At 63.7% G+C, this 57671-nt stretch carries 50 protein-coding genes (2 of these 50 only partly in view); 23 read left to right on the top strand and 27 right to left on the bottom strand.

The genetic code is table 11. The features are described 5' to 3' along the window. Window positions 1-2160, top strand: partial view of a PAS domain-containing sensor histidine kinase gene (locus tag NLN62_RS47750; protein ID WP_027521256.1) — the 3' portion only. Its footprint begins 171 nt before the window's first position; only the last 2160 of its 2331 coding nucleotides appear in the window; the start codon falls outside the window, past its left edge; it ends in the stop codon at window positions 2158-2160. Between the two features lie 6 nt (window positions 2161-2166). On the opposite strand, the gene NLN62_RS47755 is transcribed toward NLN62_RS47750, so the two are convergent. Beyond that, window positions 2167-3060 (bottom strand): LysR family transcriptional regulator, encoded by an 894-nt coding sequence (locus tag NLN62_RS47755; protein ID WP_027521257.1) that lies wholly within the window; start codon window positions 3058-3060, stop codon window positions 2167-2169. A gap of 225 nt (window positions 3061-3285) precedes the next feature. Between NLN62_RS47755 and NLN62_RS47760 the strand changes: the two genes are divergently transcribed. From NLN62_RS47760 to NLN62_RS47780, 5 genes are read left to right on the top strand one after another with little or no spacing between them, the layout of a single operon-like run. Beyond that, window positions 3286-3762: a formate dehydrogenase subunit gamma gene (locus NLN62_RS47760; protein ID WP_027521258.1), complete on the top strand. Its 477-nt coding sequence runs from the start codon at window positions 3286-3288 to the stop codon at window positions 3760-3762. Next, a complete protein-coding gene (locus NLN62_RS47765; RefSeq protein ID WP_027521259.1) occupies window positions 3759-5315 on the top strand; it encodes an NADH-quinone oxidoreductase subunit NuoF in 1557 nt (518 codons plus the stop codon). Before NLN62_RS47760 ends, NLN62_RS47765 begins: the two co-directional genes overlap by 4 nt. Before the next feature lie 10 nt (window positions 5316-5325). Then, entirely contained in the window at window positions 5326-8199 is a 2874-nt protein-coding gene (gene fdhF, locus NLN62_RS47770) for a formate dehydrogenase subunit alpha (protein ID WP_254113272.1), read from the top strand. A gap of 4 nt (window positions 8200-8203) precedes the next feature. Further along, window positions 8204-9028, top strand: coding sequence for a formate dehydrogenase accessory sulfurtransferase FdhD (fdhD, locus tag NLN62_RS47775; protein ID WP_254113273.1), 825 nt, complete (start codon window positions 8204-8206; stop codon window positions 9026-9028). Beyond that, on the top strand, window positions 9018-9251 hold the full coding sequence (locus tag NLN62_RS47780) for a formate dehydrogenase subunit delta (RefSeq protein WP_027521262.1): 234 nt from the start codon (window positions 9018-9020) through the stop codon (window positions 9249-9251). Before fdhD ends, NLN62_RS47780 begins: the two co-directional genes overlap by 11 nt. On the opposite strand, the gene NLN62_RS47785 is transcribed toward NLN62_RS47780, so the two are convergent. From NLN62_RS47785 to NLN62_RS47845, 13 genes are all read right to left on the bottom strand, one after another. Next, a complete protein-coding gene (locus NLN62_RS47785) occupies window positions 9226-12192 on the bottom strand; it encodes a bifunctional [glutamine synthetase] adenylyltransferase/[glutamine synthetase]-adenylyl-L-tyrosine phosphorylase (protein ID WP_254113274.1) in 2967 nt (988 codons plus the stop codon). The two genes, NLN62_RS47780 and NLN62_RS47785, sit on opposite strands and share 26 nt — an antisense overlap. After that, entirely contained in the window at window positions 12189-13649 is a 1461-nt protein-coding gene (locus NLN62_RS47790; RefSeq protein WP_027521264.1) for an ATP-binding protein, read from the bottom strand. The genes NLN62_RS47785 and NLN62_RS47790 overlap by 4 nt, the downstream gene beginning before the upstream one ends. Next, window positions 13633-14313, bottom strand: a complete 681-nt coding sequence (locus NLN62_RS47795; RefSeq protein ID WP_035661216.1) for a response regulator transcription factor — start codon at window positions 14311-14313, stop codon at window positions 13633-13635. Before NLN62_RS47795 ends, NLN62_RS47790 begins: the two co-directional genes overlap by 17 nt. Window positions 14314-14586: 273 nt before the next feature. Then, the gene (locus NLN62_RS47800; RefSeq protein ID WP_027521266.1) at window positions 14587-16164 is read right to left on the bottom strand and encodes a Do family serine endopeptidase; all 1578 of its coding nucleotides are present in this window, start codon (window positions 16162-16164) and stop codon (window positions 14587-14589) included. Between the two features lie 240 nt (window positions 16165-16404). Then, window positions 16405-16884, bottom strand: coding sequence for a cytochrome c-type biogenesis protein (locus NLN62_RS47805; protein WP_254113275.1), 480 nt, complete (start codon window positions 16882-16884; stop codon window positions 16405-16407). Between the two features lie 4 nt (window positions 16885-16888). Next, a complete protein-coding gene (locus tag NLN62_RS47810) occupies window positions 16889-18871 on the bottom strand; it encodes a heme lyase CcmF/NrfE family subunit (RefSeq protein ID WP_254113276.1) in 1983 nt (660 codons plus the stop codon). Next, the gene (gene ccmE / locus NLN62_RS47815; RefSeq protein WP_027521269.1) at window positions 18868-19377 is read right to left on the bottom strand and encodes a cytochrome c maturation protein CcmE; all 510 of its coding nucleotides are present in this window, start codon (window positions 19375-19377) and stop codon (window positions 18868-18870) included. Before ccmE ends, NLN62_RS47810 begins: the two co-directional genes overlap by 4 nt. A gap of 31 nt (window positions 19378-19408) precedes the next feature. Continuing rightward, entirely contained in the window at window positions 19409-20551 is a 1143-nt protein-coding gene (gene ccmI / locus NLN62_RS47820; RefSeq protein ID WP_254113277.1) for a c-type cytochrome biogenesis protein CcmI, read from the bottom strand. A 132-nt stretch (window positions 20552-20683) separates the two neighbouring features. Continuing rightward, window positions 20684-20953: a hypothetical protein gene (locus NLN62_RS47825; RefSeq protein WP_027521271.1), complete on the bottom strand. Its 270-nt coding sequence runs from the start codon at window positions 20951-20953 to the stop codon at window positions 20684-20686. 101 nt (window positions 20954-21054) lie between these two features. Continuing rightward, a complete protein-coding gene (locus NLN62_RS47830; RefSeq protein ID WP_254113278.1) occupies window positions 21055-22449 on the bottom strand; it encodes a hypothetical protein in 1395 nt (464 codons plus the stop codon). 159 nt (window positions 22450-22608) lie between these two features. After that, entirely contained in the window at window positions 22609-23985 is a 1377-nt protein-coding gene (locus NLN62_RS47835; RefSeq protein WP_254113279.1) for a sensor histidine kinase, read from the bottom strand. Window positions 23986-24089: 104 nt separating this feature from the next. Then, window positions 24090-24764, bottom strand: a complete 675-nt coding sequence (locus NLN62_RS47840; RefSeq protein ID WP_254113280.1) for a response regulator transcription factor — start codon at window positions 24762-24764, stop codon at window positions 24090-24092. A gap of 233 nt (window positions 24765-24997) precedes the next feature. Continuing rightward, window positions 24998-25150: a hypothetical protein gene (locus tag NLN62_RS47845; RefSeq protein WP_198031695.1), complete on the bottom strand. Its 153-nt coding sequence runs from the start codon at window positions 25148-25150 to the stop codon at window positions 24998-25000. A 225-nt stretch (window positions 25151-25375) separates the two neighbouring features. On the opposite strand from NLN62_RS47845, the gene NLN62_RS47850 reads away from it, so the two are divergent. From NLN62_RS47850 to NLN62_RS47860, 3 genes are all read left to right on the top strand, one after another. Further along, on the top strand, window positions 25376-26353 hold the full coding sequence (locus NLN62_RS47850; protein ID WP_027521276.1) for a Ku protein: 978 nt from the start codon (window positions 25376-25378) through the stop codon (window positions 26351-26353). Window positions 26354-26413: 60 nt separating this feature from the next. Further along, entirely contained in the window at window positions 26414-26650 is a 237-nt protein-coding gene (locus NLN62_RS47855) for a hypothetical protein (RefSeq protein ID WP_027521277.1), read from the top strand. Window positions 26651-27090: 440 nt separating this feature from the next. After that, window positions 27091-27255 carry a Flp family type IVb pilin gene (locus NLN62_RS47860; RefSeq protein WP_027521278.1) on the top strand — a complete coding sequence of 55 codons (165 nt, stop codon included), beginning with the start codon at window positions 27091-27093 and terminating at the stop codon, window positions 27253-27255. Window positions 27256-27337: 82 nt separating this feature from the next. Here the strand turns inward: NLN62_RS47860 and NLN62_RS47865 are convergent, their stop codons facing one another. After that, window positions 27338-28531, bottom strand: coding sequence for a M20/M25/M40 family metallo-hydrolase (locus NLN62_RS47865; RefSeq protein ID WP_027521279.1), 1194 nt, complete (start codon window positions 28529-28531; stop codon window positions 27338-27340). 106 nt (window positions 28532-28637) lie between these two features. Next, window positions 28638-29216: a CAP domain-containing protein gene (locus tag NLN62_RS47870; protein WP_027521280.1), complete on the bottom strand. Its 579-nt coding sequence runs from the start codon at window positions 29214-29216 to the stop codon at window positions 28638-28640. 181 nt (window positions 29217-29397) lie between these two features. On the opposite strand from NLN62_RS47870, the gene NLN62_RS47875 reads away from it, so the two are divergent. From NLN62_RS47875 to NLN62_RS47885, 3 genes are all read left to right on the top strand, one after another. Continuing rightward, complete coding sequence (locus NLN62_RS47875) at window positions 29398-30423, top strand: aldo/keto reductase (RefSeq protein ID WP_254113281.1); 1026 nt, start codon at window positions 29398-29400, stop codon at window positions 30421-30423. Window positions 30424-30586: 163 nt separating this feature from the next. Next, the gene (locus tag NLN62_RS47880; RefSeq protein ID WP_254113282.1) at window positions 30587-32221 is read left to right on the top strand and encodes a thiamine pyrophosphate-requiring protein; all 1635 of its coding nucleotides are present in this window, start codon (window positions 30587-30589) and stop codon (window positions 32219-32221) included. Between the two features lie 19 nt (window positions 32222-32240). Then, window positions 32241-33959 (top strand): alpha/beta-hydrolase family protein, encoded by a 1719-nt coding sequence (locus NLN62_RS47885; RefSeq protein WP_254113283.1) that lies wholly within the window; start codon window positions 32241-32243, stop codon window positions 33957-33959. Window positions 33960-33965: 6 nt separating this feature from the next. Here NLN62_RS47885 and NLN62_RS47890 read toward each other — a convergent pair whose 3' ends face one another. Together NLN62_RS47890 and NLN62_RS47895 are read right to left on the bottom strand one after the other, a co-directional pair. Further along, window positions 33966-35549: an MDR family MFS transporter gene (locus NLN62_RS47890; RefSeq protein WP_254113284.1), complete on the bottom strand. Its 1584-nt coding sequence runs from the start codon at window positions 35547-35549 to the stop codon at window positions 33966-33968. Between the two features lie 173 nt (window positions 35550-35722). Beyond that, window positions 35723-36238 (bottom strand): YcgN family cysteine cluster protein, encoded by a 516-nt coding sequence (locus NLN62_RS47895; RefSeq protein WP_027521285.1) that lies wholly within the window; start codon window positions 36236-36238, stop codon window positions 35723-35725. A gap of 295 nt (window positions 36239-36533) precedes the next feature. On the opposite strand from NLN62_RS47895, the gene NLN62_RS47900 reads away from it, so the two are divergent. The 5 genes from NLN62_RS47900 (at window position 36534) to NLN62_RS47920 (ending at window position 41261) form a co-directional block, all read left to right on the top strand. Next, a complete protein-coding gene (locus NLN62_RS47900) occupies window positions 36534-38831 on the top strand; it encodes a transglycosylase domain-containing protein (RefSeq protein ID WP_254113285.1) in 2298 nt (765 codons plus the stop codon). A gap of 9 nt (window positions 38832-38840) precedes the next feature. After that, a complete protein-coding gene (locus NLN62_RS47905; protein ID WP_027521287.1) occupies window positions 38841-39419 on the top strand; it encodes a DUF1214 domain-containing protein in 579 nt (192 codons plus the stop codon). After that, window positions 39416-40000, top strand: a complete 585-nt coding sequence (locus NLN62_RS47910) for a DUF1254 domain-containing protein (RefSeq protein ID WP_027521288.1) — start codon at window positions 39416-39418, stop codon at window positions 39998-40000. Before NLN62_RS47905 ends, NLN62_RS47910 begins: the two co-directional genes overlap by 4 nt. Before the next feature lie 358 nt (window positions 40001-40358). Further along, window positions 40359-40745, top strand: a complete 387-nt coding sequence (locus NLN62_RS47915; RefSeq protein ID WP_254113286.1) for a GNAT family N-acetyltransferase — start codon at window positions 40359-40361, stop codon at window positions 40743-40745. A 9-nt stretch (window positions 40746-40754) separates the two neighbouring features. After that, on the top strand, window positions 40755-41261 hold the full coding sequence (locus NLN62_RS47920) for a GrpB family protein (RefSeq protein ID WP_254113287.1): 507 nt from the start codon (window positions 40755-40757) through the stop codon (window positions 41259-41261). 140 nt (window positions 41262-41401) lie between these two features. Here NLN62_RS47920 and NLN62_RS47925 read toward each other — a convergent pair whose 3' ends face one another. The 3 genes from NLN62_RS47925 to NLN62_RS47935 form a co-directional block, all read right to left on the bottom strand. Beyond that, complete coding sequence (locus NLN62_RS47925) at window positions 41402-42778, bottom strand: NAD(P)/FAD-dependent oxidoreductase (protein WP_254113288.1); 1377 nt, start codon at window positions 42776-42778, stop codon at window positions 41402-41404. Window positions 42779-42975: 197 nt separating this feature from the next. Next, entirely contained in the window at window positions 42976-43275 is a 300-nt protein-coding gene (locus NLN62_RS47930) for a hypothetical protein (RefSeq protein WP_027521290.1), read from the bottom strand. Between the two features lie 68 nt (window positions 43276-43343). Beyond that, window positions 43344-44201: a hypothetical protein gene (locus NLN62_RS47935; protein ID WP_254113289.1), complete on the bottom strand. Its 858-nt coding sequence runs from the start codon at window positions 44199-44201 to the stop codon at window positions 43344-43346. 168 nt (window positions 44202-44369) lie between these two features. Between NLN62_RS47935 and NLN62_RS47940 the strand changes: the two genes are divergently transcribed. Continuing rightward, on the top strand, window positions 44370-45926 hold the full coding sequence (locus NLN62_RS47940; RefSeq protein ID WP_254113290.1) for a winged helix-turn-helix domain-containing tetratricopeptide repeat protein: 1557 nt from the start codon (window positions 44370-44372) through the stop codon (window positions 45924-45926). A 40-nt stretch (window positions 45927-45966) separates the two neighbouring features. Here the strand turns inward: NLN62_RS47940 and NLN62_RS47945 are convergent, their stop codons facing one another. The 5 genes from NLN62_RS47945 to NLN62_RS47965 form a co-directional block, all read right to left on the bottom strand. Then, window positions 45967-46731 carry a hypothetical protein gene (locus tag NLN62_RS47945; protein WP_254113291.1) on the bottom strand — a complete coding sequence of 255 codons (765 nt, stop codon included), beginning with the start codon at window positions 46729-46731 and terminating at the stop codon, window positions 45967-45969. Between the two features lie 2 nt (window positions 46732-46733). Beyond that, entirely contained in the window at window positions 46734-46931 is a 198-nt protein-coding gene (locus NLN62_RS47950) for a hypothetical protein (RefSeq protein ID WP_254113292.1), read from the bottom strand. Window positions 46932-46935: 4 nt separating this feature from the next. Beyond that, window positions 46936-47379, bottom strand: coding sequence for a hypothetical protein (locus tag NLN62_RS47955; RefSeq protein ID WP_245287946.1), 444 nt, complete (start codon window positions 47377-47379; stop codon window positions 46936-46938). A 37-nt stretch (window positions 47380-47416) separates the two neighbouring features. Beyond that, a complete protein-coding gene (locus tag NLN62_RS47960) occupies window positions 47417-50824 on the bottom strand; it encodes a CHAT domain-containing tetratricopeptide repeat protein (RefSeq protein ID WP_254113293.1) in 3408 nt (1135 codons plus the stop codon). A 285-nt stretch (window positions 50825-51109) separates the two neighbouring features. After that, window positions 51110-52042 (bottom strand): ornithine cyclodeaminase family protein, encoded by a 933-nt coding sequence (locus NLN62_RS47965; RefSeq protein ID WP_254113294.1) that lies wholly within the window; start codon window positions 52040-52042, stop codon window positions 51110-51112. 275 nt (window positions 52043-52317) lie between these two features. Here NLN62_RS47965 and NLN62_RS47970 point away from each other — a divergent pair, with 275 nt between their 5' ends. After that, a complete protein-coding gene (locus NLN62_RS47970; protein WP_254113295.1) occupies window positions 52318-53745 on the top strand; it encodes a DUF1254 domain-containing protein in 1428 nt (475 codons plus the stop codon). Window positions 53746-54079: 334 nt separating this feature from the next. Beyond that, a complete protein-coding gene (locus NLN62_RS47975; RefSeq protein ID WP_254113296.1) occupies window positions 54080-54910 on the top strand; it encodes an LssY C-terminal domain-containing protein in 831 nt (276 codons plus the stop codon). A 281-nt stretch (window positions 54911-55191) separates the two neighbouring features. Here NLN62_RS47975 and NLN62_RS47980 read toward each other — a convergent pair whose 3' ends face one another. Next, window positions 55192-55464 carry a hypothetical protein gene (locus NLN62_RS47980; protein ID WP_254113297.1) on the bottom strand — a complete coding sequence of 91 codons (273 nt, stop codon included), beginning with the start codon at window positions 55462-55464 and terminating at the stop codon, window positions 55192-55194. Between the two features lie 333 nt (window positions 55465-55797). Here NLN62_RS47980 and NLN62_RS47985 point away from each other — a divergent pair, with 333 nt between their 5' ends. The 3 genes from NLN62_RS47985 to NLN62_RS47995 form a co-directional block, all read left to right on the top strand. Then, window positions 55798-56379, top strand: a complete 582-nt coding sequence (locus NLN62_RS47985) for a VOC family protein (RefSeq protein WP_254113876.1) — start codon at window positions 55798-55800, stop codon at window positions 56377-56379. A gap of 27 nt (window positions 56380-56406) precedes the next feature. Further along, window positions 56407-57102: a glutathione S-transferase family protein gene (locus tag NLN62_RS47990; protein WP_254113298.1), complete on the top strand. Its 696-nt coding sequence runs from the start codon at window positions 56407-56409 to the stop codon at window positions 57100-57102. 298 nt (window positions 57103-57400) lie between these two features. Next, a protein-coding gene (locus tag NLN62_RS47995; RefSeq protein WP_027528123.1) for a hypothetical protein crosses the window boundary here: on the top strand, window positions 57401-57671 show its beginning. The gene runs 323 nt beyond the window's last position; only the first 271 of its 594 coding nucleotides appear in the window; the start codon lies at window positions 57401-57403; its stop codon lies off the right edge, out of view.

A 57671-nucleotide genomic window follows, 5' to 3' on the forward strand; every position in this document is an offset into this window, starting at 1 on the left:
TTCGTCCAGGTCGTCGACCAGACCCGGCAGAAGCGGCTGGTGATCAAGCACGACATTCAGGCGCTCGCCGACCTGCTCGCCGAGCGCATCGATCGTCTCGCCTCGGTGCGCATGGAACGGCAGAAGAACATCGAGCGCCTGCCGACGCTCTTGCCCGAGTTCGTTCCCTCCTGGGGCACGGCCTCGGGCCGCCACGTCATCGTCACCTCCGTCGGCACCGACCGCCGCATCCTCGCACGCATTCCCGTGGACACCGACCCGGCCGGCAACGACCGCCTGCTCGATGCGATCACCACCGCGCAGCTGGTGGCGACGCCGCCGCAACAGAACGACGTCTCCGATCTCACGCTGCCCAGCGGCAACAGCGCGGTGGCGATCTCGCGGCCGATCAAGTCGCTGCCCGGTCAGGTCACCGTGATCCAGGAGCGCAACGAGCCGATCTGGGGCTCGGATGCCGCGCTCTCGGTGACGCTGTCGGCGACCACCGGCTTCGTCGTCCTGATTCTCGGCTTCGCTTTCCACTGGCAGTCGACCCGCGCCCGCGAGGGCGACCTGATCAACGACGCCGTACGCGGCCGGATCGACACCGCGCTCAACCGCGGGCGCTGCGGCCTTTGGGACTGGGATCTTTCGCGCGGCAAAATCTTCTGGTCGCAGTCGATGTTCTCGATGCTGGGCCTCGACGGCCGCAACGAGCTCCTCACCTTCGGCGAGGTCAATGCGCTGGTGAAGTCGGACGACATCGACCTGTTCGCGATCGCCGACCAGCTGATCTCGGGCCAGATTGACCACATCGACCAGAGCTTCCGCATGCAGCATGTCGACGGCCACTGGATCTGGCTCCGCGTGCGCTGCGAGCGCACGCGCGCCACGGGCGATTCCGCCATGCACCTGATCGGCATCGCCGTCGACATCACCGAGCAGAAGAGCCTTGCCGAAAAGACGGTGGAAGCCGACCTGCGGCTGCGCGACGCCATCGAGACGATCCCGGAAGCCTTCGTGCTGTGGGACAACAGCGACCGTCTGGTGCTCTGCAACTCGCACTTCCAGCGCCTGCACAGGCTGCCGGACTCGGCCGTCATCCCCGGCACCTCCTACGAGACCGTGCTCGAGGTCGGCCGCATGCCGGAGGTGCGCACCCGCCACAACGAGACCGCCAATCAGGGACCGGGCGCCCGCACCTTCGAGGCGCAGCTCGACGACGGCAGCTGGCTGCACATCAGCGAGCGCCGTACCAAGGACGGCGGCTACGTCTCGGTCGGCACCGACATCACGCGCATCAAGGAGCACGAGCAGAAGCTCGTCGACAACGATCTGCGCCTGCGCGCCACCGTCATCGACCTGAAGCGCTCGCAAGCGGCGCTGGAGCGCCAGACCAACGAGCTCGCCGATCTCGCCGAAAAATACCAGCGCGAAAAGACCCGCGCCGAAGAAGCCAACCAGACCAAGTCGAAATTCCTCGCCAACATGAGCCACGAGCTGCGCACGCCCCTGAACGCGATCATCGGCTTCTCGGAGGTCATGGGAAGCGGCATGTTCGGCGAGCTCGGAAACGAGAAGTACCAGGAATACTGCCAGGACATCCTCACCAGCGGTCACTACCTGCTGGAGGTCATCAACGACATCCTCGATATGTCCAAGATCGAGGCCGGCCGCATGAAGCTCGACATGGAGGAGCTCGACCTGTCGCGCACGCTCGCGGAATCGCTGCGGGTGGTCTCGGGCCGCGCGCAGGACAAGAACCTGACGCTCGATGCCGACATCGACAGCATCATCTCCGTCGTCGCCGACCGCCGCGCCACCAAGCAGATCATCGTCAACCTCCTGTCCAACGCCGTGAAGTTCACGCCCGACGGCGGCCGCATCGTGGTGCGCAGCCGGCAACTCGAGGACAAGGTCGTGCTGATGATCGCCGACACCGGCATCGGCATCGCCCCGCATTCGCTGGCGCGGCTCGGCCGCCCCTTCGAGCAGGTCGAGAGCCAGCTCACAAAGACCTATCACGGCTCGGGCCTGGGGCTCGCGATCGCCCGCTCGCTCGCGCAACTGCACGGCGGCACGATGCGGCTGCGCTCGAAGATCGACGTCGGCACCATCGTGCGCGTCACGCTGCCGCGCGATGCCAACAAGGCCGCAGCCAGGATCCCCGCGGCCGCCTGACCCCGGTCAGGATTGCAGCGTCGGCGCCACCTCGCGCGCGACGTTGACGAGCGCGGCGATCAGCGGCGTCATCGGGTCGCGCTGCGGGATCACAAGGCCAATGCTGTAGTTGACCTCGGGATCGATGATCGGGATCGAGCGGACGGTGTCCTTGAGGCCGAGCGTCTCGGCAAGCTTCGCAGGCATCACGCTCGCCCAGCGCCCGGTCTTCACATGCGTGAACAGCACCAGCAGCGAGTTCGACGTCAGCGTCGGCGTCGCCTCGGCATTCACCGAGCGCAATGCGCGGTCGATGATGCGGCGGTTCTGCATGTCCGGCGTCAGGAGGCACAGCGGCACCTTGCCGACCTCCGCCCAGGTCACCGTCTCGCGGTCGCCGAACATCGCATCCGGCGCGGTCAGGAGGCGATAGCTCTCGTTGTAGAGCGGGATGGTGCGCACCTTGCCGATCGGCTCGTTCTCGATATAGGTCAGCCCCGCATCGACCTCGAGATTTTCGAGAAGTCCCAGCACCTCCGACGAGGTGGTCGACTGGATGCGGAAACGCACCTCCGGATGCTTGGCGCGGAACGGCGTCGTCAGCGAGGCCACCATGCCGAGCGCGGTCGGGATCGCCGCGATGCGGATCTCGCCGGAGAGCTTGTGCTTCAGCCCGTTGATCTCGTCGCGCATGGCGCGGGCGTCGCCGACGATGCGTCGCGCCCAGTCGAGTGCCCGCTCGCCTTCCGGCGTAAAGCCCTGGAAGCGCGAGCCGCGCTGGACCAGCATGACGCCGAGAATCTCCTCGAGTTGCTTCAGCCCGGTCGACATGGTCGGCTGGGTGACGCCGCAGGCTTCCGCCGCGCGTCCGAAATGCCGCTCCTTGGCGAGCGCCAGCAGAAGTTCAAGCTTGTCGAGCAACCGCTATTCCCCTGGGATTATGTCGTGGCATGCAAGCTATCACGATGGGCCTTCTCCAACACCCGAAAACGGGACGTTGCCGGAACAATCATTGCGATTTCGTATCACCCGATTGCGTGACCCTATCGATGCGAATTCCCGATCGCAGCATGGGACAGCTTTATTGATTTTCGAATGATTCCAAATACTCATGGGGGCAGGTCACCCTCTGGTTGAGAATGAAAAATGACGGGGATTCACGAGCCTTGGGACGAAACGCGCGGCGCTGAAATCATCGCCGAACACGCCGGACAGGAGGGCGCGACGCTGGTCATCCTCCATGCCCTGCAAGGGGCCTTCGGCTATGTCCCGGAGGCCGCGATTCCCATGGTCGCGCAGGCGCTCAACCTGTCGCGCGCCGAGGTTCATGGCGTGTTTACCTTCTACCACGATTTCCGCCACAAGCCCGCCGGCCGCCACGTCCTCAAACTCTGCCGCGCTGAGGCATGCCAGGCCGCCGGCGGCGATGCGCTGGCGGCGCGTGCCGAGGCGAGGCTCGGCGTGTCGCTCGGCAGCACCACTGCCGACGATCGCGTCACGCTGGAGCCGATCTACTGCCTCGGCCTCTGCGCGACTGCCCCGTCCGCAATGCTCGATGGCCGCCTCGTCGGCCGGCTCGATGAGAAGCGCCTCGATGCGCTGGTTGCGGAGGCGCAGCGATGAAGATGCGGATCTTTGTTCCCCGCGATGCAGCTGCCGTCGCTGTCGGCGCCGATGATGTGGCCGCGGCGCTCGAGCAGGCCGCCGAGAAGCGCGGCCTTCCAGTCGAGATCGTCAGGACGGGCTCACGCGGGCTGTGTTGGCTGGAGCCGATGGTCGAGGTGGCGACCCTCAAGGGCCGTATCGCGTACGGACCGGTCAGCCCGGAGGATGTCTCCTCCGTGTTCGACTCGATGGCGAGTAACGGAGAGCACCCCCTCCGGCTTGGCATCGCAGACGAGATTCCTTGGCTGAAGCGCCAGACCCGCCTCACCTTCGCGCGCTGCGGCGTGATCGATCCGCGCTCGCTCGCGGACTATCGCGCCCATGGCGGCTACAAGGGCCTCGAACGCGCACTGTCGCTTGGCGCGGATGCGATCCTGGCCGAGGTCGCATCGTCCGGCCTGCGCGGCCGTGGCGGCGCCGGCTTCCCGACCGGCATCAAGTGGAAGACGGTCGCGCAGGCGAACGCCGACCGCAAATTCATCGTCTGTAACGCCGACGAAGGCGATAGCGGCACGTTCGCCGACCGCATGATCATGGAGGGCGATCCCTTCCTGGTGATCGAGGGCATGACCATCGCGGCGATCACCGTCGGCGCCACCAAGGGCTACATCTACATCCGCAGCGAATATCCGCACGCCGTCGAGGCGATGAACGCGGCGATTGCGGCGGCAACGCGCGGCGGCTATCTCGGCACGAACATCGGCGGTTCCACCCAGAGCTTCGATCTCGAAGTGCGCGTCGGTGCAGGCGCCTATGTCTGCGGCGAGGAGACCTCGCTGCTGGAGAGCCTCGAAGGCCGCCGCGGCATCGTGCGCGCAAAGCCGCCGCTGCCGGCCCATCACGGCCTGTTCGGCAAGCCGACCGTCATCAACAACGTGCTGTCGTTCGCCGCCGTTCCCTTCATCCTCTCAGAAGGCGCCAAGGCCTACGCCGATTTCGGCATGGGTCGCTCGCGCGGTACGATGCCGATCCAGCTCGCCGGCAATATCCGCCATGGCGGGCTGTTCGAGACCGCATTCGGCGTCTCGCTCGGCGAGCTCGTCGACGACATCGGCGGCGGCACTTTCACCGGCCGCCCGGTCCGCGCCGTGCAGGTCGGCGGGCCGCTCGGCGCCTACTTCCCCCGCGCGCTGTTCGACACGCCGTTCGACTACGAGGCCTTTGCCGCGCGCGACGGCCTGATCGGCCATGGCGGCATCGTCGTGTTCGACGACAGTGTCGACATGCGCAAGCAGGCGCGATTTGCGATGGAGTTCTGCGCCATCGAATCCTGCGGCAAGTGCACGCCGTGCCGGATCGGTTCGACCCGCGGCGTCGAGACCATCGAGAAGATCATGCGCGGCGAGCGCGTGAGCGAAAACCTCGCGCTCGTCGAGGACCTCTGCAACACCATGAAATTCGGCTCGCTCTGCGCGCTCGGCGGCTTCACGCCCTACCCCGTGCTGAGTGCCCTGAAACATTTCCGGGAAGATTTTGGCCCGGCACCGGCCACGCTGCAGGCCGCGGAATAGGAGAACAACGATGTCTCTGATCGAGGAAATCGACTTCGGCACGCCGCGCTCGAAATCGGAAACGATGGTCACGCTGACCATCGACGGCAAGGAGATCTCGGTGCCCGAGGGCACCTCGATCATGCGCGCGGCGATGGAGGCGGGTCATCAGATCCCGAAGCTGTGCGCGACCGACATGGTGGATGCATTCGGCTCCTGCCGCCTCTGTCTCGTGGAGATCGAAGGCCGCGCCGGCACGCCGGCCTCCTGCACTACGCCCGCGATGAACGGCCTCGTCGTGCACACCCAGACCGAGCGGCTGAAGAAGCTGCGCAAGGGCGTGATGGAGCTCTACATCTCCGACCATCCGCTCGACTGCCTCACCTGCGGCGCGAACGGCGATTGCGAGTTGCAGGACATGGCCGGCGCCGTCGGCCTGCGCGACGTGCGCTACGGCTATGAAGGCGAGAACCACGTCTTCGCCAAGTCCAATGGCGACGTGAACCCCGCCTGGCTGCCGAAGGACGAGTCCAATCCCTACTTCACCTACGATCCCTCCAAGTGCATCGTCTGCTCGCGCTGCGTCCGCGCCTGCGAAGAGGTGCAAGGCACCTTTGCGCTGACGATCTCGGGCCGCGGCTTCGAGAGCCGTGTCTCGCCCGGCATGAGCGAAAGCTTCCTCGGCTCGGAATGCGTCTCCTGCGGCGCCTGCGTGCAGGCCTGCCCGACCGCGACGCTGACGGAAAAGTCGGTGATCGAGATCGGCCAGCCCGAGCACTCCGTCGTCACCACCTGCGCCTATTGCGGCGTCGGCTGCGCCTTCAAGGCGGAGATGCGCGGCGAGGAAGTCGTCCGCATGGTGCCGTGGAAGGACGGCAAGGCCAATCGCGGCCATTCCTGCGTCAAGGGCCGCTTCGCCTGGGGCTACACGAACCACAAGGAACGCATCCTCAAGCCGATGATCCGCGAGCGGATCGAGGACCCCTGGCGCGAGGTGTCGTGGGACGAAGCCTTCTCGTTTGCCGCGGCCAGGATGCGCGGCATCCAGACGAAATACGGCCGCGACGCCATCGGCGGTATCACCTCCTCACGCTGCACCAATGAAGAGACCTATCTGGTGCAGAAGCTGATCCGCGCCGGCTTCGGCAACAACAATGTCGACACCTGTGCCCGCGTCTGCCACTCGCCGACCGGCTATGGCCTTGCCACCACCTTCGGCACCTCCGCAGGCACGCAGGATTTCGACTCGGTCGAAGATACCGATGTCGTCGTTGTCATCGGCGCCAACCCGGCCTCCGCCCACCCCGTGTTCGCTTCCCGCCTGAAGAAGCGGCTGCGGCAGGGTGCAAAACTCATCGTGATCGATCCGCGCCGCACCGAGATGGTGGAATCGCCTCACGTGAAGGCGCTGCATCTGCCGCTAATGCCCGGCACCAACGTCGCGGTCATGACGGCGCTGGCGCATGTCATCGTCACCGAGGGGCTCGTCAATGAGGAATTCGTGCGCGAGCGCTGCGACTGGAGCGAGTTCGAGGAATGGGCGGCGTTTGTCGCGCAGCCCAAAAACAGCCCGGAGGCGACCGCGATCCTGACCGGTGTCGATCCCAATGTGCTGCGCGAAGCGGCGCGGACCTACGCCACCGGCGGCAATGGCGCGATCTATTACGGGCTCGGCGTCACCGAGCACAGCCAGGGCTCGACCACGGTGATCGCGATCGCCAACCTCGCGATGGCGACCGGCAATATCGGCCGCCCCGGCGTCGGCGTGAACCCGCTGCGCGGCCAGAACAACGTGCAAGGCTCCTGCGACATGGGCTCGTTCCCGCACGAGCTGCCCGGCTATCGCCACATCTCCGGCGACGCCGTGCGCGACCAGTTCGAGGCGATGTGGAACGTCAGGCTCAATCCCGAGCCGGGCCTGCGCATTCCCAACATGTTCGATGCTGCGGTCGAAGGCACCTTCATGGGGATCTACGTGCAGGGCGAGGACATCCTGCAGTCCGATCCCAACACGTCGCACGTGGTGGCGGCGCTCTCGGCGATGGAATGCGTCATCGTCCATGACCTCTTCCTCAACGAGACCGCCAACTACGCCCATGTCTTCCTGCCCGGATCGAGCTTCCTCGAGAAGGACGGCACCTTCACCAATGCCGAGCGCCGCATCCAGCGCGTCCGCAAGGTGATGACGCCGAAGAACGGCCTTGCGGATTGGGAGGTCACCATCGGGCTTGCGAAGGCCATGGGCTTCGAGATGAACTACAAACACCCCTCCGAGATCATGGACGAGATCGCGGCGCTGACGCCGACGTTCGCCGGCGTCTCCTACGCAAGGCTCGACGAGCTCGGCTCGGTGCAGTGGCCCTGCAACGAGAAAGCGCCCGAGGGCACGCCGGTGATGCATATCGACGGCTTCGTCCGCGGCAAGGGCAAGTTCGTCGTTACCGAGTATGTCGCGACCGACGAGCGCACCGGACCGCGCTATCCGCTGCTGCTGACCACGGGGCGCATCCTCAGCCAGTATAATGTCGGCGCGCAGACCAGACGCACCGACAACGTGGTCTGGCATGCCGAGGACCGGCTGGAAATCCATCCGCACGACGCCGAGCAGCGCGGCGTGCGTGACGGCGACTGGGTGCGGCTGAAGAGCCGCGCCGGTGAGACCACGCTGCGCGCGGAAATCACCGACCGCGTCGCGCCGGGCGTGGTCTACACCACGTTCCACCATCCGGACACGCAGGCCAACGTGATCACTACCGAATATTCGGACTGGGCGACCAACTGCCCCGAATACAAGGTCACCGCCGTGCAGGTGTCACCGTCCAACGGACCGTCCGACTGGCAGAAGGCCTATGACGCGCAGGCGCGGCATTCGCGCCGTATCGCGCCCGCGGAAGCCGCGGAGTAGGCCGATGCACGTGGCGGTTCAGGCGATCGATCGGGAGAGCTGGCGCGACGGGGCGGCATCCGGCGGGACACGGCTGATCCCGGAGGAGACGCCGATCGCGCTGACCTACAATGGCGGCACCTATGCCGTCATGATGGGGACGCCGCAAAATCTCGAGGACTTCGCCGTCGGCTTCAGCCTGAGCGAAGGCATCGTGAAATCCGCCGACGACATCCAGTCGCTCGAGGTGGTTCGCCTCGATGACGGCATCGAGCTCCGGATGTGGCTGGCCTCGGAAGATGCCGGACGCATGAGCGAGCGGCGGCGCCACATCGCTGGGCCGACCGGCTGCGGCATCTGCGGCATCGAGTCGATTGCGGAAGCGGTGCGCCCCGCCGCAGTCGTGCCGCAGGGGCAAACCTTCACGCCAGAGCAGATCATGTCGGCGATGCAGGGCATTGCTCCGCTGCAAGCGATCAACATGCAGACCCGCGCCGTGCATGCCGCCGCATTCTGGTCCCCTGCCCGCGGCCTCGTCGCACTGCGCGAGGATGTCGGCCGCCATAACGCACTCGACAAGCTTGCAGGCGCGCTGGCGCGCAGCCGCACGGACGCGAGCGGCGGCATGGCGCTGCTGACGAGCCGCGTTTCCGTGGAGATGGTGCAGAAGACGGCCGCGATCGGCGCGCCGGTGATGGTGGCGGTCTCCGCGCCCACCGCGCTTGCCGTGCGCACCGCGGAAGCCGCCGGCATCACGCTGATTGCCATCGCCCGGCAGGACGGATTTGAAGTGTTCACGCATGGCAGCCGCATAGCGAGCCTTGCCACGGAGGTTGCCGATGTCGCCTGACCGCTTGATCTACATGGCCAACCAGATCGGCAAATTCTTCCAGAGCCAGGGCCATGACAAGGCCGTGCCGGGCATCGCCGAGCACATCAGGAAGTTCTGGGATCCTCGGATGAAGCGCGCGATCTTCGCGCATCTCGACGCCGGCGGCGCAGGGCTGGAGCCTGATGTCCGCCAGGCCATCGCATCGCTGAAAGAGGCTACTGCCCTTCCAACACCGCCCTGAACACGCGCCGCACCTCGCTCTGCGTCTCCTTCACGCGGGCTTCGAGCGATGAGAAATCCGGCGCGTCGCCTGCGCGCGTCATCACCCCTTGCAGGTCGACGCCGGCCGTCTCCGGCTTGAAGCGGTCGCTGACGCAGAGGCGCAGAATCTGGGTCAGATCGTGGTAGAGCCGCGCTGCCGCGCGCAGGATCTCGGCCTCCGAGTGCGCCAGCACGCCGAGCCTTGCAGCGTTCTCCAGCACCTGCATGGTCGAGACATCGAGAATGTCAGGCTTGTCGTGCGCGTGGACGAGCTGGAGATATTGCGCGATGAAGTCGATATCGACCAGGCCGCCGGCGGCATATTTGAGGTCCCAATAGTCGGTCTCGCCCTTCTCCTGCGCGATCGCGCGGCGCATGTCGGCGACGTCGTTGGCAATAGTGACGGGATCGCGCCGCCGCGTCAGTACCTCGCGGATGACCGTCTCGATCCGCGCGCGAAATTCCGGCGAAGCCGAGACGACGCGGGCGCGCGTCAGCGCCATGTGCTCCCAGGTCCAGGCCTCGTGAGCCTGATAGTCGTCGAAGGAGGCGATGCTGGAAGCCACGGGCCCCGCGCGTCCCGACGGACGCAGCCGCATGTCGATCTCGTAGAGCACGCCGTAATTGGTCCGCGTCGTGAAGGCACTGATCAGACGCTGGGTGAAGCGCGCGAAATAATGCGCGCCCTGGAGCGACTTCGGTCCATCTGAATCTGGATTCTCGCCGTCGAAATTATAGAGCAGGATCAGGTCGAGATCGGAGGACGCCGTCATCTCGCGGCTGCCAAGCCGGCCCATGGCGATAATCGCAGTTTCCTGCCGCTTGATCCGGCCATGCTGGGCGGCGAAGCGATCTGCGACCAGTCCATGCACGGTGTGCACGATGCCCTCCGCGACGTCGGCGAAGGCCGTGCTCGCCTGTTGCGCGGAAACCGTTCCCGAAAGGATGCGCGTGCCGATCAGAAACAGGCTCTCCTGCCCGAACAGGCGTAGCCGGTCGAGGAACTCCTCGTAGGAATCCGCATCGCGCACCGTGGCCGCGAGCCGTGCCGACAGTTCCTGCCTGTCAGGCATGGCGCCGAAGAAGCGCGGATCGATCAGCCCGTCCATCAATTGCGGCTGGCGCGCCAGCATCTCGCCGAGCCGGGGCGCCGCGCCCAGCACCAGCGCCACGAGGGCAACGAGATCGCGGTTCTGGCTGAGCAGCGTGATCAGCCGCCCGCCGCGCTGCAGGGCTTGCAGGAAATGATCGAACGCCGCGACCGCGCGGTCCGGCTCCTCGGCATGGGCAAGCCCGTCGATCAGGGCCGGCACGAACTCGACAAAGGCGCTGCGGGTCGCCTCGTTACGGAACACGCGGTAGTCGCTGGTGATCCAGTCACGCACGGTCTGTGCGACGGCGGCAGGCTTCTTGAAGCCGAGCGTCAACAGCTGCTGCAACAGGCGCGGATCGTCGGGACCCGCACCATAGTCGATCGCCGGCAGCTTGGCCGTACCGGTCGGATCGCCCTCGAACAGTTTTTCGTAGTGACCCTGGACGATGCCGAGCTGACGCAGGAGATCACGCGCAAAGGCCTCACGGCTGGCATAGCCGAAGAACCAGGCCAGGCGCTCCACGGCCTCCTTGTCGTCAGGCAAGGCGTGGGTCTGCTCGTCGGCGATCATCTGGAGACGGTGCTCGACCCGGCGCAGGAATTCGTAAGCTCTGGTCAGCTCGTCGCGCGCCTCGAAGGTGATCCAGTTGCTGGCGGCGAGCACGTCGAGCGCAACGAGCGTCGGCCGCACCCGCAACTCCGGATGACGGCCCCCGGCGATCAACTGCTGGGTCTGGGCAAAGAACTCGATCTCGCGAATGCCGCCACGCCCGACCTTCACGTTATGGCCTTCGACTGCGACCTCACTCTGGCCGCGATAGGTCTGCATCTGCCGCTTCATGTCATGGACATCGGCGAGCGCGGCGAAGTCGAGATGCTTGCGCCAGACGAACGGCGCGATGTCGGCAAGCAGCCCCTCGCCAGCCTTCAGGTCGCCGGCACATGCGCGGGCCTTGATCATGGCCGCACGCTCCCAGGTACGCCCTTCCCGCTCGTAGTAATGCAGCGCGGCGTCGCGCGAGATCGCCACTTGCGTCGACGACGGATCGGGCCGCAGCCGCAGATCGACGCGGAACACGTAGCCGTCATAGGTGCGCTGTTGCAGCAGGCGCGCAAGCCCCTGCGTCACCCGCACGAAGAACGGCTGCGGCTCGATATCGGGCGCAAGCGTCGTCGCGTCGGGATCGAAGAACACGATCAGGTCGATGTCGCTGGAATAGTTCAGCTCACCCGCGCCCATCTTGCCCATCGCCAGCACGATCAGGCCGCAGCCTTCTTCCGGAGCTTCCGGATTGGCCGACAACAGCTTGCCGCGTGCGGCGTCCTGCCGCAGCAGGAACCGGAGCGCCGTCTGGACCGAGGACACCGCGACATCGGTCAATGCCGCCGTCACCCGCATCACCGGCCAAACGCCGCCGATGTCGCAGAGCGCGATCAGCAGCGCGGCCTCCGATTTCATGCGGCGGAGTAGTCGCATCACCTCGGCTTCCTCGGTGGCGGCGAGCACGGCGCGCCTAGCGTCGTCGATCAGCGATGCCAGATGTGCATCGGGATCGCAGCCAAGCAGCCGGATCAATCGCGCCGGATCGCTGCGGATCAGGTCGAACAGATAGGGTGAGAATTCCGCTAGGCCGGCCAGGATCGGACGAACGAAGGGATGATCGAGCAGCGCCGCGATCGCAGCCGCCTGCTGCGGCTCGAGCTCCGCGAGCCAGTCACGAAGACGTTGTTCGGCGGTGGTGGAAGCGGCAACATGCGGGCCTTCCGCGAAGCGTGCGGCCAGATTCCCACCATGCTTGTCCGCGTTTCCCGGCGCGGAGAGATTCATGCCACCTTCTGTGACACATCCGGTATTGGGGGAGCAACCCTGTCGCTGGCCCCAGTGCGCGCGGGCAGGACGAGCGTGGCGATGAGGCCGGGATGAGCATCGCCCAACTTCAGCTCACCGCCATGCAGCGTTGCAACCGCGGCGGCAAGGCTGAGGCCCAGGCCCGAGCCCGGCAGCGTCCGGCTCGCCTCGAGCCGCACAAAACGCTCCACGGCATGCTTGCGATCGCCTTCCGGAATTCCGGGGCCGCGATCGGTGACGCTGAGCAGCACGTGATCGCCTTCGCGCCTTGCCTCGATGAGGATCTGGCGGCTGTCCATGCTGACCACGGTTCCAGCGGACTGCGCGACCGGCTTGCCATATTTGATCGCGTTCTCGACCAGATTGGCGAGCGCCTGACTGATCAGCTCGCGGTTGCCGTGGACCGGCGTCGGCTCGGCCTTCACCTTCAACGTCATGCCGTCGTCCTCGGCCAGCGGCTCGTAGAGCTCGTGGATGCCGCCCGCGACGTCGGAGGCGTCGAAATCGTCCATGTTGCCGCGCGCCTGGCCGGATTCGGCGCGGGCGATCATCAACAGCGCATTGAAGGTGCGGATCAGCCCGTCCGATTCCTCGATGGTCCGTTCCAGTGCCGCGCGATATTCGGCCTCACTGCCCGATTTCGCCAGCGCCTCCTCGGCGCGGTTGCGCAGGCGCGTCAGCGGCGTCTTGAGATCGTGGGCGATGTTGTCGGAAACCTCCTTTAGCCCGGCCATCAGCGCCTCGATGCGCTCCAGCATGGCATTGAGGTTCTCCGCGAGCCGGTCGAGCTCGTCGCCGCTGCGCCCCACCGGCAGGCGCTCGCTGAGATCGCCGGTCATGATGCGATGCGCCGTGCCGCTCATCGCATCGATGCGCGTGAGCACGCGGCGGGCGACGAAGATTCCGCCGCCGAGGCCGAGCACGACGACGATCAGGATCGACCATTGCGCGGCCTTGGCGACGATGCCGAACAGGCGCCGCCGCTCGGCGAGGTCGCGGCCGATCAGAAGGCGGAAGCCGTTTTCCAGTTCGGTGACGCGCACGAGTGCGCGATGGTCGCGATCATCCGCATCCTCAATGCGCCGGTAGGCGGTCTCCGACCAGCCACGCGTCGCCATCACGCCCGGTGCCAGCGAGCCGACATTGCCGGCAATCGCCTGCCCCGTCGGCGTGGTCACGAGGTAGAGGTTGGCGCCCGGACGCAGCGCCCGGTATTCGATCGCAAGGACCAGGCCGCGCATGCCGCGGCGACCGTAGATCTCGTTGATCTCCGAAGTCTCCGCATTCACCGTCTGGGTAATCTCTTCGGTGATCAGCCGCCGCGTATTCCAGGCGAAATAGCCGAGCAGCGATGCGGCAAACACCGCAAACAGAAACAGGTAGACCAGCGTCAGCCGGAACGCCGTGGTGCGGATCAGCTTACCGAATGCCGTCACGGATCATGTACCCCGCGCCGCGGATCGTGTGCAGCAGCGGCCGATCGAAGCCCTTGTCGATCTTGGAGCGCAGCCGCGAGATGTGTACATCGATCACGTTGGTTTGCGGATCGAAATGATAGTCCCAGACATTCTCCAGGAGCATGGTGCGCGTCACCACCTGTCCCGCATGCTTCATCAGATATTCGAGCAGCCGGAACTCGCGCGGCTGGAGCGTCAGCTCGTCCTTGCCGCGGGCGACGCGATGGGAGAGCCGGTCGAGCTCGAGATCGCCGACGCGATAGACCGTGTCCTCGGCGGGACCGCCGCGACGGCGCGACAGCACCTCGACGCGCGCGAGCAGCTCGGCGAACGAATACGGTTTCGGCAGATAGTCATCGCCACCCGCACGCAGGCCCTTGATGCGGTCGTCGACCTGGCCGAGCGCTGAGAGAATCAGCACTGGCGACGAATCGCCCTTTTCGCGCAGGGCGCCGATCAGCGACAGGCCGTCGCGCTTGGGCAGCATGCGGTCGACCACCAGCACGTCGTAGTCGCCGCTCTCGGCCATGGAGAGACCTTCCTCGCCGTCAGAGGCGTGGTCGGCGATGTGACCGACTTCGCGAAACGCCTTGACGAGATAATCGGCGGATTCGCGGTCGTCTTCGATGATGAGGAGGCGCATCGTGCGGTCGGCGGCGGTCAAGGAGGTCAGCCCTTCTGTCAACATGGCGCGGTCGGCAATCGCATGCAAGCGGAGCGGAAGATTCTCGAACCGGGAAAAGAGCGGGCGGTGAAGCTGGGGGACCTCACCGCCCTTAGGCCCTTCCGACAGAGGGGGGCGTATTCCACCGGAAGGTAGGATGGGGAAGCGGAGTTGCTCCGCCCCCCGGAAGGGGGCCCGCGGCGGGGGCGACTAATGCCGACGGCTCCCTTCATCTCAAAAGCCTCCTGATCCTCAGCCCTTGGCGAGGGGGACTGCGACGAAGCGCGACTGGCCGCCGCTCTTCACGCGCATCAGAACGCTGTTCTTGTTGTCGGTGCGCGCCGCGTTGATGGCGTCACGCACGTCGCCGGCGGTGCTCACGCTCTTGCCGGCGACCTCGAGAATCACGTCGCCTTCCTTGAAGCCGCGCTCGGCCGCGGCGCTCTTCGGATCGACCTCGGTGACCACGACGCCGTCCTTGCCGGCGCCGGCCACGCTGTTGGCCGGGGCAACCGTCATGCCGAGCTTCGGCACGTCGGTGCCCTTGCTCGGCGCCTTGCTGTTGTCGTTGTCAGTGTCGGCCTTGGCCTCGACCGTGTTCGGCAACTGGCCGAGGGTGAGGTTCACGACCTTGTCCTGGCCCTTGTGCAGCACGTTGAGCTTCACGGTCGCACCGGGCGCCATGCCGCCGATGGTGCGGGCGAGCTCACGGGCATCCTTGACGGACTCGCCGTTGACCGAGGTGATGACGTCGCCGGACTCGATGCCGGCCTTCGCCGCCGGACCGTTGGCCTGTGGCTCCGCCACCAGCGCGCCTTCGGCCTTCTTCATGCCGAGGCTGTCGGCGATGTCGGAGGTCACGGGCTGGATCTGCACGCCGATCCAGCCGCGGCTGACCGAGCCCTTGTCCTTGAGCTGGGCCACCACGCTCTTCACGGTCGCGGCCGGAATCGAGAACGCGATACCGACGCTGCCGCCGGAGGGCGAGTAGATCGCGGTGTTGACGCCCATCACCTCGCCGTCGGTGTTGAAGGCCGGACCGCCGGAGTTGCCCTTGTTCACGGGCGCGTCGATCTGGATGAAATCGTCATACGGACCGTTGCCGATGTCGCGGCCGCTGGCCGAGACGATGCCGGCAGTCACGGTGCCGCCGAGGCCGAAGGGATTGCCGACCGCGAGCACCCAGTCACCGATCCGCGGCTTGCCGTCGGACAGCTTCGCGAAGGAAAAGTTCGAGCCGCCCTCGACCTTGATCAAGGCGAGGTCGGTGCGCTGGTCGGTGCCGATCACCTTGGCGCTGTAGGTCTTGCCGTCGTCGGTCGTCACCTCGACCTTGTCGGCGCCGTCGACCACGTGGTTGTTGGTCACGGCAAAGCCGTCGGCCGAGATGAAGAAGCCCGAGCCCTGGCCGGTGACGGCACGCCCGCCGCCGCGCGGTCCGCGCATGCCCGGGATCCCGTCCTGCCCGCCGAAGCGGCGGAAGAAGCGCTCCATCGGCGAGCCCGGCTGGAACGGCGAATCATCGCCGTCGTCGTTGCTCGCGGTCTTCTCCTTGATGTTGACCTTCACCGAGATCACCGAGGGCTTCACCCGCTCGACGATGTCGGCAAATCCGATCGGACGTTCGACCTTCTTGACCTCGTTGTTGACCTGCGCATGCGCCGGGCTCGAGAACAGGTCGGACGGCGACGTCGACGGGCTGAAGCCATAGACAGCAACGCCCAGGCCGGCGACCACCGAGGCCATCAGCGCGAGTTTACGGGCAACGAGCAGCGACCGGCGGGGCTGCCGGTACGATGGGAGGGACGAGAGGTCGGGACGTTCGGTCATGCAGGGATCTCCGGGGCCTTGAATTCTTTTTTGACGCTGCTTGGACAGCGCCTTACGGCCCTGAACATGGGGATTGGCGCCTTACAGCGCGCTGGCGGCGGGGTTAAACTTTTGTAATGAAGCCGCAAATGCCTGCGGCAGTTTAACGCAGGCCAAAAATCATGATTTCACAGAGACTTAAGGAAGTTCCGCGAACGGTGCAGATGCTTCCTTGTTGCTCAATTGAGGAGGCGCAACCGGTTAGCCCGATTTCGCTTCGTCCGACATCAATGCGGACAGTCTCGCCTCCTCGTCGGGCGTGAGCGGCGGGGTCACGTCCGCGCTGCCGCGCGCGCGGCGACGCATCTGAAACCAAAGGCCCAAACCGCCCGCGCCCAGCGCGAGCGGCGTGAGCAGCCACAGCAGCAAAGTCTGTCGTTCGAAGCGCGGTTTCAGGAGGACAAACTCGCCATAGCGCGCCACCAGGAAATCGATCACCTGGGAATTGCTGTCGCCTGCCGCGATCCGTTCGCGCACCAGCAGGCGCAGGTCGCGCGCGAGCGGCGCTTCGGAATCGTCGATCGACTGGTTCTGGCAGACCATGCAGCGGAGCTCGCGCGACAATTCGCGCGCCCGCGCCTCTTTCGCCGGGTCGGCCATGATCTCGTCAGGCTGCACGGCATAGGCCGCCGGCAGCCCCAGAAGTGCCAGCGCAAGGATCGCTGTGATCATCCGGCGCATCGGATCACTCCGCCGGCTGCAAGCGCTGCTGCGCGCGCGCCGGTTTTGGTGCGCCAACGCGCAAGCGGCGGTCAGACAGCGACAGCACGCCGCCGAACGCCATGAGCACCGGCCCCCACCAGATCAGCAGCACCAGCGGCTTGTGATAGATGCGCACCGCGATCGCGCCTTCGGCGGTGACATCGCCGAGGGAGATATAGAGCTGGCTCGCGCCGCGGGTGAGAAGCGCAGCTTCGGTGGTCGAGGAACCGCGCGTGGTGAAGCTGCGCTTCGACGGCGTCATCACGCTAAGCGCCTCGCCGTCGCGACTGACGTCGAACCGCGCGATCATCTCGCGGAAGTTCGGGCCCTGCCGCTGGAACAGCCCATCGAGCTTCAGCTCGTAACCGGCGACCTTGGCGACATCGTCCGGCTTCATGGTGCCAATATATTCGCTGTTCCAGGTGGTCTCGCAGACGATGCCGATCAGCGCGATGCCGAGGCCGGCATGCGCAAAGGCCGTGCCCCAGACCGAGCGCGGCAATCCGCGCGCACGCCGCAGCGCCGTTCCGAGCGGCACGCGGAACAGGCCGACGCGTTCGACGAGATCGGTCACCGCGCCGAGGATGACGAACACCGCGAGCGCGATGGCCGGAGGCGCAAGCGCGCTGCCGCCATGCGCCCAGGCCCAGACCAGCGCCAGCGCCAGCAGCGCGAGGATGCCGGCAGCCAGCAGACGCTGTGCGGCACCGAGCAGGTCGCCACGCTTCCACGCCAGCATCGGGCCAAAGGGAACGGCGATCAGCAGCGGTACGAACAGCGGCCCGAAGGTGAGATTGAAGAACGGCGCGCCGACCGAGATCTTTTCGCCGCTCAGAACTTCCAGCCCGAGCGGATAGAGCGTTCCGACCAGCACCGTCGCACAGGCCGTGGTGAGGAAGAGGTTGTTCAGCACCAGCGCGCCCTCGCGCGAGATCGGCGCGAACAGCCCGCCCTGCTTCAGCGACGACACGCGGGCAGCGTAGAGGCTGAGACTGCCGCCGATGAAGACGCAGAGGATCAGCAGGATGAAGACGCCGCGGGTGGGATCGCTGGCGAAGGCGTGAACGGATGTGAGCACGCCCGAACGCACCAGGAAGGTTCCGAGCAGCGACAGCGAGAAGGTCAGGATCGAGAGCAGAACGGTCCAGACCTTGAGCGCGTTGCGCTTCTCCATCACCAGCGCCGAATGCAATAGCGCGGTGCCGGCGAGCCAGGGCATCAGCGAGGCGTTTTCGACCGGATCCCAGAACCACCAGCCGCCCCAGCCGAGTTCGTAATAGGCCCAGTAGGAGCCCATGGCGATGCCGAGCGTCAGGAAGATCCAGGCGACAAGCGTCCACGGCCGTACCCAGCGCGCCCAGGCTGCGTCGATGCGACCTTCGATCAGCGCCGCGATCGCAAACGAGAACGAGATCGAGAAGCCGACATAACCGAGATAGAGCATCGGCGGATGCACGGCGAGGCCGACGTCCTGGAGCACCGGATTGAGGTCGCGTCCCTCGATCGGCGGATCGGCGATGCGCAGGAACGGGTTCGAGGTGATCAGGATGAAGAGATAGAAGGCGCTCGCGACCCAGGCCTGCACGGCGAGCACATGGGCGCGCAGCGACAGCGGCAGGTTGTTGCCGAAGGCGGCGACGAGCCCGCCGAACAGCGCCAGGATCGACACCCAGAGGAGCATCGAGCCTTCATGGTTTCCCCACACGCCGGTGATCTTGTAGATCAGCGGCTTCATCGAGTGAGAATTCTCGTAGACGTTGGCGACGGAGAAATCCGAGGTGACGTGCAAGGTGACGAGCGCGACGAAGGACGCGCCGACGAACAGCAATTGCGCCAGCGCGGTGGAGCGCGCGACGTTCATCAGCGCGGGGTCGCGCAGCCGCGCGCCGATCAGCGGCACGAAGGACTGGATCAGCGCGAGACCAAGCGCCAGCACCAGGGCGTAGTGTCCGGATTCCGCGATCACCGCACCGCTCCCTGCGGATTGCCCTGCGCAGTCGTCGCCGCCGGCTTGACGCCATCAGAAGTTTTGGCGCCGTAATCGTCCTTCCAGTGCCCCTGCTTCTTCAGGGCATCGGCAACGTCCTTGGGCATGTAGGTCTCGTCATGCTTGGCGAGCACCGTATCGGCCTTGAACACGCCGCTCGCGTCAAGCGCGCCTTCGGCGACGACGCCCTGCCCTTCGCGGAACAGATCGGGCAGGATGCCCTTGTAAGCAACCGGCAGCTTGGCGCTGCCGTCGGCGACTTCGAAGGTCACGGCGAGATTGTCGCCGCGCTGCAGCGAGCCCGGCTGCACCAGGCCGCCAAGGCGAAACCGCTTGCCCGGTGCGATGTGCTTCTCCGCGACCATGGTCGGGGTCGAGAAGAACACGATGGAATCGCGCAGCGCGTTCAGCACCAGTGCTGCGGCGAGCGCGAGCACGGCGAGCGATCCGCCGATGATGGTCATACGTCGCTGCTTGCGCGTCATTGCTGGTCTCTTTCCGCCCTTCCTGCGATCGTCATCCGTCGAGCCCGAGATTTTTCAGGCCTTCATTGAGCTGGCGCAGCCGTTCGGCGTCGTTGGCCACCGCCTCGCGGGCATCGCTGAGCGCGCCCCTCGCCTTGTCGCGCTCGCCCATCACGACGTAGGCGCGCACCAGGCGCAGCCAGCCGTCGACGTCATCGCCGTTCTGCTTGAGCCGGTTGGCGAGCCGCTCGACCATGCCGCGGATCATCGCGCCGCGGTCGCCTTCGCTCATGTCCTTGGCCGCTGCGATCGTGTCGTCCGAAAGCGCCGGCGCTGCGCTGCCGCCGCCGACTCGCGCCAGCGAGGATTGCACGAGCGCACGCCACGGCGCGTCCGGCGGCGCTTTCGCAAGCACCCCGCGCCAGATCGCGGCCGCGTCATCCTTGCGGCCGTCCTGCTCGGCGGCGAGACCGAGAAAATAGTTCGCCTTCGGCTCCTCTGCATTGAGCGCATGCGCGCGCTCGAACTCCGCCTTGGCTTCGGCCGTCACGACGCCGCCGGCCGCAGCCAAAAGCGCCTCGCCGAGATCGGATCTTCGCTCCGCGCTTTCGCCGTTATAGTTGAGCGAATTGCGATAGGCGCGCACCGCTTCATCATAGCGGCCGAGCCGCTCCAAAACCGGCGCCAGCACGTTCCATCCGCGACCATCGGTCGGATTCTTCTCGAGGTGCTGCTCGACCTGCGCCACCATGGTCTCGAGCGACTGCTGCATGCCTGGGGCACGATCGCGCTGCGCCAGCGGAAAGTCGTGCAGCCTCGGCGAGCCGAGCGGGACGTAGACGAGGATCGCGACCAGCGGCAGGCCGACCAGCGCCAGCACGGCCGCCGCGCGGCGCCATTTCAAGCTCGACGTGTTCAGGCTCGACTTGCCGTCCGGCGCAGGCTCGCTGCCGTCCGGCGCGGACTCGCTGCCGGCCGCAGCCAGCAACCGGCGCCCGATCTCGATCCGCGCAGCCTCCGCTTCCGGCGCCGCGATCAAGCCTGCGGCAAGATCACGCTCGATCTCGGCAAGCTGATCCTTGTAGACGGCGACCTCGCTGCCTCCGCTCTGCCCGCGGCCGGCACGGCCGAGCGGCCAGAGCACAGCGAAAATCGCCGCGACCGTCATCAGCGCGAACACGAACCATAGCGTCATCGGGCAAGCTTCCGGCAGCGCGTCGTCCCGCGCCTCTCAGGTGGCTTTACACCACGCTCAAGCGGGGCGGCAATTGACAATTGTCAATTTGGTGCAACCGAAGTGGGGTCGAAACCGAGACAATCCAACGGCTTAGGCGACCTCGAAATCCGCGCTCTGCGCCGCGTCCTCGCCGTGCCCGTTCAGCGCCTTCAGGAAATAGGTTCCCGGCCCGACCGTTTCCGGCAGCCTGATCCGCAATGCGCCGACGGGAACGGGAGAGGCAATTGTTGTGACCGGATCCGGCAATTGCCGGCCACTCGCCTTCTCGACCAGCACTATCTTCGCCCTGACCATCATTCTGCGATAGGTCGCCGAAATCACGCGGTTCTCGATTTCCACGAAGCTGATGACGGGTTTCATGCGCCTACAAACAGAAATTCCGACGAGTTGCGCGCCGACCGTACGGTCCGTCGCCGGCTACGTCAACCACAAATTGTAGCTAGGCTCTGATACGCCCAGACTTACCCGGCGCGCTGGGATTTGCGCTCGCCAGTCAGCGCGCTTTCGGCCGCCCGGCTCATCAACGAGGCGTAGTCGTCGCCGAACAGCACTTCGCAGAAACGGATGGCAGCGGCCATCTGCTGCTGACGATAGGCCCGGACCTTGTGGTCGGCGGCGCGCAGTGACTGCACCAGGGACTCCGTCGACCGCTCCACATATTGCTGGAGGTCCGAATAGGTGCGCAGCGTCACCTCGTTGATCGCGAGCTCACTGGCATAGTTGCGGCAGGTCGCGACGAAGTCGATCAGCGCGGCGGTTTCCTCGACCTCGGTGCTGTCGACGCGGGCGCCCGGCGGAATGTCCTTTTCCGCGCGCTGGCGCAGGATGCGGCGCGCACGGCCCGGCACGCTATCGATCTCCGATTGCAGGGCGTTGGAGATATCGGCACGGATCGAGGTAAGCTGCTTGCCCCAGGCGGAATCGTTGCGCAGATCGAGTTCGGTGCGCAATCCGCGCACGCCGTCATGCAGCGCCTTGAGGTTCTCGGCGATGTTGTCGAAGCGGCCGCGCTTGATGTCCAGCCGCAGCATGGCGGCCAGACAGGACAGGTCATGCAGGGCCATCGTGACCGCCACGCCGAACGGCGTCGCGGCGACGCGGATCTCGTCCTCAGAGGCCGCCATCTTGATGGCGAGGCGGATGACCTGCCAGGGCGCCGTCAGCCGCTGGATCACCATCGACAGCGCAAACGGCAGCATCTGTGGCGTCTGGAGGACGGGAACGTTGAGCGCGGCCATCACCGCCGCGATCTGGGAATCGCCGAAGGCACGCAGGAAGCGCGGCAGCTTCTCATTGAGGTTCGCGATGGCCTCGCGAACCCCGAGCACGGCACCGACCGAGTAGAGGTCCTCGATGACGTTGGGCGGGCCAACGCGGGCAAGCACGCGCGACTTGTCGCCGCCGCCAGGCCCCGTCAGCTGAAAGATCGCATCGGCCGCGACTGCCTGGATCTTCACGGCCAGAGCCTCTCCGCTGTCGCCGGCAGGCAGCCGGGAAAGCGCGGCGTCGATCTCACCCACCTTGGCAGAGGCATCGTCGCGACCGAGCCACTGCCAGATCGGGAGCAGCGAGGAGCGGCGGATCTGTCCGAGACGGATCGGTATGCCGGCCTCGACGAGGAACGGTTCAAGCGGCTGGTAGAGCAGCCGCGACAGATCCTCCGTGCGCGGCGCGGCGTCTTCGTCGACCTCGCCCTTGCGCACGATCTTGCGCAGCTGCTCGAGCACGAGGGTGGCAACGGCCGTGTCCTGGCCGCGCTCCAGCGCGCGCTCGAACTCCCGCATCAGCAGCGCCTGCGACTGCGGCGGGAGCTGCGCGAGATAATCTCTCAGCCGCTCGATCGATGTCTGGCTCATGCGCCCGGTATGCACGGTGGTGTGGCGGACGAGGGATGCGTCCGGGCGCGATCATAGGAGGTGGCGCGTTAAGAAGGCGTTTAGGAAGTTGCCCAGCGGTGTTGCGTTTTGTGTCGAACCCACCTTTCCGAAACGGAAAAAGGCGCGCGGGAACAAGGACTAAATGCCGGGCAGCACAAGCTCCGCCCGCAAGCCCCCGATTGGCGCGCTGCCGAGGGTCAGACGGCCGCCGTAGAGCGCGGCGAGGTCGACGACGATCGATAACCCAAGACCCGATCCCGGCTTGGACTCGTCGAGCCGCTGCCCCCTGCGCGAGACCTGCGCCCGTTCGGCCTCAGACAGGCCACGGCCATCGTCATCGACGATGATCCGCAGGCGTGGCCCGGTATCGGCCTTGCCGGGCACGTCCACCAGCACCTCGATGAAGACGCGCGAGGCCGCCCATTTGCAGGCATTGTCGACGAGATTGCCGACCATCTCCTCCAGATCCTGCCGCTCACCGCGAAATTTCGCGGCGGGATCCGCCTTGGCTTCGACGACGATGCCGCGATCGCGATGGATCTTCTCCATGGTCCGGCGCAGCGCCTCGATGGCGGGCGCCACCTCCGTCACAGTCCCGACGATCGAGACCCTGGCCGCGATGCGGGCGCGCTCCAGATGATGGGCGAGCTGGTCGCGCATGATGTCGGCCTGCTCCATGACCTTCTCCGCGAACGGATCGGCAGCATGGGTGGTGGCCTCGTTGACGATCACCGAGAGCGGCGTCTTGATCGCGTGCGCGAGATTGCCGACATGGGTGCGCGCGCGCTCGACGATCTCGCGATTGGCCTCGATCAGCGCATTGGTCTCGCGCGCGAGCGGCGCGATCTCGACGGGGAATTCACCTTCCAGCCGCTCGGCACGCCCGGACCGGATGTCGGCGATTGCCTCGGAGATGCGCTTGAGGGGCGCAAGGCCGAAGCGAACCTGGAAGACCGTGGTGAGCAGGAGCACGATTCCGAGCGCCGTGAACGTGCCGCCGAGGTAATAGTCGAAGCTACGCGTCTCGTCGAAAATCTCGGTGGCATCGCCCGCGACGCTGACCAGGAACTTGCCGTCGGCGCCGAGATCGACGGGCCGCTCCACCATCCGCAAGGTCTGACCTTCCGGCCCATCGACATAGCCGAGCCGGATGCCGGCCGCGGTCAGCTCGACGCCCTGCTCCTCCAGCTTCGGCAGCTTCTTGTCCCACAGCGAGCGCGACGAGCGCACCTCCGGCTTTTCGGTGTCGGTGCGCGTGATCTGCCAGTACCAGCCCGACAGCGGCAGCTCGAACAGCGGCTCGCCGAGCGACTGGAATTGACGGTCCGGCGGCTCGTCGGGCGTGGCCACCTCGGCGATCAGCGTGCGCAGGTAGAGATTGAGCCGGCGGTCGAAGGCGCGCTCGGTGGCGTTCTTGTACACCGATGACAGCACGACGCCGGTGATGGCCAGGATCACCACCAGCCACGCCGTCGCCGACAGGAACAGGCGGTTGGCAAGCGAGCTAGCGCGCATTGGATGGATCCCAGCAGGCGCAGGACGGCAGGTGGTCGGAGACGGTCATAGGCGACCAAGACCCCGGTCGCGCCGCCCGGTCAAGTACCAGATCAAGTGCGAGATCAGGTACCGGGTGCGGCCGGCGGGGTCAGGAGATAGCCGAGGCCACGGACGGTCTGGATGATATCGACGTCCAGCTTCTTGCGGATGCGGCCGACGAAAACCTCGATGGTGTTGGAGTCGCGGTCGAAATCCTGGTCGTAGAGATGCTCGACGAGCTCGGTGCGGGAGACCACGCGGCCGGCATGGTGCATCAGATATTGCAGCAGCCGGTACTCGTGCGAGGTCATTTTTACGGGGTTGCCGGAGACGGTCACCTTGTTGGTTCGGGTGTCCAGCGTGACCGGTCCGCAGGTCAACTCGCTCTGGGCGTGACCGGCCGATCGCCGCAGCAATGCACGGATACGCGCCAGCACCTCCTCGAGATGGAAGGGCTTTGCGACGTAGTCGTCGGCGCCGGCATCAAAGCCCTGGACCTTGTCGCTCCAGCGGTCGCGCGCGGTGAGGATCAGGACCGGCATGGAGCGGCCGTTGCGCCGCCAGGCCTCCAGCACCGAGATGCCGTCCTTCTTGGGCAGGCCGATATCGAGCACGACGGCGTCGTAGGGCTCGTTGTCGCCGAGATAGTGCCCCTCCTCCCCGTCGAAGGCGCGATCGACGACGTAGCCGGCGTCGGACAGCGCCTTGGTGAGCTGGCGATTGAGATCGGGGTCATCCTCAACAACAAGCAGGCGCACGCTTCTCTCCAGGAATAGTCCGAAAGGATGGACTGCGGAATCTACTGCCAAGATGATCAATCCCGGCGTGAACTGAATATGAACGCCGGGAACCGGCAAATGTTACTTTTTCGTCATGAAGCCGACACGACGGCGCCCGCCATGCGGCCGGGCAAGCCGGCCGCATGGCGGGCGCAATTTGCCGCTTTCTGCGGCGAGTCGGAAGCGCTGATCGCGCGTCCCGCGCGGCGCGCTCAGGTCCGGAAGAACACGAACCAGACGACGCCGAGGATCAGGATCGCAAGTCCGGTAGAGACGGTAAGCAACGCTGCGACCGACGGACCGGGCTCGCCCTGGCGCGCTTCGGTCGATGTCTCGATGATCTGATCGTCGCGTCTCGTAGCCATGGTAACCCTCAATTGCCGGGGTATCGCGTCCAAATGCCGCGACCTCCTCGCGGCCTCTTTCGTGATGTGCGGGGCAACGTCTGATCGCGAACGATGTTCCGGGCCGGGCTCGGCCAGAGGATCAGCGATTAACGCCGTTGCAAGATTCCATCCTGGGGCTTGCTATGATTCGCGGTTCCCGGGTGTTATCCTTGTCAGTTGTCCCTGTTGCGTTTGGAGTAGCCCATGGCCCCCCGTGCCAATTGGAAGGGTTTTCTGCGCCTCTCGCTCGTGACCTGCCCGGTCGCGCTCTATCCGGCCACTTCGGATACAGAGAAGGTCTCCTTCAACCAGATCAACCGGAAGACCGGCCACCGGATCAAGTACCTCAAGGTCGACGCCGAGACCGGCGACGAGGTCACCTCCGACGACATCGTCAAGGGCTACAAGGTCGATACCGATACCTACATCGAGGTCACCAAGGACGAACTCGACGACATCGCGCTGGAATCGACCCACACGATCGAGATCGATGAATTCGTGCCCAAGACCGACATCGACAACCGCTACCTGATCCGTCCCTATTATCTCGTGCCGGACGGCAAGGTCGGCCATGATGCCTATGCGGTGATCCGCGAGACCATCCGCAGCATGAACAAGGTCGCAATCGGTCGCGTGGTGCTGACCAATCGCGAGCACATCATCGCGCTCGAACCGCTCGACAGCGGCCTGATGGGCACGCTGCTGCGCTACCCCTACGAGGTGCGCAGCGAGACCGAGTATTTCGACGACATCCAGGACGTGAAGCTCACCAAGGACATGCTCGACCTCGCCAAGCACATCGTCGAGAAGAAGTCCGGCGCGTTCGAGCCCGAGCTGTTCGAGGATCACTACGAGACCGCGCTGATCGACCTGATCAACAAGAAGCGCAGCGGTGTTCCGCTCGCCGCCAAGGTCGCGCCGAAGACGGGCGGCAACGTCATCAACCTGATGGACGCGCTCAAGAAGAGCCTGGCGACCGAGAAGGAAGCCGCCCCCGCCGCCAAGGCCAACGGCAAGGCCAAGAAGCCGAAGAAGCGCGTCGAGGGTCAGCGCGAAATGCTGCTGCCGATCGCCGGCAAGGGCGGCAAGACCGCCGCCGCCAAGGAAGCGACGCCCAAGAAGGCCGACAAGCAGGCCGACAAGCCGGTGCGTGCGCCGGCGCGCGGCAGGAAGGCCGGATAGCGACACCACCTCCGGGCGACGCTGCAGTGATGTCCCTTCCCGCGTATCGCCCGGCCTGACATGCCCTGGTCGACGTCGTTCGACGAACCGATCCCCTTGTCCAACCGGCGCAAACTGCTCACGCTGCAAGAGGCGGCCGACTACATCATGCAACTGCCAGAGGACTCGCAGCACGAAGCCCACTGGCAGACCGCCATCGAGACCCTCATCAACGCGGCCGAGACCGGTGGCGGCTGGATGATGTTCGCCCGTATCGCCATGTTGCGGGCGCTGAACGCGGACGGCCACCGCGGATGAGCCCGCTCGCTTGCCGGCCCGTTGACGAACAGGCTCAATAAGCCGTTAAGCGGCGCCGTCGTTTTTCGCTACGACCTCGCGGCCTCACCGTCGCACGGGGTATTCCTACGGAAGAGAAAATTAATCGTCGATTGCCGCTCTGCGCAGCATGCTCGTGACACGCGACGACGCCTTGAGATGCGCGACGATACAACACAGCGCCTTCTCGTTTCCTTTACCATGCTCAGTCCCTGCGATGCAGCAACTTCTGCCAGCGTGGCACCGATTCAAATCCTCCTGAATTGGGTGAGGAAACCTTAATTTAATGGATGCCATCATATCAGGCAGCACGCGAGGTCGACCGAACCTGTTGTTTTGACGCGCACGAAAAACTTAATCGACCGATTTACCAGTTCGAAAACGACGTCCGCATAGATTAGACGGATCAATAGGAGTCGACGATGGCTTTGCTCAGGTCTTTCCTTGCCGATGAAAGTGGTGCCACCGCTATCGAGTACGGTCTGATCGCCGCCGGTATTGCGCTCGCAATCGTTACGGTTGTGAACAACACGGGCTCCGCGCTGCTCAACAACAAGTTCAACTCCATCAGCTCGGCGATGAAGTAACGGCAACAGCCGACCTGACGCGAACTCCCGACTTCCATTGATTGCAGGACGACGTCCGGCTCGACGCGAACCGTGACGCACCTCACCGCATCGTCGCGAGCTGCAACGCGAGCGCGCAGGCGCGGTCGTATTCGTCGAGATTGATCCATTCGTCGACCGTGTGCGCCTCGTTCTGGCCCGCGCCGAAGGTCACGGTCGGGATGCCATGGCGGACCATCCAGTTCGCGTCCAGGCCGCCATTGGCGGCGCGGACGGCCGGCGTCCCTCCAACCGCGGACACGGCTTCGATCGCACGTTTGACGACGGGTAGGCTCTCCTTCATGCGGAACGGATAATAATCGGTCTCGGCCTTGAATTTGACGCGGCCGGATTTGCCCTGCGCGTTCGTGACACGCTTTGCCGCCTTCTCGAACGCCGCCTTGTAGGCCTTGGTGATCTCCTTGAAAAACTTTCCATCATGGCTGCGGCTTTCGCCGCGCACGTGCACGTAGTCGGTGACGACGTTGGTCGCATCGCCCGCGGGGCGGCCCTCGCCGCCAGTGACGGGGCCGACATTGCTCGTGCCGTGCCGCTTGCCCTTCACCACCTTGCCGAACCAGCCGCCGGCCTTCACCTCGGCAAGCGCAAGCGCAAGGATCATGGTCGAAGAGATCCCGCGCTCCGGCGCGACGCCGGCATGCGAGGCGCGGCCGAAAATCTCGACATTCCAGCGATCCGCACCGACGGCGCCGATGGTGACGTTGGAGGCAGAGCCGCCGTCATAGTTGAAGGCCATGACCGGCGAGCCGAGCTCCTCCGTCTTGACGTGGCGCGCGCCATAGAGCCCGCTCTCCTCCCGCACGCAGAACAAGAGCGTGATCGGCGGATGATCAAGCTGCTGCTTCGCAAGCTCCGCCGCCAGCGTGACGAGAACGCCGCAGCCGCAGCGGTTGTCGCCGCCTAGCGCGGTCTTCGCCGTGTTGACGATCTTGCGCCCCGACCGCTTCGGCTTCGCGCCGGCACACAGCGGCACGGTGTCCATGTGGGTCATGAACATGATCCGCGGCTGGTTGTGCATCGCACCGCGGCCGGGCAGATCAACGATGAGATTACCGGTCTCCGTCGGCACCGGAATGCGCGTGTTGGCCTCGTCGAGACGGATCGCCCCTGCCGGCACGCCGCTGTCTCGCAGCGCCGCCGTAAGCTCGCGCCCGATCGCCGCCTCCTTTCCAGTCACGCCCTCGACGGCGAGAAAGCGCATGAGGCGGTCGGTGGCGGCCTGGGTGTCGACGGACATGAATGATTCCCTTGATGGACGGTGCCTGCAAGCATCCTTCGCAGCGGCCGCTTTCGCAAGGCTCCTCGCCGCAGTTCGCCCGGCGATTCCGACACCGCCCTCCGCCTCAAATGCAGAGGCTGAGCAGCTTGACGTGGCAGTCCTTGGATTTCGGTCCACTTGGGGGCGCAGCCTCACGTTTCACGGCGACGACGGGCTCCTTGTCCTTCTTGCCCTTCCCCGGCTTCGGCTCGTAATCGCCCGCGATCACCATGGCCCAGTAGGTTCGCTTGCCGCTGGCATTCCTGGCACTCGCGATCCCGACGCGGGAGGCATTGTGCAACAGGAGGTTCTTGCGGTGTCCGGAGGAGTCGATCCACTGTCCCAGCGTCTTCTCGAAATTGTCGTAACCATAGGCGATGTTCTCGGCAGCGCGCCCCGCATGCGCCGGCGCGACCCGCCTGGTGAACGAGCCGAGGACTTCGTGGCTGAGATCATCCTTGGCCGCCATGGCACGCGCCTGCTCCAGCGCAATGCGATCCAGCGTTGCATCGCGCACAACGCGGGCCTCGCCGTGCTTGAGGCGGAAGCCGGAGATCAGCTCGGCCGGCGACTCGGCGGCGATAACCGGCGCGGCTGCCAGCAGCACAAGGCCGGCCATGATTCCGCTGACCATACGACGTGTCGTCGTCCCCCAGGCGCCCATCGGTCTCCAAGCCCGCGCGATAATCCGCCGTTTCTCCACCGGCAATGTGGACGCTTCAAGGCGCGCCAAGCATCGCCTCCATGTGAGCGTGTAATGGCACGAGGCCCATACTTGCGCTAGCATCCGGGGAAAAGGCCGCACCGCGATAGTTGCGGCCGCTAAACGGTCGAGGAGCATCGTGATGGAATACCGACGCTTGGGTTTGTCAGGGCTGACCGTGCCGGCGCTCAGTCTTGGGACGGGCACCTTCGGCGGGGTTGGCCGCCTCGCTGCGTGGGGCACGACCGATGCGACCGAGGCACGGCGCCTTCTGGATATCTGCCTTGATGCCGGCGTGTCGATGTTCGACAGCGCCGACGTCTATTCGCTTGGCGAATCCGAGCGCGTGCTCGGCGAGGCCATCAAAGGTCGTCGCGACAAGGTTTTGATCTCGACCAAGGCAACGTTCCGGTTCGGCGATGGGCCCAATGACATCGGCTCATCGCGGCAGCATCTGCTCGCAGCGATCGACGGGTCGCTCAAGCGACTTGGCACCGACTATATCGACCTGTTCCAGCTCCATGGCTTCGACGCCTTTACGCCGCCCGAAGAGGTGCTTGCGACACTCGATGTGCTCGTGCGCGCAGGCAAGATCCGCTACGTCGGCGTCTCGAACTTCTCGGGCTGGCATCTGATGAAGTCCCTCGCCGTCGCCGACAAATACGGCTATCCGCGCTACGTCGCCAATCAAACCTATTATTCGCTGATCGGGCGCGACTACGAATGGGAGCTGATGCCGCTCGGCCTGGATCAAGGGGTCGGCGCCGTCGTCTGGTCGCCCCTCGGCTGGGGGCGTCTCACCGGAAAGATACGCCGGGGTCAGCCGAAGCCCGAGGTCAGCCGCTTGCCCAAGACCGCCGACTTCGGGCCGCCTGTGCCTGATGAGCACGTCTATCGTGTCGTGGACGCCATCGACGAGGTTGCCAGGGAAACCGGGAAAAGCGTGTCGCAAATTGCGTTGAACTGGCTGCTCCAGCGTCCGACGGTTTCGACCTTGATCATTGGCGCGCGCAACGAGGCGCAATTGCGCGAAAATCTCGGCGCGGTCGGCTGGTCATTGACCAGGGATCAGATCGAGCGGCTGGACGCAGCCAGCAAGGTGACGCTGCCCTATCCTTACTGGCACCAGCGGACGACCTTCACTGACCGCAATCCGCCGCCTGTCTGAAGCGGGTGAAATCGAGCGCCGGTGGATAGCGGCCGAGCGCGGCCGCCCTGCATGGCAGACCTACGGCTGCGCGCGAGTGCGCGCGCTTTACGCTTCCGCGAATTCCTGATCCTCTACCCGACAAACCGGCCGGATCAACCGGCCTGCCGATGGGAGAGACGCCATGAAGCTCGGCACTGCGATCGCGGAAATCATGAAGCGCGAGGGGATCGAGATCCTCTGCGGCTATCCCGTCAATCATCTGATCGAGCACGCGGCGAAGGCCGAGATCCGCCCCGTGATGGTGCGGCAGGAGCGTGTCGGGATCCACATGGCGGATGCGATCTCGCGCGTCACGTCGGGGCGCAGCATCGGCGCCTTCTGCATGCAGCATGGTCCAGGCGCGGAGAACGCCATGGGCGGCGTCGCGCAGTGCTTTGGCGAGTCGGTACCCGTGCTGGTGCTGCCGATGGGCTATCAGCGCAGGCTCTCGCACATCGAGCCAAACTTCAACTCCAGCGAGGTGATGAAGGCGTTCGCCAAATCCTCCGAGCCGATTATCCTCGCCGCCGAAGTCTCCAACATCTTCCGCCGCGCCTTCACCAGGCTCAAGAATGGCCGCGGCGGTCCCGTCATCGTCGAGATCCCCTCGGACATGTGGAATGAGGAGGTGCCGGAACCCCTCAACTACGCGCCAGTGCTGCGCACCCGCTACGGCGCCGACCCCGTTCATGTGAAGGAGGCCGCGGCGCTTCTGATCAACGCCAAGCGTCCCGTGATCTATGCCGGCCAGGGCGTGCACTACGCACAAGCGTGGCCACAACTGAAGCGGCTCGCCGAGCGTCTCGCGATCCCCGTCACCACCAGCCTTGGCGGCAAATCGTCGTTTCCGGAAACGCATCCGCTCTCGCTCGGCTCAGGCGGGCTCGCGGTGCCGCGCGCGGTTCCCAAGTTACTAGCCGAAGCCGACGTGATCTTCGGCATCGGCTGCTCCTTCACCGAGACCAGTTTTGGTATCGCGATGCCCAAGGGCAAGACCATTATTCATTCGACGCTCGATCCGAACCATCTCAACAAGGATGTCGAGGCAAAGGTTGGCCTCGTCGGCGATGCCGGCCTCGTGCTCGATGCGCTGATCGAGGAGATCGGCAGGACGGTGGTGTCAGACCGCGATGCGTCCGCGGTCGCGGCCGAGATCGCGGCGTCCCACAAGGAATGGCTCGCAAAGTGGATGCCGAAACTGACCAGCAACGACGCGCCGCTCAATCCCTATCGCGTGCTCTGGGATCTCCAGCACACCATCGACATCCACAACACCATCATCACCCATGACGCCGGCAGCCCGCGCGACCAGCTCTCGCCGTTCTGGAAGGCAGTCGAGCCCCTCTCCTATCTCGGCTGGGGCAAGACCACCCAGCTCGGCTATGGCCTTGGGCTCGCGATGGGTGCAAAGCTCGCAAAACCCGACAAGCTCTGCATCAACGTCTGGGGCGATGCGGCGATCGGCTTTACCGGCATGGATTTCGAGACCGCGGTGCGCGAGCGGATTCCGATCCTGTCGATCCTGCTCAACAACTTCTCGATGGCGATCGAATTGAAGGTGATGCCGATCTCGACCGAAAAATACCGCTCGACCGATATCTCCGGCGACTACGCCGCGATGGCGCGCGCCTTTGGTGGTTACGGCGAACGGGTGACGAAACCCGAGGACATTGTGCCTGCGATCAGGCGCGGCATACAGAAGACAAAGGACGGGGTGCCGACCTTGCTGGAGTTCATCACCAGCAAGGAGACCGAAGTGGCGCGGCCGGGCACCTGAGCGACGCCAGCGGGGACACATGAGTGTCGGCGAACATCTCGCTTCGTTGATCCGGCGGCAGATGTTGTCGCTGTCGGGCGTCGGCCTCATGCTGGGCGCACTGTTCTTCGCGGCTTCACTCACGCCGACGCTCATTCCGCGCAGCTATCTCACGCAAGGCGCGCTGGCCGGCGCCTGCTTCGCGATCGGCTACGCAGCCGGCCTCCTCTGGCGCTGGCTGTGGCATTACCTTGAACTGCCCGAGCCCTCGGCGCGGGTGCGATCGACCGCCAACGCGCTGGTCGCTGCCGGCTGCCTGCTTGTCGTCATCATCTATCTCACGCGGGCCGCCGAGTGGCAGAACTCGATCCGCGCCGTCATGAATATGGCGCCGGTCGAAACCGCGCATCCGCTCAAGGTCTGCGCCATCGCGCTGCTCACATTCGTCGTGCTTCTGGCGCTGGGGCGGCTGTTCGTGCTTCTGGTTCGTTTTCTGGCCGCGCGCAAAAGTCGTGTCATTCCGAGAAAGATCGCAAACGTCCTTGGCGTAGCGGTGGCGGCGCTGCTGTTCTGGTCGATCGCCAACAATCTCCTCATCCGCACGGCGTTCCGCGCGCTCGATTCCTCCTTCCGCGAATTCGACGCCCTGCTCGAGCCGGAACGCCCGCAGCCGACCGCGCCTGAGAAGACGGGAAGCACGGCATCGCTGGTGAAATGGAATGAGCTGGGGCGCGCGGGCCGCGAATTCGTGGCCTCAGGTCCAACTGCCGCAGAGATCAGCGCCTTCACCGGGCGCCCCGCGCAGGAACCCGTGCGCGTCTATGTCGGCCTCGGCGCCCGCGACACGGCGCAGGCGCGCGCGAGGCTGGCGCTCGACGAACTCAAGCGCCAGCACGGCTTTGAGCGCTCCATCCTGATCGTCATCACGCCGACCGGCACCGGCTGGATCGACCCCGCAGCGATGGGCACGGTCGAATATCTCCACCACGGCGATGTCGCCAGCGTCGCGATGCAATATTCCTATCTCAACAGCCCGCTGTCGCTGCTGTTTCAGCCCGAATACGGCGCGGAAGCCGCGCGTGCACTGTTCTCGGAAGTTTATGGCTACTGGACGACCCTGCCGAGGGACAAGCGGCCAAAACTATACCTGCATGGCCTCAGCCTCGGCGCCATGAACTCGGAAAAATCCGCCGAGCTCTTCGAGACGATCGGCGATCCCATTGCGGGGGCGCTGTGGAGCGGGCCGCCGTTCGAGAGCCGCATCTGGCGCTCGATCACCGCGAATCGTAATCAGGGCTCGCCGGCCTGGCTGCCGGAATTTCGCGACGGCCGCTTCGTCCGTTTCATGAACCAGAACGGGCCGACGGTGCCGGCGGATGCGCCCTGGGGTGCGCTGCGCGTCGTCTATCTGCAGTATGCCAGCGACCCGATCGTGCTGTTCGACTACCACGATGCCTACCGAGCGCCAGCCTGGATGAAGGCGCCACGCGGTCCGGACGTTTCACCGGAGCTGCGCTGGTATCCCGTCGTGACAATGCTCCAGCTCGCCCTCGACATGGCGGTTGCGACCAACACGCCGATGGGCTTTGGCCATGTCTACGCGCCCGAGCACTACGTCGATGCCTGGGTCGCCGTCACCGATGTCCAGGACTGGTCCGCCGAGGCGCTCGCCCGGCTGAAGGACCATCTTGCGGCGGCAGCGAGGAAGGCAGCCGAGCGCAGCACTGATGACAATCCGTACGCCGATCGCGGCGGATGAGGCCGCCTACTCCGCCATATCGACGGGTTGCGCGGTCGCAGGCCCGGCCAGCGGCCGCTCCTCCATCAGGATCAGGCAGAGCGAGGCGAGCGCCATCATCGCGGCCGCGGCACCGAAAACGTAGCGGAACGCCATCATCATGTCGGCCGAGGGAATCGCGTTGATCGCACCATGATGCTCGCCGGCGAGCGGGATGTCGGCGCCGAGCGAGATCAACAGGATGGCCGCAAAGGCCGCGACCGTGAACGAGGACATCAGCGAGCGGAAAAAGTTCATTGCACCGGTGATGGTGCCGACCTGGGCTCGGGCGACCGAATTCTGCAGCGAGACCACGCAGACCGGGAAGGTCGTACCTAGCCCGAGCGCGAAGGCGGCCATCAAGACCAAGAGAGCCCACAGCGGCAGCGTGGAGAACGTGAGCCCCAGTCCGCACAGCGCGGCCCATGAGGTACCGACGACGGCGACGCGCTTATAGTGCTTCGCGCGCGCCATGGTGCGGCCGGCGATCGCCGCGCCGCAGGTCGAGACCGCCGCGAGCGGAATGAGCGCAAGTCCCGCCTCGCTGGCGCTGAGATGGTAGACCGACTCGTAATACAGCGGCAGCTGCACGGTAAGACCGGTCATCGCACCGAGCGCGCAGCCGCCGGCCGTGAGCGCGTAAGGCGCGACCGTTCCGCTGAGCAGCGGCAACGGCAGGAACGGCTCGTCCGCCCGCCGTGCGTGCCACACGAAGGTCACGGCGAGCGCGACCGCGGCGCCGATCATCGCAATCACGGTCGGCGAGAGCCAGGGGTAGCGGGTGCCGCCCCAGGTCAAGACCAGCATGAAGACAACCGCGGACGCCATCAGCAAGACGCCGCCGAACCAGTCGACCTTGCGCTTGCGATGGAAGGCCGGGATCTTGCCCATCTTGGGCAGCAGCAGCGCGAGCGCAGCGGCTGCGAGCGGCAGGTTGATCCAGAAGATCATCGACCAGTGCAGATGCTCGGCGAACACACCGCCGATCACGGGACCGAGGATGCCGCCCACCATCCAGACGCTGGAGAAATAAGCCTGGTACTGGCCGCGCTCGCGCGGGCTGACCACGTCGGAGATCACGGTCTGCACCACCGGCATGATGCCGCCGCCGCCAAGCCCCTGGAGGCCGCGCGCCAAAATCAGCATCGGCATGTTGGGCGCGACCGCGCACAGGATCGAGCCCGCCACGAACAGGCTGAGCGAGGTGATGATCATGGCGCGGCGGCCGTAGATGTCGCTGAGCGTGCCGAACACCGGCGCCACGGCGGTGCCGGCCAGCAGATAGGCCGTGATCACCCAGGAAAGGTTGGAGACGTCGCGGAACTGGCGCCCGATGGTCGGCAGCGCGGTCGCCACGATGGTCTGGTCGAGCGCCGCCAGGAACATCGTCAACATCAGGCTGATGACGATGGTGCGGACCTCGTCCGTGGTCAGCGGCGCCGGCGGAGCGATGGAGGGGGCGTCGTCGACGCTCAAGACCTCGGTCGGAAGGCGGGACAGCTCTTCGGCGATGTCATCAGGCAATGGCCCGATATCGGCAGGTTGATGGCTCTGCCGTGCGAACTTGTTCATTTCGGACGTAGTTCTTGGTTGCGGCGCAACGCCGCGAGGGAATCGTTCTATGAATTGCAATGTACGCAGCAAATCCTCATCGAGGCAGGCACCTCGACGCATGGGAGGATCCCGTCCCCGGATCATCCCGAAGACGTGATCGGTTCGGAAGCAGGAACGGTCGTCAGGCCTTGTCAGTCTTTGGGCGGCCGCCTCAGCCGTGCCCGCTTCGGCAGCAGCGCCGGCCACTCGACGATGTGATCCTCGAGCTCCTCGTCCGGGATCTCGTCCTCGCTGCCCTCGACCCGGCCACGGACGGAGACGCCCGCTTCATGCACGGTATTGGGATCGCCTGAGATCAGCGGGTGCCACCAATAGAGGTCGCGCCCTTCGGCGACGAGCTTGTAGCCACAGCTCGGCGGCAGCCAGTTCAGGGTTCGGACATTGGCCGGCGTCAGGCGCACGCAGTCCGGCACCTTCTCGGACCGATTCGGGTAGTCCTTGCAGGCGCAAGTGCCGGCATCGAGCAGCTTGCAGCCGACATGGGTGAAATAGATGTCCCCGGTGTCCTCGTCCTCGAGCTTGTTCAGGCAGCAGCGGCCGCAGCCGTCGCAAAGGCTTTCCCATTCAGCCTCCGACATCTGCTCCAACGTCTTGGTTTTCCAGAAGAATCCTTCCTGGCCTGAAGGTTGTTTGGGAGCTGCGGTCATAGCGTCTTCAACTGATTTCATAAGACAATCGGCCAAGCCATCTAGGGCGCGAGCCGATGGCGCTGCAAGCGGCGCCATCGACGTTCCGTAAAGATGCGGGGCCAATTAGGCCTGTCGTTCAAAATCGCGAGGCTGACCATTGGTTTATGGCCCCCGCTCGGCTAGAACAACCTGCGAGTCCCCCGAAGGACGCAAATTGGGCGCCTTGGGTTTGCCGCAACAGTCCCGCAAGACGTCTCGATGCCGCCCCGGCCGGGTGCTTGAACGCTTTCGAACCGAGCCTCAAGGGTTCTAGGTGCGCCAGATCATACCACCGCATTGGAAGAGCAAGGCCCGGAATTTCTTCCTGGATCTCGACGCGCGCATCGATTCCTCGCTGTTCTCCTCGGCCAAGGGCATCCGCGAGCTCTATGAACGCTACTCGACCTTCATGGACCGCTTCTATGTCGGGCGGTGGAAGCGCTGGGTGTTCATCGAGCCGCTGTCGGAGGCCGCCACGCTCGGCCTCGGCGGGCTCGTGCTGCTGCTCACCCTTGCCATCCCCGCCTTCCGCGAGACGGCGGATGAAGACTGGCTGAAGAAGTCCGACCTCGCGGTGACCTTCCTCGACCGCTACGGCAACCCGATCGGCAGCCGCGGCATCAAGCACAATGACTCGATCCCGCTGGAAGACTTTCCGGACGTGCTGATCAAGGCGACGCTCGCCACCGAAGACCGCCGCTTCTACGACCATTTCGGCATCGACATCGCCGGCACCGCGCGCGCGCTCGTCACCAACGCCCAGGCCGGCGGCGTCCGCCAGGGCGGCTCCTCGATCACCCAGCAGCTCGCCAAGAACCTGTTCTTGAGCAACGAGCGCACCATCGAGCGCAAGATCAACGAGGCGTTCCTCGCGGTCTGGCTGGAATGGCGCCTGACCAAGAACGAGATTTTGAAGCTGTATCTGGACCGCGCCTATATGGGCGGCGGCACCTTTGGCGTCGACGGCGCGGCGCATTTCTACTTCAACAAGTCGGCGCGCGACGTGACGCTTGCGGAAGCCGCGATGCTCGCCGGCCTGTTCAAGGCGCCGACCAAATACGCCCCCCATATCAACCTGCCCGCGGCCCGCGCCCGCGCCAACGTGGTGCTCGACAACCTCGTCGATGCCGGCTTCATGACCGAGGGCCAGGTGTTCGGCGCCCGCCGCAACCCGGCCTTCGCTGTCGACCGCCGCGACGAGGCCTCGCCGAACTACTATCTCGACTACGCCTTCGACGAGATGCGCAAGCTCGTCGACACCTTCCCGAAATCCTACACCGAGCGCGTCTTCGTGGTCCGCACCGCGATCGACACCAACGTGCAGAAGGCCGCGGAAGAAGCAATCGAGAACCAGCTTCGCCAGTTCGGCCGCGACTATCACGCGACGCAGGCCGCGACCGTGGTGTCGGACCTCGATGGCGGCATCCGCGCCATGGTCGGCGGCCGTGACTATGGCGCAAGCCAGTTCAACCGCGCGACCGACGCCTATCGGCAGCCCGGTTCCTCTTTCAAACCATATGTTTACACGACGGCCCTGCTAAACGGCTTTACGCCGAATTCGGTTGTGGTCGACGGCCCGGTCTGCATCGGCAACTGGTGTCCGCAGAACTATGGCCACTCCTATTCCGGCTCGGTGACGCTGACCCAGGCGATCACCCGCTCCATCAACGTCGTGCCAGTGAAGCTCTCGATCGCGATCGGCGCCAAGGAGCAGCCGAAGGCGCCCAACCCCGCCAAGATCGGCCGCGCCAAGATCGTCGAGGTCGCCCGCCGCTTCGGCATCAAGGCGCCGCTGCCCGACACGCCGTCGCTGCCGATCGGCTCGGACGAAGTCACCGTCATCGAGCATGCAGTGGCCTACGCGACCTTCCCCAACCGCGGCAAGGCGGTGACGCCACACGCTGTGCTGGAGGTGCGCACCGGCGCCGGTGATCTGGTCTGGCGCTGGGACCGCGACGGCCCGAAGCCGCGGCAGGCCATTCCGCCGAACATCGCCGCCGACATGGCCGGCATGATGAGCCACGTGGTCAGCGAAGGCACCGCGCGCCGCGCCGCGCTCGACGGCATTCCGACCGCGGGCAAGACCGGCACCACCAACGCCTATCGCGACGCTTGGTTCGTCGGCTACACCGGCAACTTCACCTGCGCGGTCTGGTACGGCAATGACGACTACTCGCCGACCAACCGCATGACCGGCGGCTCGCTGCCGGCGCAGACCTGGCACGACATCATGGTCGCGGCCCATCAGGGTGTGGAGGTCCGGGAGATTCCCGGCATCGGCATGGGCCAGAAGCTGCTGCCGCAGCCGAAGGAGGCCAACGCGCAGGCCAATGCGGCGCCAAAAGTGCTGGAGACCAAGCCCGGTCCGCCGCCGGTCCTGACCAAGCGCGGCGCAGATATCCTGGTGCGGGTGGAGAAGCTGCTCGACGATGCGGCCAAGACCGCGACCAAGACGACATCCGACGACACCGCGAAGCCGGCCAAGCCCGCCTCGCCGTCGAGCGCGCTCGCCTTCCCGCAGAACTATGCGGCGGAGGAGAACGCGACCTCGTCCGGCCCGCGCAAGAACTGACCTGATCCCGTGCGGCTGATCATCATCACATTGACGGCCCTTCTGCTCGCGACCGTCGTCGGCGTCGGCGCGACCTGGATGACGACGACGCGCGGCACCGATATCGGCGCGCTCACCATCGGCGCCTGGACCGCGCGGCCGCGCACCGGCACGGCCGACGTCGACCCCTATTCGCGCGCCACCATCGTGCGCAACGGCGAGTTGCCGATCGGCACCGGCGACGGCGTGGCGTTCACCGCGACCACTGACGACAAGAAGAAGGCGCTCGACGGCCGCTGTGACATTGTGGTCTCTGGCGTGACCCCGCCGGCGCGGTTCTGGACGCTGACCCTCTATGACCGCAAGGGTCATCTCGTCGCCAACTCGCTGCAGCGCTACGGCTTCACCAGCCAGGAGATCGTGCGGCAGTCGGATGGCACGTTCGAGATCCGCATTGCCTCGCGCTCCCGCTCCGGCAACTGGCTGCCGACCGGCGGCATCGAGCGTTACGCGCTGATGCTCCGCCTCTACGACACGCCCGTCGGCGTCGCCACGCGCACCCAGCGCGACGCGCCGATGCCTCAGATCGCGACGGTGGGCTGCCCATGATCCGGCTCGCGTTCACGATATTGGCTGGCGTGCTGCTGGGCCTCATCGTTCACCTCGTCAGCGTGCTGGCGCTGCCGCGCATCGCGACCCAGGACGCCTATTCGCGGCTGACGCCGATGACCAAGGAAAACGCGGTCACGCAGCTTCCGCTCGCCGATCCCAACACCTCGCCGATGCCGTTCATGGACCCGGCCTTTGCCCTCGCGATCTGCCGCTACGATCTCTCCGGCGGCCCTTTGAAGCTGAAGGTGCCGGTGAGCCAGGCCTACACCTCGGTGTCGTTCTACACCCGCAACGAGATCGCCTATTACGCGATCAACGACCGCTCCGCCGGCAAGAAGGTTATCGAGCTCGATTTGATGACGGAAGCCCAGCACAACGCGCTGCCCGAGGACGAGGAGGTCACCGCGGCCGACCGCCTCATCATCGATTCCCCGAGCGCGACCGGTCTGATCGTCATGAAGGCGCTCGCCGCCGAGCCCGGCCTGATGCCGCAGGCGCAAACTTCGCTGGCCGCCGCCTCCTGCGCGCCGCAGACCGACGCCCCCGCCAAGGCCGAGGCACCCCGCGGCCGGCGCTGAGCGGCCGTTTCGCGCGCTGACCAAAATCTGGAAAACAACCCCATGCAAAGTAGCCGAGGGCCGGATGGCTGGCCGGTTATGCTCACTTTGAGTTTTGTCGTTCTTGGCCATAGCAGGCCTCAGAAGCTAACCAAATGAGCTCGAACCAAACTTGCCGCGCGAGCAAGTTAAATGCTACCGTTTGTAGCACACATGCGATCTGTGGTGTCGTGAAAGCTAGAACGGGAAGCTAACTCACTATGGGCCATGAAATTCGGCCAATCGCTGAAGGCGACGTCGAGGGCTTCCGTGAAGTTCTGGATGCGGTGGCACGGGAAAGGCGATTTCTTTCGTTCTTGGAAGCCCCCCACTTGAGCAAATGAGATCATTTGTTCTCAAGAACATCAGCGAAGGCTTTCCTCAGTTTGTTGCGCTGGTTGACGGCCAAATCATAGGGTGGTGCGACATACTCCCCAATGCTCGTAGAACGGTGCAGGCTCATTGCGGTACATTGGGTATGGGCCTATTGCCGAAGCATCGCCGTCGCGGGATTGGTCGCGAACTTGTGCGACGGACCATCGATGCCGCGCTCGCATTTGGGCTAACGCGTATCGATCTGACTGTTCGAGAAGGGAACGTCAATGCAATCGCCCTATACAAAGCAGTTGGCTTTGAAACCGAGGGCCTACATCGGAAAGCCGTTCAGATTGAAGGGCACTATGAAGATGTGCTCTCGATGGCTTTCGTGATCGCTCCCTCCGGCTAACGTTTATTCATGCCGCTCACTAATCGGATACGAACTTATGACCCGAGGTGGCCACAACAATATGCGAGTGAAGCGATACGCCTGCGACCTGTTTTTGGACCCGTCTTACTGGAGATTCATCACGTCGGGAGCACAGCCGTACCCGAGTTAGCCGCGAAAGATGAAATTGACATACTTGCGGTCGTCAATCTCACCGGCTCGGTGGAGCAATGGAAACAATCCTTGGAAGAACTTGGTTACCGCCGTGGAGGCGATTTGTCCTCCGGCCACAGTTTCTTCAAACGCGACGTCAGTAGGGTTCGTACGCACAAGCTTCATATCTGCCATGAAGGTCATCCGCAGATCGTCAGAATGCTGAGGTTTCGAGACCACCTGCGACGGCACGCAGCAGACCGCATGAGATACCAAGAACTGAAATTTCGATTGGAGCGAGAGAATACTGGGGGCATTCAAGAATATCTCGCCGCCAAAGAGCCGTTCATCGACGCCATCCTCGCCGACCTCGAAGGAGCATGACGGACCTGTCGATGCCGCGACGTTATTTCTGCCCCCGTCGGCAACCTCCAACGAGCTCCACTATTGTGCCCTGATGCGCGCCGCATCGGCACCTCTCCTCGACGGGATCATTGCTGTCATTTGACTGAAGCCGGTCGGGGCTAAGCGGCCTGGTGCCCCCGACCAACGTCGCGGTGCTGCATGTCGCGACTTCCATTCCACACTTTCAGCGCGTTCGCCGGGCTCAGCAACGCGGTCGGCTGTTGCGCAAGGTTGGCCACTTCCAAGAACTTGGTCGCCAGCGCCGCGTCACGATGCGCCGCGCGGTAAAACTTCCCTATGTACCAGTTGACAAAGCGCACCTGCGCCGTCCGCTTGCCCTCAACACGCGGGTTTTGCAAATCACTGCCCACGGCAATTTGCCAGGGAGCTTCAATGAACCGACTGGCCATCTGGAAGAATCGATGAGCAAGGCCTTGTGTTCCTTTTGCCAAACACTCGCGCAAGGCCAGCGATTCCAAACAGGCAACCGTCATTCCCTGACCATAGACAGGATCGAAGCTGCACAAGGCGTCGCCATACACCAGATAGCCTTCTGGGAAGCGAGCCAGTTTCTCGTAGTGCCGTCGTACGTTCGAAATAAACTTGTATGTCGCAAGCGGAGTGAGCGGTTCTGCATTCTGGATCACGTTGAATATTTCCGGCTTTTGCAAGCTACGTGCAAATTCAAGGAAACCAGCGTCATCCGCTGGTACTTGATCGCCCATGTAACCGCCTAATGTCACGGTCCAACGTTCGCCCTCCTGTGGCAAAAGGGCACCAAAGCGAAAATCAGGCAAGCACGCTCCCATAAGAACGAACTTCCTACCATACAAAAACTTCTCCATATGTTCGGGTTTGAGACGATAGAAGCGAGTGACATAGCCAAGATTGACAGTCACCTGCTCCTCTGGCGGCTTTTCGAAACCAAACGTGTTAAGCCATGTCGGGCTTGATGACCCGCGACCGCTGGTATCAACCACGAGATCGGCTTCTATTGTTTCCCTGTCATCTGAACCATCTTTTGATCGGACGCAAACGCCAGTCACGCGGCTTGACTGGCGATCAAACAACGGCTCCACGACGTCACGTCGCTCCCGCAACCGAATATTGGGTAGTTGAACGAGCCGCCGTCGTACGAAGCTCTCCAGCGTCGGTCGGCTCACCCCGAGCGCGACCATCTTGCTGGGGGTATTGTGAAGATAGCCGCCGTAGTTGAACCAAAGGCCATCGTTGACCATGTCCGCAGGTACTGCTCCCTGCGCAATGATTCCCTCGGTAAAGCCGGGAAACGATTGCTCGAGTACCTCGCGCCCACGGGCAAGCAATCCGTGGGTATGCCGTCCTTGCGGTGCGCCTTTGCGAGGATCAGGCGAATCCGGCAGCGCGTCACGCTCAAGTACCGTAACTTCGTCGAAATGATCCGCCAAAGCGCGAGCGGCCAGAAGACCACCCATTCCCGCGCCCACAACGATCGCGTGCTTGCCAACGTGCGCCATCGACCTCTCCCAGCACTTTACTTAACCGCAGGACGAAGCAGGACAGTCGTTGAACATTCACCCGGTACTATCGATTGCGCCGGGTTCAACATCATCGCGCCTTTCGGCACCACCAGCAAGGCTGCACGGGAGCGGAGGCCGCCGGCTCATGTCCAGCGGCCTCCGCGTTCAACCTGGTTCGCTGTGCGACGTCCCGACTAGATATCGATGCTGACGGCGATGTTACGGCCCTGTAGTTCGGAAATCTTCAGTCCGTCAGCCATCACCTGCGCGAATTCCGGGTCCTTTGCCACGGCCTCCTGCACCTTGCCGTAGACTTCCCAACTGGAATAGCGCGTCGTCACCAGCAACTCTCCTGCCCAGTGGCCCGTGTGGAAACGGGACAGCCGAAGAAATTCGGCACCGTGTTTTTCGAAGATCTTCTTCGCCTGCCTGACAATCTTGGTCATTTCCTCAGGCTTGTCGGTCTTGAAACGGGTAAATTGCACGATCGGCATGGGACTACCTCCATTGTGATGTGAAAGATCCAAGAGGCATTTATCGAGCGAGGTTTGAGGAACGAATCTCAACGCAATCTCGATGAACGTTTGTCTTCATCGACTTGTTGTTGGTTCAGGCTTGGCAAGCGGCAACAACTCTGCCCTTTCGCGGCGGATGGGCTCGCATCGTCACCGGCTGAAGCACGTGGGCTGATTTCAAGACCTGCCGGCGCCACAGGCAAGGTGCGCACGAACACGAAGCGGGAGGTCAGGGGTATTTCCGCATCGGCGCGACCGTCCTGGCCGATGAGGATGAGGCCTGCTCCGCCATTTGCCACGGTCAGGATGACTGCTTCACCTGTCCATGTCCGGATCGGCTCCATTCCTATGATGAGAAACTCACCGATGGGCTGGTCCAAATATTGAAGCCTGAGCTGCGGCGCGATTTCAGCCGGCGCAAGGCCGAAGCCCAGTTGCTGCGCGAGCGCGTAGATTTTCCGTAGCGACGCCGTCTCGCCCTGAAAGCCCAGTTCGGCCGCCGACACCGTCAGAAGCTCCACCGCCACTTTCGTGCCGCTGACGGTAAAGGCCGGCCGAGCAAGAGCCGCCGCAGCCGAGTCGCCGACGCCGCAACCGATCGCACTCATGGCATTAAGAAGGGCGAACGAATTCGAGAATGTCCCGATTGTTATCGTCTTCCACACCGCAACATCCGAAGCGGACGTCACCGGGCTCTGCGGCTTCGGGACAGCGGGAGCCGTCTTGAGCGTCAACTGTCTCTGCAACACATCGCGTGCGGTGCATTGGGCCTTGGCGTCGTTCGTGGGCCCGAGGATGCACGCCGTGCAGAGCGACAACACGGCAAGCGAGGTGCCGGCGCGTCGGGCAGATGCGATGGTCTGCAGCAACCATGTACCGCCCATCAGCGCAATCAGGCCCCTCATGATGACCTCCCCCGCAACGCGAGATCGGCATGCGGCGATGCTGTTCTTGTTCGACGTGTTCGGAGGATGCCAGCATGTCCTCCGGAACACTTTACAAGCGGCTTTCTTTTTTCTTACCGTTACCTTCTAACCCGATCCATGGTGCCATCTTACCTGGAGGGGCAGCATTTGTTTTATTCATTCGCGGACTGCACTCTCAACACGGATCAGCGTGAGCTCCGCCGTAACGGCGACCTCGTTGTCGTCGCGCCGCAAGTCTTCGATCTTCTCGCGTACCTGATCTACAATCGCGAACATGTGGTCAGCAAGGACGACCTCATCGCTGCGATCTGGAAGGGGCGGGTCGTTTCGGACTCGGCGCTGACGACCCGCATCAATGGGGTCCGATGCGCGATCGGCGACAGCGGCGAGGAGCAGCGGCTCATCAGGACGCTACCGCGCAAGGGCGTCCGCTTCGTCGGGGTCGTGCACGAAGAGCGAGAGCCTGCGCATGTGATTGCCGGGTCTTGGGATCGGCCGGAACAGACGCTACCTTATCCGGAGCGGATCTCGATTGCCGTACTGCCGTTCAACAACATGAGCGGCGATCCCGAGCAGGAATACTTCGCCGACGGCATGGTCGAGGAAATCACGACAGCGCTTTCGCGGTTCCATTGGCTGTTCGTGATCGCTCGCAATTCGAGCTTCGCCTTCAAAGGCAAGGCGATCGACATCAAGGAAGTCGGACGCAGGCTCGGCGTGCGCTATGTCCTCGAGGGCTCCGTGCGCAAGGCGTCCGGAAAAGTTCGCATAGCAGGACAATTGATCGACGCGGCAACGGGCGCGCATGTCTGGGCGGATAGCTTCGAGCGAGACCTGAGCGATATTTTCGTACTTCAGGATGAGATAACGACCGCGGTCGTCTGCGCGATCCTGCCAACATTGCTTCGAACGGAAATTGCAGCGGCAACTCGGCGGCGGCCGGAAAACCTCACCGCCTATGATCTTCAACTCCGAGCCATGGCTCAGTATTCCCTGGCGACCCGCAAGGGTGTGGCCGAGGCGATCAGGCTGGCCAATCGCGCCCTCGAGCTCGATCCCGGGTTCGGTTTTGTCGCGGCGCTGGCGGGTCTCTGTCACATGGTCAAGGTACTATGGGGCTTCTCGACTGCCCCTCAATCCGACAGGAATGAAGCAGTGCGGTTTGTGCACCTCGCGTCAAGGATCGATGATGGTGATCCGCAGACGTTGGCAACGTCCGCGTTGGTCTTGGCGTTCATGGTCGGCGATTTCGAACGAAGTATCGAGATGGTCGACCGGGCGGTCGCGCTCAACCCCAATTCATACTGGCTATGGCTCGACAGAGGCTGGGTCTATCACACTGCGGGGGCTCCGGAGGAAGCGATCCGCAGCTTCGAACATGCAACGCGCCTGAGCCCGATCGACGCGATGCTGGACCGGTTATCGGTTGGCATGGGGATGGCCTTTATCGAGCTTCGTCGCTTTGACGAGGCCATCGCCGCGGGCAAGAAGGCTTTCCGGTTCAACCCCTCTCTTTCGGCGACTTACTGGTGTCTGGCGTCTGCTTTTGCCCATCTCGGACGTGACGCAGAAGCGCATGAAGCTGCGGGCCGTCTGCTCCAGCTTGATCCCGCCTTCACGATATCCACGTGGATGGCTCGAGGTGGACAGACCAACGCAAGGCTGGCGCTCGAAGGTCTCCGCAAGGCGGGGCTACCCGAGTGAACTGCGCTCGTTTGCTCTTGCGGATTGACGCAGCCGGCCCCTACCCGAGGATCCCCTTCAATCCCGCATAGATCGAGCCGACCGCCGTGGCGGCGACGCCCACGAGCGGGCCGACCGTCTGCATGAGGTCCTGGATCAGGCGCGCCCTGCGGCGCAGTTGCTCCTCGCCGACATGCTGGCCGAGAAGGCGCGCCATCCTGAAGGCGAAGGCGTTGGGCTTGCCGCCTTGCGTCAGCACCCGCGGCAGCACCTGGAAGATCACGACACCGAGGATGTTCCCGGACAGGAAGGCGAGCAGGATGCTCGCGCCATATTCGAAGACCTCGCGCCACTCGACCCAGACTTCGGGAAGGATCGGGACGCGGTCGTGGATGCCGGTCACCGTCAGCATCAGCTGGATGCTGAGGGCCGCACACAGCACGCCCAGCACCAGCGCACCGATCAGGGAGATCCGGTGCAGCGGATAAGCGATGAGGCCGAACAGCAGGGGTATGAGGATCGACGCCAGCCGCAGCGGCAGCGGCGAGATGTTGAAGGTGATGGTAACGAGGACGTGCGCGGCCACCAGCAGCAGCGCGGGAATTACGACATAGAGAACCGCGTGGGTCGCAAAATACCGCAGCGGATTGTTGTAACGCTCGAGCCGGGCGCCGACCCGATCAAGATCGCGCCTGAGCCGGTCGAGGTCAGCGACGATCTCGTCGATCTCGGCGAGCATGGGACGCACGACACGAAGATCGCGCGAGCAGTGCTTGCACGCGATGGCCTCATCCTTGATGGTCTCGGCGCAGAACGGGCACTCCATCGTCAGCGCGACTTCCTGCGGGTCATGATCGCCTCGATCTCGGCTCGGGCGCGCCGCAACTCCTCACGTAGCAGGTCCCGCTTGCGCAGAAGATCGTCGCGCTCGGCGATCAGCGTGGCGGGAATGGCGATGTCGCGCGCGCAGGACGCGCAGACCAGCGCGCTCTCGGCATTGTCCGACTGGCAATAGGGACACTTCATCGCTTCATTTCGGCGCGACTTTCAGGATGAAACTGGCAGTGCCGGGGCGGCCGTCGCTGTCCTTGATGTCGACCCGCACCATATATTCGCCCGGCGGCAATTCGGCATCCTGCATGTTGATGCCGTCGGCCTGGATGAACGGCTTGACCCGCGCGGTCAGGTCCACGTTGGGCGAGCGCAGGAAGATCACCTTGACCGAGTCCGGATCGATCTTCGCCCCGCCGAAGGACTCGAACTTGAGCTGCAATCGCAGCGGCGAGCTGACGGCATCGCTGGGCGAAACCACTTCCACCTTCGGACCGCGCAAAATGCCGCGCCGGTCGGTCGCAATGGCCGCCTTCGGCGGTGGCAGCCTGGCTTCGTCTTCCGTGATCAATTGCGTCGCTCGCGCGGCCCCCGAACTCAAGAGGCCGGCCGCGACGAGCCCGAGCAGCGTCTTCCGCATCATCCTCGCTCAACCCTTCCTTCCCACACACCACGTCCCGCTAGCGTACCCCGCCGTCGCCGATGATCGAGTACGGCGCCCAGAACAGCGGATGCGCGTAGGCGAATTCGGTCTTGCCCTCGCCGTTAAGATAGCCTGGGCCGTCGACGAGAGCCATCATCGCCTGGCGCAGCGCCTCGCTGCGTCCGATCTTCGGATCGTCCGCCTGCCGCTTGAACAGGTCCGTCACCAGCTGCCGCGCCGATTGCGAATGCACCGACCAGTTCGTGACCAGCAGCGCACGCGTACCGGCATAGAAGAAGGCGCGGCCAAGGCCCGAGGCCGCCTCGGCGCCGGCCCCTGCTCCAGCACCGGTGTTGCATGCCGACAGGATGACCCAATCCGCATCGAGCTTGAGGCCTAGGATCTCCTCCATGGTCAGGAGGCCATCCCCCTCCTCTCCCGTCACCGCCGGCGACGACAGTGCGAGCGCGGGCTGGGTCAGGCCGTTGAGCTCGCCCGGCACGAGGCCATGGGTCGCGAAGGCGAGGATCTTGAAGCCGGAGAGGTTCATGGTCTTGACCGCGCTCTCGGTCGCCTTGCTGCCCAGGAACAAGACCTTTGACGGGTCAGCCTGCAAGGCAATCGCGATCGACTTCAACTCGTCCGCGGTGTCGGGCAGCCGGGGCAGCAGCGCGAGCTCGGCGCTGTCGACGCCTTCCAGCTTCGGACTGTTACGCCGCTTCAAGGGCATGCCGCGTGTCACGTTGCCGCCGGCATCCGCAACCTGGACCTTGGCATCGGTGGCTTCCGCCTCGGCCTGCTGATCCCTGTTGAAATAGGGATCGCCGAACGCCACCAGCTCGCTGCGTCCGGGCTTGCCTGGCGGTAATTTCCGCAGCGTCCTCAAAGCGGCCGCCGACGGCACCGTCGTTACCGCATGGGTACGCGCAAGCCATGGCACGTTGCGATAGCTGACGAACAGCGGGTCGTCATCCTGCGACACCTCCGCAGGCGCCGTCGGCAGCAATGAGAGCGGCAGCAGGCCGAGCGCGCCGTTGGTGACGACGATCAGGTTCTTCGCCGGCTTCCAGCCGCCTTCGACCGGCTTCAGCAGGAGCTCGTAGAGCTCGTAGGCGAGCTTGAGGTCGAACGGGGGAATGTCCGAGATCATCGCCGCCTGCGGCTCGAGCGCCTCGCGCAGCTTGCGGATCTTGCTCTCGATGTCGCCGATCCTGGCATTGACTGCGGCGAAGGCTACCGGACCCGACTTGGGGACGGCCCAAACGAAGCTGCCGTTCTGGCCGAAATAGAACGACAGCATCGCCTCGTTGTCGGACAGCGTCGCGCGGATTTCAGCTACGCTCGGCGGCTTGGGCGAAACCAGATCGGCGTAAGACGGAAACTTCTGCTTGATCTCCTGCCGCGCCTTGTCGCGCTCGCCGCGCAACGCCGCGATCGAGGCCTGGATCTGCTGAACGCCCTTCTCGTCGCGATCGGCCGAGGGAATGGCGAGCACGTTGTTGAGCGTGCCGAGCTGGGCATTGACCTGCTTGGTCAGGTCCTGCTCCTTGCGCACGAGATCGGCCAGCGCCGGGTCCTTCGCCGCCGCGCGCGCACTGGAAGCTGCCAGCGCCTGCTGGACAGACCGGCCGCGGATGGCGTCGGCAAGGCTGAAGGTCTCCTCGCCGACCTCGTTGCTGGTTCCCTCGGCGCGTGCGAGCAGGAGGAAATAATTTTCGACGGTCCCTTGCAGCCGCTGGGTGCGCGCGGCAACCACCGTCGTGTTCTCGTCGTCGGCGTTCTCCCGCGCATTCGCCATCATGATCGGGATCGCGGCCTTGAACTCGCGGATCGCCTCGGCATCGCGGTGCGCCCTCATCAGCCCGATCGCCAGCGTTCCCCGCGCCGAGGCAGCGTCGAAATGGTTCTCGCCGACCCGGCCGACCTGTTTCTTCACCAACTGCTCGGCCGCGGCGATGCCGGCATCGATCTGGCCGGAGGCATAGAGCGACAGGATCCGCGACGGATTGAGCTCGAACACCTGGCGCCGCTGCGGATCCCAGTTGGCGACCGCCTTGTCGATCCTCGCATACATCTCGTTCGCCTCAGGCGTCTTCCGCCGCAGCGTCAGCATGCCGGCAAGCTGCGAGAGCAACTGCACGGTGGCTTGCGACTCCTCGGGCACGCCGACAGTCTTGTTGATCTCGAGCGCGACGCGGCCGATTTGCTCGGCCTCCTCATAGCGGCCTTCCTCGACCAGAATGCCGGCGAGGCCCATCACGAAGCGCGGCGTGACCGGATTGTATTTGCCGGTGTCCTTCAGCCGTGCCAGAAGGGCCCGGCGCGCGTCGACCTCGGCTTCAGCCAGTCTGCCCTGCCTCGCCTTCATGCGCGCCTGATTGAGTACCATGCTGTCGACAACCTGCAGTAGGAGCGTCTCTGCTGGCGGGTTTTCCGATTCCAACACTGCCTTGTTACCGGCTCTCTTGCGCACCTCCGCCGCGCGATAAGCGGCCTCGGCTTCGGCAAACTGCCCCCGTGCCTCGAATATTATCCCGCGGGTAATCTCGATTTCACCCTCCCAGGTCTGGCCGAACTTTGCATAGGACGCTCGCCAGCCAGGAAGCCCACTGGTACGCGCTTCCTGGATCCCAGTCAGGCTGCGACGCAAATAGGCTTCGGCCTGCGCAACATCACCCATCTGGATGAGAATGGACGCAACCGTGCGGTTTGCGTTGAACTGATATCCTTTCGCGCCCGGCACATTGAGCGTCTCGCGCAAGAGCCTTTGCATGATCTCCAGCGCGCGCTTGGGATCGCCTGCGAGGGCGTATTGCACCGACTGCAACTGCAACAATCGCCCCATCATGTTCGGGCTAACGGCCCCGCGGCCCACTTCCACGGCCTTGTTGGCGTCGGCGGTGGATTCGGCGAGACGCCCGAGCTGGGAGCGGGCATTGGCACGATCGAAATAGAATTGCGCGAGATCCTCGCGCGATTCCTTCCCTGTCGGCGCGGCATCAGCGTCCGCCTTCAACTCGGCGATCAACTTCTCGTCCGGCTTTTCGCTATCGAGGATTGCAGTGATGTCGGCGATCGTCCGAGGCGGCGCCACAAAGCCTTTGGGCAGTGCCGTCCCGGGCGCCAGCTTGGGCGCCTCTTCCTTTGGCGCCGCGACCGCGACATTGGCGCGGCCATTCGCTGCGTTGAGGGCGGCGAGCACGCAAGCATGAACCTGCGGCCTGGCCTTGGCGCGACAGGCTTCAATATCCGCACCGGCCTTGCGACCTCCCTGGGCCTGCATGCAGGCCTGCACGATGGGCTTGCCGACCGTCATCCGGCAGTTCTCGACCGCCGCTTCCTGTGTGAGAGCGAATACCGGGCCGGTCGATGCCAGCAGAGCGCCGATTGCGAGGAGTTTGCGGATGCCTGGCGGCGACAGGTGATTCAAATGACTTTCGAACATGACCGGAGCCCCTGATCACATGCTGAAAGAAATGGTCAAAAATCAACGCGTCTAACACATACAATCTATCGATATCGGCGCTCGCGGGACAAGCACAAATCTATCCGACGAAGGTTCGAGACGAGCCTGTTCGCCGCTGGTGCGCCGCACAGTCATTCGGTCACCGTCGGGATCACTGCCCGGATGGAACCAGGCCGGTTCGCTCTAGCCACGCACGGTCGCCGTCGGGCCGTAAGGCGGCCGGGCGGCAACCGGCGGACTGTTCTCCTGCAAGGGGCCGTGCTTCTACCAGGGGCTCTCAGTCACATCCTCCCGCGCTGAGCTACCCTCAATCGCATCATAGACGAGCCGCGCAGTAGCGATATCCTCGACGGCGAGTCCCACCGACTTGAAGATGGTTGTCTCTGACCGCTGCAATTTCTTCGAACCGGCAAAGAGCTCCCCTGCCTCTGCAGAGATAGCAGCTTTGGACAAAATTACGTCGCCGGATTCCTTGAGCACGGCTTCGCGGGAGTCCACAACCAGCGTATTATGCATAGCTGCATCGTCGAGTTCTCGCCAGGTCGGCCTCGGAGAGCCGACCGCGTTCACGTGTGCACCTTGCTTCAGCCACTCGCCCTTCAAGAAGGGTTCTACAGCGTTTGTTGCGGTCACCAGGACATCTGCACCTCGCACAGCCGGTTCGAGGTCCATCGCTGTTGCATCATGCAGTTCGGCAAAGCGCCGCGCATGATCCATCGTCCGGCTCCACACTCTCACTTCTTCAAAATTACCTATGTGCCGTAGAGCCTGCAGATGCGCGTGCGCCTGCACTCCACTTCCGAGCAGCGTTAGAACCTTACTGCCATCGGGAGCGAGATATTTTGTCACCGCTGCCGAGACGGCTGCTGTTCGCATTTCGGTAATGAGCCGCCCATCCAAAAACGCCAGTGGCTTCCCTGTTTCCGGCTCAAACAGCATGATCACGGCTAGATGTGTCGGCACGTTCGTACCAGCGTTCTTCGGAAAGAAGCAGACTAACTTGGCGCCGATCCCATGCTCCGCCGCAGCGGGCATGATGCCCAGGAAGCGCTTCCCTTCCTCGATTGTGAGCATGTTGCGCACTGGCTGAATGACGCGCCCGCCTGAAAAGGCCGACAGCGCCTCTTCCATTGCGGGTATGAGTTGTTCGTATTTCAGAACCCTGGCGATTGCTGCTTCGGTCAGGGTAAGCACCATCGGAACCTCCCCTCGCTGATGCACTCAAGGCAAAAAGGTATTTTCCGGATTCTACGGTTGATCCTAGCACCAAGCGAGCTAGGACAATGTCCGAATCCGCAGATGAGCGAAGTGGCATATGCCTCGTCGAGGTCCGCTTAGCGAGGCACAGCGGACGAGATTTGCTCTCGTTCAGTTCTTCGCATTTTGACCCCGAGCGGACATAGGTTGATCTAGATCAATCTGCCGTCGCGACGACCTGTCTCTCCCTGTGACACGTGGAAAGGGAGAAGAAGATGATCAGAAATAGATTGCCCGTTGTGGCACTAGCTACCGTTCTCTCGTTGCTGACAGTTTCGGCGCTTGCCGAGACACCGCCCATAACGGAAAAAGAAGCGCACGCCATCGGCGTCGATGCTTATCTGTACTTCTATCCACTGATCACGATGGATTTGACGCGAAGGCAATCCACCAACATTGAGCCGGGCAAAGAAGTAGGCAAAGGCCCGATGAATGCCTTCACGAATGTGAGCGAATATCCACCCGCAGATTACAGAACAGTAGTGCGAGTGAATTTTGACACTCTCTACTCCATTGCGTGGCTTGACATGACCAAGGAGCCGATGATCGTTTCCGCGCCGAATACTGATGGCCGATATTACTTGTTGCCAATGCTCGATATGTGGACCGATGTATTTGCCTCGCCTGGCTGGCGCACGACCGGCACACAGGCAGGCAACTTCCTCATCACACCCCCCGGCTGGAGCGGGACGGTCCCAGCGGACATGACGCGGATTAGCGCGCCGACGCCCTTTGTTTGGATCATTGGGCGAACTAGGACAGACGGCCCAGCGGATTATGATGCAGTTCACAAGATACAAGCCGGATACAAGGTCACGCCGCTGGCTGAATGGGGAAAAACGGCAAAGCCGGTGGAAGTAAAGATTGATCCAAGCGTCGATATGAAAACGCCGCCAAAGGTTCAGATCGACACGATGCCCGCCGCGAAGTTCTTTGCCTATGCGGCGGAGCTTCTCAAGGTCAATCCACCGCATATCACCGACCAGCCGGTCATTGCGCAATTGCAGCGGATCGGTTTCGAGGTAGGAAAGAGCTTTGATCTGGACAAGACGGCACCCGCCGTTCGCAAAGCGTTGGAGGGCGCTCCCGGTGAAGCGCAGCAATTAATGAGGTGGAAGATACCGACGCTGGCGCGCGTGGCGAACGGTTGGTCGTTGAACACCGACACGATGGGTGTATATGGCAACTACTACTTGAAGCGCGCCATTGTTGCTCAACTTGGCTTAGGCGCTAACCTTCCAGAGGATGCCATCTACCCTATCAATCTAGCGGACGAAACCGGAAAGCCTCTCGACGGAGCGAACAATTACACGCTGCACTTCGACAAAGGTGAGACGCCGCCAGCGGACGCCTTCTGGTCCGTCACGCTCTATGACGCCCAAGGCTTCCAGGTTGCGAACCCAATCAATCGGTTTGCGGTCAGCAGTTGGATGCCCTTCAAGTATAACGCGGATGGATCACTGGACCTTTACTTCCAGAATGAAGGTCCCGGTGCAGGCAACGAGGCCAACTGGCTTCCCGCCCCAAAGGGCGCATTCAATTTGCTGATGCGTCTCTACGCTCCAAGATCAGAGGCCCTCACAGGCAAGTGGAGCCCGCCGCCGGTTTCGCGACTGTCGCTCCCGACTTTGGGTGCCCATTAGGACGCTTACCCGAAGTGGATGTCGCCTAATGGCCCCTCGCGTCATTTGCTGCGTCTGCACAAATGCGCGCGCTATGGGACCGAAGCGGAGATCGATTGGTAGCGAGCACTGCCCGGCTCAGTCGCGAACGACCCGAACGAGACATTGTCCGTGGCCCTGATATCGTCCTTCGCTGATGCACCTGCATGCCGCCTGTAGGGCGGCTCTGACCAACGAGGTAGAACGGAGCGAATAATTTGCTCAAACGACAATACGGATTTAATCTTCTACCTAATCAAGCCGACGTCGAGAAGTTGCTGATCCGATCGGAATTCGAACCAAGCCGTGCAAGATCATGAGATTACTCAAACGTTTTGTGCAACGTTTGCTGATCTTCGGATTGGGAATCTTCTGCATTTGGTTGATTGTCTTTGTTGTCTTTGAAACCGTGGACCGCAGACTACCCTGGATTCTGGCCGTCGGTGCCACCTACGGCATTGCCGCGTACATTGTTCTGCCGAGGGCCATTCGGATAGGGCTGAAGATTCTCCAAAGCAAGCGTGTACCGAGTTACACGATCACGGGTGACGGATTGCCTGGAGACCCCGTGAATGTCGTGCTCGTCGGCACCCTCCAGCAGCTTCGCGAGGCCTTTGCGGCGCTCGGCTGGTCGGAGGCAGATCGGCTCAGTCTGGCCAGCTCATGGGGAATGGTCCGAGCCTTCGCGCTGAACGCTCCATATGCCACCGCCCCATTCAGCACACTCTATCTTTTCGGGCGTGGCCAGGACATCGGCCTTCAGAAGGCAATCGACAACAGCCCCCGGAAGCGCCATCACATACGGTTCTGGGCTTTGAGCCAGAAGCGCGCCCGGGCTACCTGGGGAACCGCAGATTTCTGGCTAAACACCGAACGCCCGCCCGACAATGAAAGCGTTCTCTGGATAGGAGCCGGCACCAAGGACACGGGCCTTTCCCTCACTCGCCTTTCGTATCAGATCACCCACGCCACGGATTCTGACACAAATGCGGAGCGCGACTATATTATCGGCGAGTTGAGGAAAAATCGATCTATCGAGACGGTGAAAGTGTACAAAGCCGGCGAAAATCTCCTCTCCGAGCGGGTCAACCACTACATTACTGATGGCGAAATCGCGTTGGCGGTCCTCGCAGCAAATTGCGATTGATACGCACCCGGAGAGTGGCTTCCGCCGTCAATATCGGAGACCTGTGGGCGTCTGACCGGTATCCAGATTTAGCCATTTCCTCATCGTGGGCGCTGCGCGCCGACGAGGCTGATCGAATAGCACGCATTTGCTGCGATGCATGAGTCCGGAAGTGGACCTTCGCGACGGTTTGAGCAGCGCCGAAATCTTTCCGAACTTGAGGGTAGACCGGACCTCACTCCGATGGCTCAAAACGGCGCTCGTGACCCAACGCGGACCTTGGGGCCATGCCTGCATCCGCGCTACCGTGGCGCGCGGAGGCCGCCGTCGTCCGGCTGTCTGGTCAGCTCGATGGCCTTCTGCTGATCGGCGAGCGTCGCGACCTCATCCTGCTTGTCCGCGTGGGCCTTACTACGGGCGCCATGGGCCTTCGGATCATTCGGTGTGAGTTCGATCTGTGCGCTGTAGTCGTCGATGGCGGGTTCAAACTCCCCGCGTGATTGATGCGCCCCGCCTCGAAAGCCGTAGGCAGCGCGTAGGATGGGTAGAGCGAAGCGAAACCCATCTTCAAACACCCGCCGCGCCGACACGGGGCGGAGAACTCAAAGCGAGTTGGGGCAGTGTGGCGCGAAGGGGGTGATGGGTTTCGCAAGAGCTCTACCCATCCTACGAGGCTGTGACTCTTTTCGTATCGAGCGTCAGGTGGATATGATTCTCTAAGCAGCGGACTCTTTCACCGGGAGCGGCGACGCAGCGCCACCTCCCGCAAGATCCGGTTGCCGCGCAAGCCCCGTTTGAGGAGTTCCGGCCCTGGAGATCGCCTGCTCTTTGGAATCAATTGGCTGCAGAGCTTGGTGTGCAGGTGGCGCCCCGGTATGGTAGAGTCCAAGCTTGTGGAGCATTCCACCATGCAAAAGCTTCAGAGCCAGGGTGTTCACCACATCACGCTGACGGGCGCCGACCGCCAAACGTCGATCGATTTCTGGGAGGGCGTGCTCGGTATGCCCTTCGTGTTTGAGCAACCCAATCTCGACAAAGCGTCCGAGAGCCATCTTTATTTTGATCCGGGCGATGGAAGGCTCATTACGGTCTTCACCGACGAGCATCGTAAGCCCGATCCCCGCCGGACGCCGACGGAGCCCGGCTGCGTGCATCACATCGCCTTTGCCGTCTCACGCGCCACCTTCTCGCAGGCGATCAAGCGCCTGGACGAACGCAAGATCAAACATACTGGCGCCAAGGACAGGGGCTTCATGGATTCCATCTATTTCACCGACCCGATGGGCCTTCTGATCGAGCTTGCGTGTTACCGATTTGAACCGCCGAACGGCTATACGCATGTGGATGTGCTTATGGAGGCCCATAAGATCCGCGTCTCCCGCGGAGATCGCAACATTGTCGAGGTTCATCTCGCCGATGCCATCGAGGCGCTGGTTGCGCGACGTAACGCGTCGCTCTCCACCGACAGGGCACCAAAGAACCCATATTGAGCGTCTTAGGCAGGGCCGAGATTGCAAATGGAGGAGGCCATGAACCTGAACGTGCTGAAGCCGAGTGTAAACAACATGGCAGTGCGCGTCTTTGTCCGTGCAGCCGATCTGGAGTTCACGGAAGAGGATGTTTACGGCAAGACACGTACGCCGGAATTCCTGCAGAAAAACCCCGCACACATGACGCCGATGCTGGAGACGAAGGAATTGCCGAAGGGCGGAATGTGGGAGAGCTGCGCCATCATGCAGTATCTCTGCAACAAGCATGAGATCACCACATTGTATTCGAAGACCGCCGAGCAGCGCGCCATGGTCGACAGCGCCATGTTTTATCTCATCGGCACGCTCTATCCCCTGGTCGCGCGAGCTACCTATCCGGCACTCGGCTTCCCGCAGTATCCGGGTGAAGTGGGCGCAAGCGACGCCGATGCGTCCGCGAAGGAGGCGGCACAGAAGGCCGCGATTGCCGCGGTTGCCGAGCCGCTCGAGGTGTTTCACAAGTTCTTTATGGATGGAAAGCCGTTCATCGGCGGCGCCGCGCCCTCGATCGCCGATATCCGACTCGCAGCGACCCTCGAGTTTCTTGCAGTGGTCGATTATCCGCTGCCTTCTTGGGCCACAACCTACATGGCAGCGATGGAGAAATCTCTGGGCAAGGCCTATTCGGAACCTGCGGCCGACGTACGCGGCTATATCGCCTATGTGAAATCGCAGAAGAAATAACAAAGCTGTTAATCGGCGTGGGGTTCTCGATGCCGATCGGTACGATAAGTCGATGATCCACTTGACGTTGGAGGGGTCATGCTTCGGCGCCGATTTACAAGCATTTCTCGTGTCGCGCGGCCAATTCTTCCGGATTGTAGTAGCCCCACAGGTCGGCGACCTCAATCTTTGGAACGTGGACGAACCAGAAAAGACAATGTATCGGCGGCGATCGGTTTCAGTCTTGGCTGAGACGAAAGAGGAATTGTTTCTGTTCTGCCGACAGCACGCCGCTTTGATGAGACGCTGGGAGGAAAACATGAGCAAACTTGCGCGTTCTATTTTCGTCGCCGCGCTAAGCTTTATCTTTATCGGTGCAGCACTCAGGCCCGTCGCAGCGGAGGAGCCCTACAAAGCTCAGCTCGATGCGTTGCGCAAGTCGCTGGAAAAATACCAGGATTATAGAGTAGCCGTGCGTGACCTCTACCTGTCGACTGTGGGCTGTGTACACTATTCTGGCGAGAAAATACCTCATCACATGGAATATCCCAAAGGCGCCATGGGCGTACACTTTGTCAATCTCACGGTAC

The organism is Bradyrhizobium sp. CCGUVB23 (assembly GCF_024199885.1).
Classification (GTDB): Bacteria; Pseudomonadota; Alphaproteobacteria; order Rhizobiales; family Xanthobacteraceae; genus Bradyrhizobium.

Bases quoted from the DNA above. Each gene is read 5' to 3' on its own strand.
- NLN62_RS47865 (WP_027521279.1), bottom strand. From the start codon at position 28,531: ATGTCCGTCGACACCCAGGCCGCCACCGACCGCCTCATGCGCTTTCTC.
- NLN62_RS47805 (WP_254113275.1), bottom strand. From the start codon at position 16,884: ATGCGCCGGATGATCACAGCGATCCTTGCGCTGGCACTTCTGGGGCTG.
- NLN62_RS47985 (WP_254113876.1), top strand. From the start codon at position 55,798: ATGCAAAAGCTTCAGAGCCAGGGTGTTCACCACATCACGCTGACGGGC.
- NLN62_RS47795 (WP_035661216.1), bottom strand. From the start codon at position 14,313: ATGCGCCTCCTCATCATCGAAGACGACCGCGAATCCGCCGATTATCTC.
- NLN62_RS47915 (WP_254113286.1), top strand. From the start codon at position 40,359: ATGAGATCATTTGTTCTCAAGAACATCAGCGAAGGCTTTCCTCAGTTT.
- NLN62_RS47845 (WP_198031695.1), bottom strand. From the start codon at position 25,150: ATGGCTACGAGACGCGACGATCAGATCATCGAGACATCGACCGAAGCG.
- NLN62_RS47870 (WP_027521280.1), bottom strand. From the start codon at position 29,216: ATGGGCGCCTGGGGGACGACGACACGTCGTATGGTCAGCGGAATCATG.
- NLN62_RS47885 (WP_254113283.1), top strand. From the start codon at position 32,241: ATGAGTGTCGGCGAACATCTCGCTTCGTTGATCCGGCGGCAGATGTTG.
- ccmE (WP_027521269.1), bottom strand. From the start codon at position 19,377: ATGACGCGCAAGCAGCGACGTATGACCATCATCGGCGGATCGCTCGCC.
- NLN62_RS47825 (WP_027521271.1), bottom strand. From the start codon at position 20,953: ATGAAACCCGTCATCAGCTTCGTGGAAATCGAGAACCGCGTGATTTCG.
- NLN62_RS47785 (WP_254113274.1), bottom strand. From the start codon at position 12,192: ATGAATCTCTCCGCGCCGGGAAACGCGGACAAGCATGGTGGGAATCTG.
- NLN62_RS47880 (WP_254113282.1), top strand. From the start codon at position 30,587: ATGAAGCTCGGCACTGCGATCGCGGAAATCATGAAGCGCGAGGGGATC.
- NLN62_RS47955 (WP_245287946.1), bottom strand. From the start codon at position 47,379: ATGATGCGGAAGACGCTGCTCGGGCTCGTCGCGGCCGGCCTCTTGAGT.
- NLN62_RS47850 (WP_027521276.1), top strand. From the start codon at position 25,376: ATGGCCCCCCGTGCCAATTGGAAGGGTTTTCTGCGCCTCTCGCTCGTG.
- NLN62_RS47835 (WP_254113279.1), bottom strand. From the start codon at position 23,985: ATGCGCGCTAGCTCGCTTGCCAACCGCCTGTTCCTGTCGGCGACGGCG.
- NLN62_RS47960 (WP_254113293.1), bottom strand. From the start codon at position 50,824: ATGTTCGAAAGTCATTTGAATCACCTGTCGCCGCCAGGCATCCGCAAA.
- NLN62_RS47975 (WP_254113296.1), top strand. From the start codon at position 54,080: ATGAGATTACTCAAACGTTTTGTGCAACGTTTGCTGATCTTCGGATTG.
- NLN62_RS47935 (WP_254113289.1), bottom strand. From the start codon at position 44,201: ATGAGGGGCCTGATTGCGCTGATGGGCGGTACATGGTTGCTGCAGACC.
- NLN62_RS47855 (WP_027521277.1), top strand. From the start codon at position 26,414: ATGCCCTGGTCGACGTCGTTCGACGAACCGATCCCCTTGTCCAACCGG.
- NLN62_RS47890 (WP_254113284.1), bottom strand. From the start codon at position 35,549: ATGAACAAGTTCGCACGGCAGAGCCATCAACCTGCCGATATCGGGCCA.
- NLN62_RS47920 (WP_254113287.1), top strand. From the start codon at position 40,755: ATGCCGCTCACTAATCGGATACGAACTTATGACCCGAGGTGGCCACAA.
- ccmI (WP_254113277.1), bottom strand. From the start codon at position 20,551: ATGACGCTATGGTTCGTGTTCGCGCTGATGACGGTCGCGGCGATTTTC.
- NLN62_RS47925 (WP_254113288.1), bottom strand. From the start codon at position 42,778: ATGGCGCACGTTGGCAAGCACGCGATCGTTGTGGGCGCGGGAATGGGT.
- NLN62_RS47780 (WP_027521262.1), top strand. From the start codon at position 9,018: ATGTCGCCTGACCGCTTGATCTACATGGCCAACCAGATCGGCAAATTC.
- NLN62_RS47930 (WP_027521290.1), bottom strand. From the start codon at position 43,275: ATGCCGATCGTGCAATTTACCCGTTTCAAGACCGACAAGCCTGAGGAA.
- NLN62_RS47970 (WP_254113295.1), top strand. From the start codon at position 52,318: ATGATCAGAAATAGATTGCCCGTTGTGGCACTAGCTACCGTTCTCTCG.
- NLN62_RS47760 (WP_027521258.1), top strand. From the start codon at position 3,286: ATGACGGGGATTCACGAGCCTTGGGACGAAACGCGCGGCGCTGAAATC.
- NLN62_RS47800 (WP_027521266.1), bottom strand. From the start codon at position 16,164: ATGACCGAACGTCCCGACCTCTCGTCCCTCCCATCGTACCGGCAGCCC.
- NLN62_RS47990 (WP_254113298.1), top strand. From the start codon at position 56,407: ATGGAGGAGGCCATGAACCTGAACGTGCTGAAGCCGAGTGTAAACAAC.
- NLN62_RS47765 (WP_027521259.1), top strand. From the start codon at position 3,759: ATGAAGATGCGGATCTTTGTTCCCCGCGATGCAGCTGCCGTCGCTGTC.
- NLN62_RS47945 (WP_254113291.1), bottom strand. From the start codon at position 46,731: ATGGAGTGCCCGTTCTGCGCCGAGACCATCAAGGATGAGGCCATCGCG.
- NLN62_RS47875 (WP_254113281.1), top strand. From the start codon at position 29,398: ATGGAATACCGACGCTTGGGTTTGTCAGGGCTGACCGTGCCGGCGCTC.
- NLN62_RS47860 (WP_027521278.1), top strand. From the start codon at position 27,091: ATGGCTTTGCTCAGGTCTTTCCTTGCCGATGAAAGTGGTGCCACCGCT.
- NLN62_RS47950 (WP_254113292.1), bottom strand. From the start codon at position 46,931: ATGAAGTGTCCCTATTGCCAGTCGGACAATGCCGAGAGCGCGCTGGTC.
- NLN62_RS47830 (WP_254113278.1), bottom strand. From the start codon at position 22,449: ATGAGCCAGACATCGATCGAGCGGCTGAGAGATTATCTCGCGCAGCTC.
- NLN62_RS47895 (WP_027521285.1), bottom strand. From the start codon at position 36,238: ATGACCGCAGCTCCCAAACAACCTTCAGGCCAGGAAGGATTCTTCTGG.
- fdhD (WP_254113273.1), top strand. From the start codon at position 8,204: ATGCACGTGGCGGTTCAGGCGATCGATCGGGAGAGCTGGCGCGACGGG.
- fdhF (WP_254113272.1), top strand. From the start codon at position 5,326: ATGTCTCTGATCGAGGAAATCGACTTCGGCACGCCGCGCTCGAAATCG.
- NLN62_RS47910 (WP_027521288.1), top strand. From the start codon at position 39,416: ATGATCCGGCTCGCGTTCACGATATTGGCTGGCGTGCTGCTGGGCCTC.
- NLN62_RS47965 (WP_254113294.1), bottom strand. From the start codon at position 52,042: ATGGTGCTTACCCTGACCGAAGCAGCAATCGCCAGGGTTCTGAAATAC.